The sequence below is a fragment of the Cyclobacterium qasimii M12-11B genome (assembly GCF_000427295.1).
Classification (GTDB): Bacteria; Bacteroidota; Bacteroidia; order Cytophagales; family Cyclobacteriaceae; genus Cyclobacterium; species Cyclobacterium qasimii.
Map to the genome: position 1 here is coordinate 57,672 of NZ_ATNM01000156.1, position 57,008 is coordinate 114,679.

At 39.1% G+C, this 57,008-nt stretch carries 57 protein-coding genes and 1 pseudogene (2 of these 58 cut by a window edge); 25 read left to right on the top strand and 33 right to left on the bottom strand.

Annotated features, from left to right (window positions below; all coding sequences use genetic code 11):
• Positions 1–3,280 carry the 5' portion of a hypothetical protein gene (locus tag ADICYQ_RS20445; protein ID WP_020889941.1) on the bottom strand. Its footprint begins 1,064 nt before the window's first position, so only the first 3,280 of its 4,344 coding nucleotides appear in the window; the start codon lies at positions 3,278–3,280; its stop codon lies beyond the left edge, outside the window.
• A 490-nt stretch (positions 3,281–3,770) separates the two neighbouring features.
• Positions 3,771–4,805, bottom strand: coding sequence for an RluA family pseudouridine synthase (locus tag ADICYQ_RS20455; protein ID WP_020889943.1), 1,035 nt, complete (start codon positions 4,803–4,805; stop codon positions 3,771–3,773).
• Between the two features lie 16 nt (positions 4,806–4,821).
• Here ADICYQ_RS20455 and ADICYQ_RS20460 point away from each other — a divergent pair, with 16 nt between their 5' ends.
• On the top strand, positions 4,822–5,781 hold the full coding sequence (locus ADICYQ_RS20460; protein ID WP_020889944.1) for a 1-aminocyclopropane-1-carboxylate deaminase/D-cysteine desulfhydrase: 960 nt from the start codon (positions 4,822–4,824) through the stop codon (positions 5,779–5,781).
• 18 nt (positions 5,782–5,799) lie between these two features.
• Here the strand turns inward: ADICYQ_RS20460 and ADICYQ_RS20465 are convergent, their stop codons facing one another.
• Genes ADICYQ_RS20465 through ADICYQ_RS20475 form a run of 3 tightly spaced genes read right to left on the bottom strand, consistent with a single transcriptional unit; the run spans position 5,800 to position 9,031 of the window.
• Complete coding sequence (locus tag ADICYQ_RS20465) at positions 5,800–7,152, bottom strand: FAD-dependent oxidoreductase (RefSeq protein ID WP_020889945.1); 1,353 nt, start codon at positions 7,150–7,152, stop codon at positions 5,800–5,802.
• A 27-nt stretch (positions 7,153–7,179) separates the two neighbouring features.
• Entirely contained in the window at positions 7,180–8,460 is a 1,281-nt protein-coding gene (gene kynU / locus ADICYQ_RS20470) for a kynureninase (RefSeq protein WP_020889946.1), read from the bottom strand.
• A gap of 58 nt (positions 8,461–8,518) precedes the next feature.
• Positions 8,519–9,031: a 3-hydroxyanthranilate 3,4-dioxygenase gene (locus tag ADICYQ_RS20475; protein WP_020889947.1), complete on the bottom strand. Its 513-nt coding sequence runs from the start codon at positions 9,029–9,031 to the stop codon at positions 8,519–8,521.
• 320 nt (positions 9,032–9,351) lie between these two features.
• On the opposite strand from ADICYQ_RS20475, the gene ADICYQ_RS20480 reads away from it, so the two are divergent.
• Entirely contained in the window at positions 9,352–9,960 is a 609-nt protein-coding gene (locus ADICYQ_RS20480; protein WP_020889949.1) for a hypothetical protein, read from the top strand.
• Between the two features lie 11 nt (positions 9,961–9,971).
• On the opposite strand, the gene prmC is transcribed toward ADICYQ_RS20480, so the two are convergent.
• The 3 genes from prmC to ADICYQ_RS20495 form a co-directional block, all read right to left on the bottom strand.
• Positions 9,972–10,808 (bottom strand): peptide chain release factor N(5)-glutamine methyltransferase, encoded by an 837-nt coding sequence (gene prmC / locus ADICYQ_RS20485; protein ID WP_020889950.1) that lies wholly within the window; start codon positions 10,806–10,808, stop codon positions 9,972–9,974.
• The gene (locus tag ADICYQ_RS20490; protein WP_020889951.1) at positions 10,805–11,062 is read right to left on the bottom strand and encodes a hypothetical protein; all 258 of its coding nucleotides are present in this window, start codon (positions 11,060–11,062) and stop codon (positions 10,805–10,807) included. Before ADICYQ_RS20490 ends, prmC begins: the two co-directional genes overlap by 4 nt.
• 119 nt (positions 11,063–11,181) lie before the next feature.
• A complete protein-coding gene (locus ADICYQ_RS20495) occupies positions 11,182–11,466 on the bottom strand; it encodes a hypothetical protein (RefSeq protein ID WP_040417301.1) in 285 nt (94 codons plus the stop codon).
• Positions 11,467–11,574: 108 nt separating this feature from the next.
• On the opposite strand from ADICYQ_RS20495, the gene ADICYQ_RS20500 reads away from it, so the two are divergent.
• Positions 11,575–12,765: an RsmB/NOP family class I SAM-dependent RNA methyltransferase gene (locus ADICYQ_RS20500; protein WP_020889953.1), complete on the top strand. Its 1,191-nt coding sequence runs from the start codon at positions 11,575–11,577 to the stop codon at positions 12,763–12,765.
• A gap of 373 nt (positions 12,766–13,138) precedes the next feature.
• On the top strand, positions 13,139–14,617 hold the full coding sequence (gene guaB / locus ADICYQ_RS20510; protein WP_040417305.1) for an IMP dehydrogenase: 1,479 nt from the start codon (positions 13,139–13,141) through the stop codon (positions 14,615–14,617).
• Positions 14,618–14,732: 115 nt separating this feature from the next.
• Here the strand turns inward: guaB and ADICYQ_RS20515 are convergent, their stop codons facing one another.
• The 4 genes from ADICYQ_RS20515 to ADICYQ_RS20530 are packed head-to-tail and all read right to left on the bottom strand — an operon-like array spanning position 14,733 to position 17,865.
• A complete protein-coding gene (locus ADICYQ_RS20515) occupies positions 14,733–15,293 on the bottom strand; it encodes an FKBP-type peptidyl-prolyl cis-trans isomerase (protein WP_040417307.1) in 561 nt (186 codons plus the stop codon).
• A 19-nt stretch (positions 15,294–15,312) separates the two neighbouring features.
• Positions 15,313–15,858 (bottom strand): FKBP-type peptidyl-prolyl cis-trans isomerase, encoded by a 546-nt coding sequence (locus tag ADICYQ_RS20520; protein WP_040417309.1) that lies wholly within the window; start codon positions 15,856–15,858, stop codon positions 15,313–15,315.
• A 44-nt stretch (positions 15,859–15,902) separates the two neighbouring features.
• Entirely contained in the window at positions 15,903–16,832 is a 930-nt protein-coding gene (locus tag ADICYQ_RS20525) for an FKBP-type peptidyl-prolyl cis-trans isomerase (protein ID WP_020889958.1), read from the bottom strand.
• Positions 16,816–17,865 carry a DHH family phosphoesterase gene (locus ADICYQ_RS20530; RefSeq protein ID WP_020889959.1) on the bottom strand — a complete coding sequence of 350 codons (1,050 nt, stop codon included), beginning with the start codon at positions 17,863–17,865 and terminating at the stop codon, positions 16,816–16,818. Before ADICYQ_RS20530 ends, ADICYQ_RS20525 begins: the two co-directional genes overlap by 17 nt.
• Before the next feature lie 183 nt (positions 17,866–18,048).
• On the opposite strand from ADICYQ_RS20530, the gene ADICYQ_RS20535 reads away from it, so the two are divergent.
• The gene (locus tag ADICYQ_RS20535) at positions 18,049–18,471 is read left to right on the top strand and encodes a nucleoside-diphosphate kinase (RefSeq protein WP_020889960.1); all 423 of its coding nucleotides are present in this window, start codon (positions 18,049–18,051) and stop codon (positions 18,469–18,471) included.
• 443 nt (positions 18,472–18,914) lie between these two features.
• Here ADICYQ_RS20535 and ADICYQ_RS20540 read toward each other — a convergent pair.
• A pseudogene (locus ADICYQ_RS20540) lies at positions 18,915–19,977 on the bottom strand (lysylphosphatidylglycerol synthase transmembrane domain-containing protein).
• The gene (locus ADICYQ_RS20545; protein WP_040417311.1) at positions 19,974–20,729 is read right to left on the bottom strand and encodes a segregation and condensation protein A; all 756 of its coding nucleotides are present in this window, start codon (positions 20,727–20,729) and stop codon (positions 19,974–19,976) included. The pseudogene ADICYQ_RS20540 and the gene ADICYQ_RS20545 overlap by 4 nt, the downstream one beginning before the upstream one ends.
• Positions 20,730–20,912: 183 nt before the next feature.
• On the opposite strand from ADICYQ_RS20545, the gene dxs reads away from it, so the two are divergent.
• The 3 genes from dxs to ADICYQ_RS20560 all read left to right on the top strand — a co-directional run bounded on the left by dxs (position 20,913) and on the right by ADICYQ_RS20560 (position 24,871).
• Complete coding sequence (gene dxs, locus ADICYQ_RS20550; protein ID WP_020889964.1) at positions 20,913–22,838, top strand: 1-deoxy-D-xylulose-5-phosphate synthase; 1,926 nt, start codon at positions 20,913–20,915, stop codon at positions 22,836–22,838.
• A gap of 115 nt (positions 22,839–22,953) precedes the next feature.
• Positions 22,954–24,108, top strand: a complete 1,155-nt coding sequence (locus ADICYQ_RS20555) for a glycoside hydrolase family 5 protein (protein WP_020889965.1) — start codon at positions 22,954–22,956, stop codon at positions 24,106–24,108.
• The gene (locus tag ADICYQ_RS20560) at positions 24,101–24,871 is read left to right on the top strand and encodes an alpha/beta fold hydrolase (RefSeq protein ID WP_020889966.1); all 771 of its coding nucleotides are present in this window, start codon (positions 24,101–24,103) and stop codon (positions 24,869–24,871) included. The genes ADICYQ_RS20555 and ADICYQ_RS20560 overlap by 8 nt, the downstream gene beginning before the upstream one ends.
• Here the strand turns inward: ADICYQ_RS20560 and ADICYQ_RS20565 are convergent.
• Entirely contained in the window at positions 24,868–25,626 is a 759-nt protein-coding gene (locus ADICYQ_RS20565; RefSeq protein ID WP_040417313.1) for an SDR family NAD(P)-dependent oxidoreductase, read from the bottom strand. The two genes, ADICYQ_RS20560 and ADICYQ_RS20565, sit on opposite strands and share 4 nt — an antisense overlap.
• Positions 25,627–26,123: 497 nt before the next feature.
• On the opposite strand from ADICYQ_RS20565, the gene ADICYQ_RS20570 reads away from it, so the two are divergent.
• The 10 genes from ADICYQ_RS20570 to ADICYQ_RS20615 all read left to right on the top strand — a co-directional run bounded on the left by ADICYQ_RS20570 (position 26,124) and on the right by ADICYQ_RS20615 (position 32,863).
• Positions 26,124–26,543: an META domain-containing protein gene (locus tag ADICYQ_RS20570; RefSeq protein WP_040417315.1), complete on the top strand. Its 420-nt coding sequence runs from the start codon at positions 26,124–26,126 to the stop codon at positions 26,541–26,543.
• Between the two features lie 209 nt (positions 26,544–26,752).
• A complete protein-coding gene (locus tag ADICYQ_RS20575; protein WP_040417317.1) occupies positions 26,753–27,340 on the top strand; it encodes a sigma-70 family RNA polymerase sigma factor in 588 nt (195 codons plus the stop codon).
• Positions 27,341–27,351: 11 nt separating this feature from the next.
• A complete protein-coding gene (locus tag ADICYQ_RS20580) occupies positions 27,352–27,615 on the top strand; it encodes a hypothetical protein (RefSeq protein WP_152520507.1) in 264 nt (87 codons plus the stop codon).
• Between the two features lie 144 nt (positions 27,616–27,759).
• The gene (locus ADICYQ_RS20585; protein ID WP_020889971.1) at positions 27,760–28,500 is read left to right on the top strand and encodes a flavodoxin family protein; all 741 of its coding nucleotides are present in this window, start codon (positions 27,760–27,762) and stop codon (positions 28,498–28,500) included.
• Between the two features lie 206 nt (positions 28,501–28,706).
• The gene (locus ADICYQ_RS20590; protein ID WP_051160306.1) at positions 28,707–29,420 is read left to right on the top strand and encodes a hypothetical protein; all 714 of its coding nucleotides are present in this window, start codon (positions 28,707–28,709) and stop codon (positions 29,418–29,420) included.
• A gap of 151 nt (positions 29,421–29,571) precedes the next feature.
• Positions 29,572–30,111, top strand: a complete 540-nt coding sequence (locus tag ADICYQ_RS20595; RefSeq protein ID WP_020889973.1) for a YceI family protein — start codon at positions 29,572–29,574, stop codon at positions 30,109–30,111.
• Positions 30,112–30,190: 79 nt separating this feature from the next.
• The gene (locus ADICYQ_RS20600; RefSeq protein WP_020889974.1) at positions 30,191–30,550 is read left to right on the top strand and encodes a hypothetical protein; all 360 of its coding nucleotides are present in this window, start codon (positions 30,191–30,193) and stop codon (positions 30,548–30,550) included.
• Positions 30,551–30,569: 19 nt separating this feature from the next.
• Complete coding sequence (locus ADICYQ_RS26305; protein WP_020889975.1) at positions 30,570–31,211, top strand: BamA/TamA family outer membrane protein; 642 nt, start codon at positions 30,570–30,572, stop codon at positions 31,209–31,211.
• 5 nt (positions 31,212–31,216) lie between these two features.
• Positions 31,217–32,251: an ATP-grasp domain-containing protein gene (locus ADICYQ_RS20610; protein ID WP_051160308.1), complete on the top strand. Its 1,035-nt coding sequence runs from the start codon at positions 31,217–31,219 to the stop codon at positions 32,249–32,251.
• 96 nt (positions 32,252–32,347) lie between these two features.
• Positions 32,348–32,863, top strand: coding sequence for a DinB family protein (locus tag ADICYQ_RS20615; protein ID WP_020889977.1), 516 nt, complete (start codon positions 32,348–32,350; stop codon positions 32,861–32,863).
• A gap of 300 nt (positions 32,864–33,163) precedes the next feature.
• Here ADICYQ_RS20615 and ADICYQ_RS20620 read toward each other — a convergent pair whose 3' ends face one another.
• The 4 genes from ADICYQ_RS20620 to ADICYQ_RS20635 form a co-directional block, all read right to left on the bottom strand.
• Positions 33,164–33,922 (bottom strand): DUF547 domain-containing protein, encoded by a 759-nt coding sequence (locus ADICYQ_RS20620; RefSeq protein WP_040417319.1) that lies wholly within the window; start codon positions 33,920–33,922, stop codon positions 33,164–33,166.
• A complete protein-coding gene (locus ADICYQ_RS20625) occupies positions 33,923–34,600 on the bottom strand; it encodes a haloacid dehalogenase type II (protein ID WP_020889979.1) in 678 nt (225 codons plus the stop codon).
• Positions 34,601–34,659: 59 nt separating this feature from the next.
• Positions 34,660–35,160 carry a rhodanese-like domain-containing protein gene (locus ADICYQ_RS20630; protein WP_020889980.1) on the bottom strand — a complete coding sequence of 167 codons (501 nt, stop codon included), beginning with the start codon at positions 35,158–35,160 and terminating at the stop codon, positions 34,660–34,662.
• A gap of 77 nt (positions 35,161–35,237) precedes the next feature.
• Positions 35,238–35,765, bottom strand: a complete 528-nt coding sequence (locus ADICYQ_RS20635) for a DinB family protein (RefSeq protein ID WP_161625621.1) — start codon at positions 35,763–35,765, stop codon at positions 35,238–35,240.
• A 201-nt stretch (positions 35,766–35,966) separates the two neighbouring features.
• Between ADICYQ_RS20635 and ADICYQ_RS20640 the strand changes: the two genes are divergently transcribed.
• Positions 35,967–36,818, top strand: coding sequence for an alpha/beta fold hydrolase (locus tag ADICYQ_RS20640; RefSeq protein WP_020889982.1), 852 nt, complete (start codon positions 35,967–35,969; stop codon positions 36,816–36,818).
• Between the two features lie 160 nt (positions 36,819–36,978).
• Positions 36,979–37,221, top strand: a complete 243-nt coding sequence (locus tag ADICYQ_RS20645; protein ID WP_020889983.1) for a YgaP family membrane protein — start codon at positions 36,979–36,981, stop codon at positions 37,219–37,221.
• A 132-nt stretch (positions 37,222–37,353) separates the two neighbouring features.
• Here the strand turns inward: ADICYQ_RS20645 and ADICYQ_RS20650 are convergent, their stop codons facing one another.
• The 3 genes from ADICYQ_RS20650 to ADICYQ_RS20660 all read right to left on the bottom strand — a co-directional run bounded on the left by ADICYQ_RS20650 (position 37,354) and on the right by ADICYQ_RS20660 (position 40,668).
• Positions 37,354–38,880: a hypothetical protein gene (locus tag ADICYQ_RS20650; RefSeq protein WP_020889984.1), complete on the bottom strand. Its 1,527-nt coding sequence runs from the start codon at positions 38,878–38,880 to the stop codon at positions 37,354–37,356.
• Between the two features lie 3 nt (positions 38,881–38,883).
• Positions 38,884–39,984 (bottom strand): vWA domain-containing protein, encoded by a 1,101-nt coding sequence (locus ADICYQ_RS20655; protein ID WP_020889985.1) that lies wholly within the window; start codon positions 39,982–39,984, stop codon positions 38,884–38,886.
• Positions 39,985–40,194: 210 nt separating this feature from the next.
• A complete protein-coding gene (locus tag ADICYQ_RS20660) occupies positions 40,195–40,668 on the bottom strand; it encodes a GNAT family N-acetyltransferase (RefSeq protein WP_020889986.1) in 474 nt (157 codons plus the stop codon).
• Positions 40,669–40,797: 129 nt separating this feature from the next.
• Here ADICYQ_RS20660 and ADICYQ_RS20665 point away from each other — a divergent pair, with 129 nt between their 5' ends.
• Both ADICYQ_RS20665 and ADICYQ_RS26310 read left to right on the top strand, forming a co-directional pair.
• Positions 40,798–41,574 carry a type III pantothenate kinase gene (locus ADICYQ_RS20665; protein ID WP_020889987.1) on the top strand — a complete coding sequence of 259 codons (777 nt, stop codon included), beginning with the start codon at positions 40,798–40,800 and terminating at the stop codon, positions 41,572–41,574.
• Positions 41,575–41,772: a hypothetical protein gene (locus ADICYQ_RS26310; RefSeq protein ID WP_051160309.1), complete on the top strand. Its 198-nt coding sequence runs from the start codon at positions 41,575–41,577 to the stop codon at positions 41,770–41,772. It begins immediately after the preceding gene.
• Here the strand turns inward: ADICYQ_RS26310 and ADICYQ_RS20670 are convergent.
• On the bottom strand, positions 41,744–42,739 hold the full coding sequence (locus ADICYQ_RS20670) for a serine hydrolase domain-containing protein (RefSeq protein WP_020889989.1): 996 nt from the start codon (positions 42,737–42,739) through the stop codon (positions 41,744–41,746). The two genes, ADICYQ_RS26310 and ADICYQ_RS20670, sit on opposite strands and share 29 nt — an antisense overlap.
• Before the next feature lie 310 nt (positions 42,740–43,049).
• On the opposite strand from ADICYQ_RS20670, the gene ADICYQ_RS20675 reads away from it, so the two are divergent.
• A complete protein-coding gene (locus ADICYQ_RS20675) occupies positions 43,050–45,233 on the top strand; it encodes a S9 family peptidase (protein WP_020889990.1) in 2,184 nt (727 codons plus the stop codon).
• Between the two features lie 253 nt (positions 45,234–45,486).
• A complete protein-coding gene (locus ADICYQ_RS30885; RefSeq protein ID WP_020889991.1) occupies positions 45,487–46,356 on the top strand; it encodes a hypothetical protein in 870 nt (289 codons plus the stop codon).
• Positions 46,357–46,517: 161 nt separating this feature from the next.
• On the opposite strand, the gene ADICYQ_RS20685 is transcribed toward ADICYQ_RS30885, so the two are convergent.
• Both ADICYQ_RS20685 and ADICYQ_RS20690 read right to left on the bottom strand, forming a co-directional pair.
• The gene (locus ADICYQ_RS20685) at positions 46,518–47,066 is read right to left on the bottom strand and encodes an REP-associated tyrosine transposase (RefSeq protein WP_040417324.1); all 549 of its coding nucleotides are present in this window, start codon (positions 47,064–47,066) and stop codon (positions 46,518–46,520) included.
• Positions 47,067–47,298: 232 nt separating this feature from the next.
• The gene (locus ADICYQ_RS20690) at positions 47,299–47,832 is read right to left on the bottom strand and encodes a pyrophosphohydrolase domain-containing protein (RefSeq protein WP_081652412.1); all 534 of its coding nucleotides are present in this window, start codon (positions 47,830–47,832) and stop codon (positions 47,299–47,301) included.
• A 379-nt stretch (positions 47,833–48,211) separates the two neighbouring features.
• Here ADICYQ_RS20690 and ADICYQ_RS20695 point away from each other — a divergent pair, with 379 nt between their 5' ends.
• Complete coding sequence (locus tag ADICYQ_RS20695; protein WP_020889995.1) at positions 48,212–49,573, top strand: PhoH family protein; 1,362 nt, start codon at positions 48,212–48,214, stop codon at positions 49,571–49,573.
• A 9-nt stretch (positions 49,574–49,582) separates the two neighbouring features.
• Here ADICYQ_RS20695 and ADICYQ_RS20700 read toward each other — a convergent pair whose 3' ends face one another.
• The 8 genes from ADICYQ_RS20700 to recG form a co-directional block, all read right to left on the bottom strand.
• Positions 49,583–50,338 (bottom strand): LytR/AlgR family response regulator transcription factor, encoded by a 756-nt coding sequence (locus ADICYQ_RS20700; protein ID WP_020889996.1) that lies wholly within the window; start codon positions 50,336–50,338, stop codon positions 49,583–49,585.
• 129 nt (positions 50,339–50,467) lie between these two features.
• A complete protein-coding gene (locus ADICYQ_RS20705) occupies positions 50,468–51,202 on the bottom strand; it encodes a LytR/AlgR family response regulator transcription factor (protein WP_020889997.1) in 735 nt (244 codons plus the stop codon).
• Between the two features lie 22 nt (positions 51,203–51,224).
• Positions 51,225–51,893: a sensor histidine kinase gene (locus ADICYQ_RS30890; RefSeq protein ID WP_020889998.1), complete on the bottom strand. Its 669-nt coding sequence runs from the start codon at positions 51,891–51,893 to the stop codon at positions 51,225–51,227.
• Entirely contained in the window at positions 51,860–52,264 is a 405-nt protein-coding gene (locus tag ADICYQ_RS30895; protein WP_438830485.1) for a hypothetical protein, read from the bottom strand. The genes ADICYQ_RS30890 and ADICYQ_RS30895 overlap by 34 nt, the downstream gene beginning before the upstream one ends.
• Positions 52,265–52,295: 31 nt before the next feature.
• Positions 52,296–53,267, bottom strand: a complete 972-nt coding sequence (locus ADICYQ_RS20715; RefSeq protein WP_020890000.1) for an AAA family ATPase — start codon at positions 53,265–53,267, stop codon at positions 52,296–52,298.
• Between the two features lie 76 nt (positions 53,268–53,343).
• Positions 53,344–54,000, bottom strand: coding sequence for a pseudouridine synthase (locus ADICYQ_RS20720; protein ID WP_020890001.1), 657 nt, complete (start codon positions 53,998–54,000; stop codon positions 53,344–53,346).
• Between the two features lie 8 nt (positions 54,001–54,008).
• Positions 54,009–54,845, bottom strand: coding sequence for an OmpA/MotB family protein (locus ADICYQ_RS20725; protein WP_020890002.1), 837 nt, complete (start codon positions 54,843–54,845; stop codon positions 54,009–54,011).
• 86 nt (positions 54,846–54,931) lie between these two features.
• Positions 54,932–57,008 carry the 3' portion of an ATP-dependent DNA helicase RecG gene (gene recG / locus ADICYQ_RS20730; protein ID WP_020890003.1) on the bottom strand. 17 nt of this gene lie beyond the right edge of the window, so only the last 2,077 of its 2,094 coding nucleotides appear in the window; its start codon lies beyond the right edge, outside the window; it ends in the stop codon at positions 54,932–54,934.

The following is a 57,008-nucleotide window of genomic DNA, read 5'->3' on the forward strand; positions in this document are numbered from 1 at the left end:
AGTCGGAATTAAATGTCTGTTTTTGGGTGAAGTCAAAATTTAGATCACTCAATATTAGCCGAAGGTTATTAAAAGCTCTTTGAGAAGTAGTGTCCGTTTTGTCTATTAATGCGAAACTACCGCCTTTGAGTTTAAAGTTTCTTACCAAAATACTTTCCAGTATTTTCCGGGTCACCTCTTTTTCTTCCTTTGGAGGCATTACAATGGCTGGCTCATCCTTGTTCAGGTATAGCTTTACCTCTGGATCTGTAAGCTGCAAAAGAGAGACATCCAAAACGCCTGTTTTTTGAAAGCTGGTGAGGGAACGAGTGTTAATCGTGATTTTTGGTATATGGGCATTTATGATTGGCCCTTTCAAGTTTTCAGGATTACTCTTCGGCACCACATTAACATTTTCTATCAAAATTTCTTCCTCTCTGGAGTCAAGTTGGATTTTTGAAAAAGTAACGGTATGCACACTGTCCTTTAATGCCAATGAAAAATCATCAACATCCAATGCCATGGTGGAAAAAAAACTCGCAATATCTCCCTGTGACAACCTGGTAGAATCAAGAAGGAAATCAGCTATGGCAATGTTTATTCCCGTGTTGATCAGCTGCAGGTCATTTCCTTTTTGATAATTGGCGACGTTAAATGTTCCATTGGTTGCTAAAATGGAGTCAATTTTTATTACATCTATTGTTTTTGGAAGGTTTCTACTTTTCTTCTTGGTAGTGTCCGCATTCACTTTTGCTTTGCTAAAATCTCTGTTTATCGATAGACTGACCTCAGCATCAGAAAACTTAAGCTTGGTGAGCGCAAGTGTATTGTCAAATAGAAAAGCTTCCAGATCAACCCCACTAAAGCTTAGGTCTGGAAAACTCGCCTCGATACTGACCTTGGCTTTCAGGTCCTTATTCGGCATTAATTTCACATTGAAGGTATTGATTTCTTCTCGGGCAGAATTAAAGCCTATCCTACCGGCCACTATACTGTATTTTCCGCTGGCAATGTTGAATAGGTAATTGTTTAGGTTAACATCCACTTCATCTGAAAACAAGGTGCGATTAGCAGAAGGGTCAATGTTTTCATCCAGGTAGAAGTTTTTGACTTTGACAGAAATGTCATTTTCAGCAAAGGACCTAAACTCTCCATTGGCAAAGTTCTCATAGATGAAAGAGCCTTTGTCAGTGCTTAAAGAATCTACGCTGATCACTTTAAAATAATTGGTAACCAATTCGAGAATGTCTCCACGCTCTAATTTTTCCTGCTTGCCCTTGCCCTTGTCCTTAGTAATGTATTTGGTCCAATGAATAGATGGGCTTGGAATATCAATATGGCGGATAAATAATTTTTCTTGGAAATAAGCTTGATTGATATCAACTCCTGTGGCAGAAAATTCAGGGATTTCAATGTCCAAAACCGTAGTTCTTCCATATTTGTCTAACAGTGGGAGAACTGCTTCTGGAGAAAAGGGTTTTAACTTGAATCCATCCACATGTAATAAATCCTTTTTGGTGTCAATAAGAATTTTATCGGCCACAAAGAGGTGAAGGTTATCCGATAACTTAAGGGCGTAATCTTCAATTTCCAACCTAAGATTGTCTGCTAGAAAAATCCTTGCAGAGGTGTCAGTCATGTGCTTGTCATCCAGCTGAAAATTTTCCAATAGGAAATTAATTTTGCCAAAAGCCAGACTGTCTTGCCTAATTCTAAGGTGATTGTCCAGGACAAGGCTTCCGCTTTCCACTTCCAATTTTTTCACATACACAGCTTTGAAAAAACCTTTGGTAAGCTGTTGCAGGTCGGTCATTTGAGAAGGCTTGGCTTCTTCAGAAGAATTTCCAAGAATGTCTTTAATCACTACATCGGGCGAGTTGATCATTAATTCACCGATGTCAATGATGTTCTCATTATAAACTTTTCTCAGGTTGGCATTGGCAAATTCCAATAAGGGGACCTTTATTTCAAACAGTGAGGTATTGGAGAGGCTGTCTTCATTAACCTCCGGTTTGAGTTCTATCTCATTTATCTTTACCTTATCATCTACGGTAGACAGGTATATTTTTCGCCCAGAAATCCAATGGATTTCATCTGCCAAAGCTATCCTGGCCCTGTTAATTTTTAAAGTAGCCTCTCTGGCATATAAAAAATTATCCTTCTTTAAAGCTTCATCTTGCCCAAGGTAAACATCCTCCATAGAGAATTGTATGTCATCTGCTTCTATCCTGTTTTTGTTTGGATTAAGTACGCCTCTTTGTAAAAATTGACCATTGTCTATGGTAAGTGATTTTATGGAGATGGATTCAAGCAAATCTTTGACCAGCTCATACAAGTCAGTGGTTCTTGCCTCCTCTTCCATTGCATTTCTATCTGTGTAGAGGACAAAATGCGGTGCTTCAAGGGCCAGGTCACCGATGGCTACTTTGGAGGTTAGAAACATTTCTGTGATGTCAGCATCACCTAAGGCGAGGTTTTCTAGAGAAATCTCATAATATACATCAGCAGGTTTTGTAAGGTTGGGGGAAACTTTGACCTTTTCGGCTAGAATTTGTTTCTCCAATGAAGAAACGGCAACTTTTTGAGCCGTCACTTTGTGAATGCTGTCTGCAAGGGATACCTCAAAGTCGTCAAAGTCTAAACGAAAACCCTCCATTCCAAAAGGAGTGTCTCCTTTTTCATCCCCTCTCAAGTGAATGTTCTTAAGGTACAAATTGGTATTGGCCGCAGAAATGGATTTTTGACTTATGAAATTTTCGATCAAAAGGTTGGCCTGATCTACATAAAAATCATGTATGAAGATTTCTTTTAAAGATCCGTTTAGGGATTTCTTTATTTCAACTTCTAATTGTTTGAGTGGGCTGGAGTTCTCGTTTTCAATGAGTTCTACCTTACGCCTTGACTGAACCACAGGAGCTGTCAATCGCAATTCCTGAGCGGAAAGCTTTCCTTCTTCACGATTGAAGCTCAGTCCCAAAATATCTAGCTGATCAACAGAGATTTTATAATAAGGAATCTTGGCCGCGTCAAAAATGGCTGGATCAACTGGGATAAGTTGAAAATTTTCCACAAAAAGGCCCCGCTGAAACAGAGAAAGGTAAACCCTGTCGAATTCTACCAGGTATTTGCCAGTGGATACCTTTTCAACTTGTTGTTTTATGAATTCTCTAAAGAGCCAATCCGCTCCAAAAAATAGCATAAAATGAATTGAAACGATTACCAGGGCAAAGACTGAAAAGATTCTCAGAAATTTCTTTCTTTTCCTACCAGATTTTTTGATATCTATTTGCTCTTCATTCATTTTTCATATCAAGAATACAAAATAACGAGGAAATTACTTAAGAAAGAATTCGAAAAGAAAAATATAACGCTGTAAATACAAAAAGCCTGTGAATATATACTTTTAATATATCCACAGGCTTTTATAATTGTGCTGTAGGAGAAGGACTCGAACCTCCACGAGGTTGTTAGGCAACACATTGAGCTCTATGCGTGCTTTATCCAATACGCCGGATAAACCGGATTCCTCACCCCCGAGACAGGAGGGCATGTCTGCCAATTTCAACACCCTACAATGTTTTAGAACATTATCAAAAAAAAGTAATGGAGTCGTAGAATTGAAACCAAATTTTATTTTGATGTAACAAATGTAATAAAACATCGAGGTTAAGAAAATATTTTCATTGAAAATATTAAAATTTTATAATAATGATAAATTTACACCGTATTTAAAGTGAATTCGGAAATTTAGCGTCTTATATTATTGCAGAGATTAGAGAATCAATAATCAGCTACTTTTCAAATTTCACGTAATTTTCCCACTTCTCTATAACGCTTAACATATCCTGTGGCATTTCTCCTTCGAAATACAATTCCTCCTCAGTAATCGGGTGAATGAAGCCAAGAGATTTGGCATGAAGTGCCTGGCGGGGCAATATTTGGAAACAATTCTGTATATAGGCTTTGTACTTTGAAAATTGAGTGCCTTTCCGGATTTGATCTCCTCCATACATTGCGTCATTAAACAATGGATGACCTATGTGTTTCATATGTGCTCTGATCTGATGCGTTCTACCAGTCTCAAGCACACAAGTCACCAAAGTCACATACCGCAATCTTTTTATTACTTTCCAGTGTGTGATGGCTGATTTACCATCATCCCCTTCAGGATAAGCCAGCATGACTTTCCTGTCTTTTATTCCACGTCCAATGTTAACATTGATCGTTCCTTCATCCGCTTCTGGTTCTCCCCAGATCATGGCCACATAGGTCCTTGCTATGGAATGGTCAAAAAATTGCTTTGCAAGATGAGTCATCGCTCGCTCAGATTTGGCAATTACCAACAAGCCGCTGGTGTCTTTGTCAATTCTATGGACCAAACCTGGTCGTCCGGAATTTCCAGGCAATTCAGGGAGGTTATCAAAATAGTAAGCCAGGGCATTGACCAAAGTGCCGGTCCAGTTACCATGTGCTGGATGAACAACCATTCCAGCGGGCTTATAAACCACCATAAGGTGATCATCTTCATATCTAATGTCTAAAGGAATATTCTCTGCCACAACATCAGACTCTTTGCGGGTCTTTTCCATGGCAAAGGTGATTACATCGCCTGCTTTGGTTTTGTAATTTGCCTTGACTATTTCCCCATTGACTTTAACAATTCCTGATGCAATACTGCTCTGAACCTTACTTCTTGTAGTATAGGCCATTTTATCAGTAATAAATTTATCTATTCTTATTGGCCGTTGACCTGGATCTACGCTAAGTTCATAATGGTCAAAATAGCTTTCCTCTTCAGGTAATTCATCATTTGTAATCTCTGTCATGGTGCAAAATTAGGATTTGATCAAAAACAATAAGATTTTTGACCTTAAATCATTGGATTATTTTATTTTGGCTCCAACTAAACCTCCTATTTATCAACAATTATTTAGCCCTTTATTTAGTGAAAAGGGATTAGAAGTAACGGTAAAGCGACTGGACCTTCTTCATCCAGACGCCCAAGGTAATAAATTCTACAAACTACATTATAATTTAAAAGCTGCTAAAGACCTTGGCCTTCGCAAAGTATTAACCTTTGGAGGAGCTTATTCCAATCATATCCATGCCACTTCTTTTGTGGCGGCAGCAAATGGACTGGAATCCATAGGAGTGATCAGAGGCGAGCTCATTGTGCCACTTAACCCTACCTTAAAAGATGCCCAAAATCAGGGGATGCTACTTCACCCCATGAACAGAACGGATTACAGGCAAAAGGACAGCCCATTAATTCTTGAGCAATTAAAAGGCATGTTTGGAGATTTTTACCTTATTCCAGAAGGGGGTACCAATGCCATGGCCATTAAAGGCACGAAAGAAATTCTGACGGATCAGGATCTAAACATGGATTTTGTCACCACACCTATTGGCACCGGCGGCACTTTTGCAGGGCTTTTGGGCAGTGCAACAGCGAAGCAACAGGTTATAGGCTTTTCTGCTTTAAAAGGAGATTTCATATTTTCTGAAATAGACGATTTACTTCAGAAGCATGAAATCATACCCAAATGTACCTATAATATTCAGACAGCTTATCATTTTGGAGGATACGCCAAACACAAACCAACTTTGATTAAGTTTATGCAAGAGCTGAAGAAAGAGGCCAATCTTCCTCTCGACCCGGTATATACAGGTAAGATGCTGTTTGGCCTCTTCGATTTGATTCAGAAAGATTACTTTCCCCATGGAAGCAAAATACTGGTATTACATACCGGTGGCTTGCAAGGAGTCCGAGGCTTTGAACAAAGACTGGGCATCCAACTTTAACCTTCAGTCCACTTTGACTTAAACGGCACCAGAAGTTACGACTTTCGCTAAAATGGCTTCATAATCCAGGCTATTCCAGTTTTTGGTGACGTTTGGATCCTTCATTACCTCGTCCATGATTTTTGCTTGTAACTTACCAATGGCATAAGCCTCAGAATACCGCATGTCAGAAAAGGTTACCATGGAATATAGTGGCTGCCATTCTTCGGGGTATAATTCGTGAAGTTTCGCTTCTATTTTTTTTCTGATTAAGAAATTGGGATCTGCTATATCGTCACTCATTTCCACAAAATTATCCATGGCGAGTTGGCAGATGGCGTCCGTATCGGGCTTTCTGGTTTTCTGAAATTTTTCAAATACCAAATCCCAGGAAGAGGTACCGTATTTCTCAATTAAATTATCCAGAATAAAGCAGTCTTCAAACCCACAGTTCATGCCTTGTCCGTAAAAGGGAACCATGGCGTGCGCTGCATCTCCAATCAACAAGGCATTATTTTCTGTCCAAGGGTAACATTCTGTATTTATAAGTGAGGAGGTAGGGTTGTTTTTGAAATCAGCCAACAGATTAGGCATCAAATCAAAAGCATCATTGAAATAGGTTTTAAAGATTTTGACGACATCCTGATCATCATAAATGTTTTCAAAACTGACCTTGTATCCCTCAAAAGGTAAAAATAATGTACAAGTAAATGATTTGTCGAGATTAGGCAATGCGATAAGCATGAACTTTCCTCTTGGCCATATATGAAGTGCCTTGGGGTCCATGGCAAACTCTCCTGAAGGAGTTGCAGGTATGTGTAGCTCTTTGTACCCGTGTGAAATGAATTTCTGGTAAAAGTTAAACCTCAATTGGCTTTGGAAGGCATTTCTTAGGGCTGAAAATGAGCCGTCAGAACCTATCAAAACATCAGAAGTCATGCGTTTTTCTTCCCCATTTTCAAGACAAAATTCTACTTCCCTTTTGGAAACGTTTACTCGTTCTACCTTGTGGTTGAAGTGAATATTTGCACCAAGCGCCTCGGCCTCATCCAGAAGAATCTCATTGAAAGCATTTCTGCTTATGGAATAAATGGCCTGATTTTCTTTGCCATATGGCTGAAAATAAGTGCTACCATGTTCATCATGGATCCTTCTCCCTGACATGGGAAGGGTAAATGGCAATACTTTGTCTTTTATGCCGGCTTTTTCTAGCGCCTGCCATCCCCGGTCACTTAAGGCCATGTTGATTGATCGACCTTCTCCCTTCTTTTTTATCTTGCGCCAATCCTGGCGTTTTTCGTAAATGTTTACGTCCAATCCTCTTTTTTTGAGGTATATGGCCAGCAGGGATCCAATGAGTCCTGCGCCCAATAGGTCTATTTTCTCTTTCATTATTTTAATAGGTTTAATGCTTAGGGTTTAATCCCTCAAGGAGTTTTTAAGAATTTGACTGAATTCAAAAACATCTTGAAAACTGTTGTACATTGGTGTGGGGGCTAATCTTATAACGTTGGGGTTTCTCCAGTCAGCCACTACACCATTTTCAATCCATAAATCAAAAACACGCTTTCCTTTTTTATGGATTAATAAAGAGAGTTGGCACCCTCTTTCAGTTGATTTTAAAGGTGTTATAATTTCTAACGCTTCTGAGTCACTAATCGTTTCACGAATAGCAAATTCCAAATAACTTGTCAATAGTATGCTTTTTTTTCTTAGGTTTTCTATGCCGGCCTTCTCAAATAGTTCAAGGGCAGCTTGATGAGCCGCCAGGCCCAACACATTGTCATTGCTTAATAACCAACCATCTGCACCTGGCATATGTTTAAAACCCTTTTCCATTTTGAAACGGTCTTCTTCTTTGTATCCCCACCATCCAGCAAACCTGGGGAGTTGATCATTGTCACTGTGTTTTTGATGGACAAATATTCCTGAAACATTTCCCGGACCTGAATTGAGGTATTTGTAGCTACACCAGGTGGCAAAATCTACCCCCCAATCGTGCAATTGAAGTGGCACGTTGCCGACGGCATGAGCAAGATCAAAACCGACACATATATCATGCTGTCTTGCTTCCTTGCTGATGGCCTCCATATCAAATAACTGACCGGTGTAATATTGTACTCCAGAGAGCATAATTAAGGCCAGTTCATCTTTGTGTCTTCTTATTTGTTCGAGAATGTCTTCTGTGCGAAGTACATGTTCATTGGCTCTAGGCTTCACTTCCAGAATGGCATCATCTGGAGATAAGCCATGGAATTTTACCTGAGACTCCAAAATGTACTGGTCGGAAGGGAAAGCACCCGCCTCGGTTAATATCTTGTATTTTTTCTCCTTTGGCCGATAAAAGGAGACCAAAAGTAGGTGGAGGTTTACACTTAGGCTATTCATGGCCACTACTTCCAATTCGCTTGCTCCTACCAATGGTGCCAATAGGCTTTTAGAGGGTTTTCTGGCATCCACCCAAGGTACATCTCCTTCAAAATGTCCATCTACTCCTTTGGTAGCCCACTTTTCCAAATAATTTATCAAGTGAGCATTCACTGCCTTTGGCTGTAAACCGAGGGAATTGCCACAAAAGTAGATTAGGGGCTTGCCATTTTTCTCTGGAATATGAAATTTTTCCCGAAAACCGTGCAAAGGATCATCATGATCCATTTTAAGTGCAAATTCAGGGGTCAATCTAAATTCAATATTGTCCATGGTTGGATGGATAGGGGAGTGTACTTAATAAATCTAAATTCAGCTGATAGTAATTGATTTATTTTTCCATCACTGTACCACATTTCTTACAGTGGGTATTCTCTGGGTTGGCCCAGAAATGATCCATTATTGGAGGAAGTTGGTTCACTATATCCGTTATGGTGGCGTATTCTTCGTAGAGTTTGTGGTCACAGCTCTCGCAAAACCACAAGAATCCATCTTCTTCTCCTGGCTTTCTATACCTTTCTATCACCAGTCCTACGGTATTGGCCGGTCTTCTGGGGCTATGAGGTACTTTAGGAGGCAATAAGAAAATTTCTCCCTCTTTAATTGAAATGTCTTTCATTTCACCATCATCCACCACTTTTAAGGTGATGTCTCCCTCTACCTGATAGAAAAACTCTTCTCCTTCATTGTAGTGGTAGTCCTTTCTGGAATTTGGCCCCCCTACTACCATGACGATAAAATCATCATTCTCGATGTACATTTGCTGATTTCCAACTGGTGGTTTTAACAAATGGCGGTTATCATTTATCCATTTGGTGAAATTGATTGGTTGGGAAATGGCCATAATATATATTGATTTAATGGTAAGGTCTCTCTGTCTGCTGGTGCTTTGGTTGGTTGAACAACAGACAAAAGGTGGAAGTCCAAAATTATAAAAAAAATCCAAGTAATTAACTATAAAGACCAGCGCATTGGTAAATTGGTAAAAATGACCTCAACAGTGCTTTTTTCGATTGATTTTGATGAAATTCTTATTAACATAGGCTATTCTATGATTTGCTGGAATCAGTAAATAATTAAGTTTTAAACGGATGGCTTTTTATAGCAGTAATCCTTCGTAATTTTACTCAAATATTTATTTACTGAGCCCTTTTCAAAAGCCTTATGTCCTCCCATCATTTTGTAAAAGACCAACAAGAACCTGCCTTACTTGTTTTGACTGATGAAACCGAAGCTACAAATTTGTTGCCCGGGCTTCTTGAGTGGGTGCCAACAGTATTGGTGACCCAGCACAATGTTCATAAAATCATGTCATTGGGGATAAAAATAGATGGAATTATCGCAGACAAGGAATTTCAGGAAAGCAATGCAATATTGCTTGAGGAGCAGTATCCCATCTATTTTATCACAGCCGATGAACCATCCTTTTTAGCAGTTGGATTGAAATACCTTATGGAGAAAAATCACAAGGCGGTAAACATTTTGTCTTTTGATCCCTTAGAATCGCCTGTACTAGATTCTTATCTGCCTGCACTAGACATTGTGTTTTTTAACAATGGGATTCGGTATTTTCCAGCTAAAAATGGTAAAATAAAAAAGTGGTTGCCCAATTGTTCCATCCAGGTTCATGGGAAGGAAGGGCAATTTGTAGAACACCAGGCTGCTTCTGGATCTGATGTGTTTCCAATTACCTATGCCACTTTTTTGGAAGTAGAAGAAGGCATGCAGACCTTTAGTAGCAATGGATTATTTTGGCTTGGTACTTTTGTTTAATCCGGCTTTAATCAAGTGGTTTTTTTGCCGTAAACGATCCGGTCTTTTCCGTTGATATCCTGATACAACTGTACGTCTGAAAACCCTTCAAGATGCATCAGGGCCATTACCTCAAGGCCAAAAGCCTCATTGATTTCAAAATACAAATAGCCATTTGCATTCAAGTTTTTCTTGGCATGCGATACGATGGCTTTGTAAAAGCGTAAAGGATCGCTATCGGGTACAAATAAAGCCAAACCTGGCTCATGGTCCAGTACATTGTTTTGCATCAAGGAGCGTTCTTTTTCCAATACATAAGGTGGGTTACTTACCATTAGGTCAAAATTACCCATTTGCAAATCACCCGCTAGTATGTCTTTTTGGACAAGGTTAAGTTTTGCTTTCAGCTCAGAAGCATTAAACTTTGCAATTGCCAAAGCCTGCTCACTTACATCGATGGCGGTTAGTTCCGCTTTGGGACATTCCAGCGCCAGGGTTATGGCAATACAGCCAGATCCTGTTCCTAGATCAAGGATTTTAATTGGTCCTTTATGATTTTGAGTGATCAGCTGCACCAATTCTTCTGTTTCATTCCTGGGAATCAATACTCCTGGGCCTACTTTAAAATACCTGCCATAAAAGGGGGCCTTCCCGAGTACATATTGTATGGGTTCTCCTGCCATCAATTTGGTAAAAGCTATTTCCAACGCCTCAGGAATCGCATTAATTGGCGTATTGTTCAGCACATCCTTTCTGCTCATGGATAAATAAGCTTCAAAAATCCACATTACCAGTGTTTGCGCCTCTGAATCTGGGTAAATGTGTGAGAGTTCGCTGACATAATGCTTATAAAGGGCTCGTAAATTCATGGTTCAATTAATTTTTTTATTCCTTTATTATTGATAAAAACCCAAAAATAGACAGCGCCGACAGCATAGCATAGCAGGTCAAAGGGATCGCGAACATAAGTGGAAGACCAGAAAGGCAAAAGCCCTTCGAACAAAAAACCAAAATAGACTACTCCAATGATGACCTGTTTTTTGGAAAAAACCATCTGTGTGTTCTCCCCATTCATCCATCTAAAAGCTTGTAGGGTAATGCCCAATACTACTGGGATAGCCATAAGATCATCTAAATAACTGTGGACAAATGGCAAAAACAGCTTTTGAATTCTTTCAAGGTATTGATTGACCCAGAATATTATGCATGGTACCCAAAAGTAGGGATTTTGGAGAACTGACATTATCCGGGTAGGGCTGCGATCAACCAAGCAATTACGGTGATGATGGTTATGTAAACGCTGTAAAAGAATTGGCCTATTTTTTTAGATTTCTTTATGAAATCACTGTCGTCTTCTTTGATATGGAAGATCCACTGTTCTTCATTGACTTTTTTTTGAGCAGCTCTTTTTTCTTCGAATTCCAAGTCTACTTTACTGAGGATTTCTCCACAATGTTCACAGGTGTCTCTGAAATTTTGATTCCAGTTGGACCACTTACCACAATTTGGGCATTTTTTTTCTCCCATAATGGCAAAAATACCAAAATATACAACCTAAGCCAACTCGACTTATGCTTCAAGTTAATATTCCCCGTACATATTCTCTATATTTGTAGCTTAATCAAAAATGCCTATATGAAGCTCTTTCCAAATACAGTCAATGCAGTTGTCAAAGCATTGGAGGAAATATTTGACAATAATCGCTATGCTGACAAAGTAATCGAGAAAGTTTTACGATCAAACCCTAAGTGGGGTGCAAGAGACAGGGCATTTATTGCTGAAAGTGTTTATGAGATCGTCCGCTGGAAAAGGTTGATCGAAAAACTCAGCCCTTCACATGATTACTACCTTTGGTTCGGTACCTATTGGGTATTGCAGGACAGGACATTGCCTGACTGGAGGGAATTTAAAGGAATCAATGGTGAAAAAATCAGACTACACCGAAGAAAAATTACTGACCGGGCAGTTCTGCAATCCATTCCAGACTGGATGGAGGAAATGGGTTCCTCTCAGTTAGGTGAGAAATGGGATGCTGAATTAAACAGCCTCAATGAGCAAGCACAAGTGGTCTTGCGTGCAAATACCCTGAAAACTGCCAGGACTGATTTAAAAATCAAGCTGGAAGAGTTGGAGGTTAGTGCTTATATCCCAAGAGAATACCCTGATGCCTTGGTGCTACTAAAGCGTAAAAATGTTTTTAGAACGCCACTTTTCAAAGAAGGCCTATTTGAAGTTCAGGATGCTTCTTCCCAAATGGTGGCTGCCGCTTTGGAGGTTGAGCCTGGAATGAGGGTAATTGATGCTTGTGCTGGTGCAGGAGGAAAATCCTTACACCTTGCTGCATTGATGCAGAATAAAGGTAGGATCCTGGCAATGGATACGGAAGCCTGGAAGCTACAAAATGCCAAATTAAGGGCTAGAAGAGCCGGCATTTCAATTCTGGAGATCAAGCCTATAGAAAGTAACAAAACGATAAAGCGACTTCACGAAAGTGCGGACAGGCTTTTATTAGATGTTCCTTGTTCTGGTTTAGGTGTTTTGAAAAGAAACCCTGATACCAAATGGAAACTTAGCGAGGAATCTATCGCCAAGGTACAAGTGCTCCAAAAAGAGATTTTGTCTCAATATCCTTCAATGCTTAAGCCAGGAGGAATAATGGTCTATGCAACCTGCAGTATTCTTCCATCAGAAAATCACATGCAAGTTGCCGCTTTTCTTGAAAGTGCCGAAGGCCAGAAGTTTGAGCTTTTGGAAGAAACACAAGTACTCTCGCATGAAAGTGGATTTGATGGGTTTTATATTGCAAAATTGAAAAAGAAGGGATAAGGATTGATGCTGCTTTTCAATAGTTTAGTTAGTAGCTTTCATTTATACTAAACTCAGGTTATTACCATGGCTAAAAGCATTTGTAGTAACCTGAGTTTGATTCAAAAATGCTTTTTTTAACTTACTTGTCGTCAATTCCAACCCTTTTGAGGCAGGCTGAGAGGGGGAACTATGTAGCAGCATCACTTTACTTGGGATTTCCATGGTTTTATTCACTGCTTCGGTGGGCTTAGCCTTATAGTTGCTCTCCAAAGATTATTCCTTGAAAGGGAGTCATTTTTAATATTTTTAACTTTTTTTTCAGCAAGCTATTGATTCACATATTAAAAACATTGTATCTTTGACGGGCAAATAGGGTTACTAACCATTTGCCATGAATCCAAACACAGATAAATTTCTCTTCGAAGCACTAACATACGATGACGTGCTTTTAGTACCAGGATATTCCGAAGTACTCCCCCGTGATACCAACACTTCTTCGCAACTTACCAGAAACATCCAATTGGAGATTCCATTGGTTTCTGCTGCTATGGACACTGTTACGGAAACGGATTTGGCCATCGCCATTGCCTTAGAAGGCGGGCTTGGTTTTATTCACAAAAACATGACCATTGAAAAGCAAGCCGCCCAGGTTCGCAAGGTCAAAAGGTCCCAAAGCGGGATGATACTGGATCCGATCACATTAGACATCAATGCTAAGGTAAAAGATGCGGTAGCCATAATGATTGAATACAATATTGGTGGCATTCCAGTAGTGGATGAGAATCGCTTTCTTAAAGGGATTATTACCAATAGAGACCTACGTTTCATTAAGGAAGCAACCCGGCCTATCAAGGAAATCATGACCACTGAAAACCTAATTACTGCAAAAGCAGGGATTACGCTTGAAGAAGCAGAAGAGGTCTTGCAAGAATACAAAATAGAAAAATTACCCATCATAGATGAGGAGTACAAGCTAACGGGCTTGATTACTTATAAGGACATTCTTAAGAGAAGAGATAAGCCGCATGCCTGTAAAGACGAATTTGGTCGCTTGCGTGTAGGTGCTGCCGTAGGTGTTACCGCAGATATCGCAGAGCGTGTAGATGCCTTGGTGAAGGCTGGAGTGGATGTAGTAAGTATAGACACTGCTCATGGACACTCTAAAGGAGTAATCGAAACTTGTAAGAAAATCAAATCACTTTTCCCTAATCTTGAAGTCATTGTTGGGAACATTGCAACTGCTGAAGCAGCGATAGCATTAGCAGATGCAGGAGCAGATGCAGTAAAGGTGGGCGTTGGTCCGGGAAGTATCTGTACAACAAGGGTGATTGCCGGAGTTGGGATGCCTCAGTTATCGGCTGTTATGGAATGTTCAAATGCCCTAAAGGGAAGGAATGTACCTGTGATAGCGGATGGCGGAATAAGGTATTCCGGAGACGTGGTAAAAGCTTTAGCAGCTGGTGCAGGTTCTGTGATGATTGGATCAATCCTGGCCGGCACAGAGGAGGCCCCTGGTGAGATCATTATTTTTGAAGGTAGGAAATTCAAGTCTTACCGAGGAATGGGTTCCCTTGAAGCTATGGAATCTGGATCGAAAGATCGTTATTTTCAGGATGCTGAAGAAAATGTGAAAAAGCTGGTTCCAGAAGGTATTGTAGGAAGAGTTGCCTTTAAAGGATTGGTATCAGAAGTGCTTTACCAATTGGTAGGTGGTTTGCAGGCAGGAATGGGATACTGTGGAACGGCTACGATTGATGCCCTTAGAGAGAAAAGTAAGTTTGTTAAAATTACGACTGCAGGTGTGAGAGAATCACATCCTCATGACATTAGTATAACAAGAGAAGCGCCGAATTACAGCGCTAAAATGTAGTTTTAATTAGCAGTTGAAACTTGAGTTAGTGTGGTAGGTATTTAAAAATGGGAATAAAAAAGCCAGCGGAAAATTTTCCTCTGGCTTTTATCTTTTATTGTTTCTTAGATTAAACTCAGTCCATTCCAAGGAATTCTACATCAAAAACCAATACCGAATTGGCTGGGATTCTATCTACACTTTCATTGTCCTGATAAGCATAAGGTGCAGGAATGATAATGCTTGCTTTGGCTCCGCTTCTCAGTCTTTGGAAACCTAGAGTGAAGCCCTGAATAGCACCTCCTTGAGTAGAGCTTAGCCCCAGGAAGAAGTTGAATATAGCATATGTTCTTTCCTCGTCATATATGTCATTGGCAATGGCCACATCTTCCAGATTGGTGTCAAAAACAGATCCATCCAACAAATAACCAGTATAATTGGCATACACCACATTGCCTGATACGGGTCTTGACCCATCGCCTTCCTCTTCCACAATAATGACTACTCCCGAAGGGTCGTGTATGCGATAGAGACTATCGTATTGGGCAGTTTTTAAGTACTCGTCAATTTTTTCTCTGTCAATAGCAAGATTTCCTTCGGAGTCATAAGTTGGGTACCCATAACCACTCAGTTGATCGTCACAGGAGAAACCCATGGAAGCCACTATAAAAACAACAATTATTTGTCTAATACTCATCCTTTAATTATTCATGTGATTAAGGCTGGACTGGCCGATTTTCGGTGATCTCCAACTCAAATACCAATACCGAATTTGCTGGAATTGGGCCTTGGCCCTGAGTTCCATATCCGTAAGCAGAAGGGATTAGTGCGGTAGCTTTCTCACCTTCTTTCATGCGAGAGAGTGCCCAATGCCATCCCTGGATTACGCTGGAATATGCCTGTATGATGCCATATGGCTCATAAGTACGGGTTTCATTGTATACACCATTGTCGATGGCTGTTTGTTCGATAGAAGTGTCAAAAACAGTTCCATCTAATAACATACCAGTGTAATCTACTAACAGCGTGTCTCCAGGTAGCGCCAATTCTCCTTCTTCTACTACTTGCGTAAACAATAATACAATACCTGTTTCACCAACGGTTTCACTTCTCATGTATTCTGTCGGAAAGTTTTGGACGTAGGTTTCGATTTTTTTGACGTCTTGCTCAAAAATTACTTCTACATTCTCATCGTCAGAGATACAGGACCCCAAGAAGGCCACTAGGGGCAATAGAGCCCAGTACTTAATGTTTCTTTTCATGGTAGGTATTTAATAATAATTGCTACTTCGCAGAAGCGGAAAGATTACGGCTTGATTACGTCTGTTACTTCTACATCAAATATTAAAATAGAGTTAGCAAGTATCACTTCACCTCTTTGACTTGGCCCATAGGCTAGTGGAGAAGGGATCAATAACTTCGCTTTAGAACCCTTTTTTAACAACTGAAGACCTTCATCCCAACCAGGAATAACCATTCCTTGGCCAACACTGAATGTAAATGGTTCGTAAGGTCTTCCTTCAGTGAAGGTTCCAGCTTCTTTGGCTTTGCTTTCAATACTTGTGTCGAATACAGTACCATCCAAAACGTATCCTGTATAATTAACAGAGATTTCGTCGCCTTGTTCTATCTGTGCACCAGTACCTTCTTCTTCTATGACGTAGTAAACACCTGATTCTGTCTTGTCAGCCTTCAAATTATTTTCAGAAATATAGCTTTCGATGGACTTAATGTCTTCAGTCAACAGCACTTTAGCTTCTTCAGCTTGTTTTTTCTGGCCTTCAGCGGCAAGGTCATTGAAATAATCCTGAAAAACTTCTTCTTCAAGAACGTTTATCACACCGATGCTGATGGTAACCATTTCATCATTTGTCATGAAAGGAGGTACACCTTCAGGGGTAAAGATTTTTTCAGCTGTAGAAGTGATAACAATACTATCACCATTGTTTAGGTTTAGAAAAATTTCATCTACACCAGTTCTAGCAGTAGCCGTATCTATATGCTGTAGATAAGGAGGCATTGGTTGGTCGTAACTTGAGATGAATAAAGAGTCACTGCCCGTTTTAGCAGTAAAATGATACACGACAAATTCGCCATCTTTGGTTTCTTTGTCACCTTGTGAAACATAACGGTATTCTATGCCGTCGGAAGTAGTTTGTGTCTTCTCACATGAAAATAAAAGTGAGCTAGAGGCCAACACCAGGGCGCCAAGAACTAAATTATTGATTTTTTTCATCGACTAATTCTAATTGATTAAATAAGATTTGTTTGTTTTCTTTTATTAATTCTTTAAACCTTTCAATGGTTTCTTCCAAAGGTACATTGGATGTTCCACCCGATGCATTCTTATGGCCACCACCATTGAAGTACTTGGCAGCAAACTTGTTTACTGATACATCCTCTGCAGAGCGAAAAGAGATTTTAACACCATCTTTTCTTTCCGTAAACAAGGCTGCAACTTTAATTCCATCCAAAGAAAGAGCGTAATTAACAAGTCCTTCAGTATCCCCAGTTTGTGATTGGTATTTCCGCAAGTCTTTTTTGCTTATGGCAATATAAGCAGTATTGAGTTCAGGTAAAATAGTCAACCTCCTTGTAAGGGCAAAACCTAGGAATTTCAGCCTATTAACTGAATAGGTATCATATATTAACCTGGCAATCTTGGAATTGTCTGCTCCAAGATCAATCAATTCAGCTGTAACCAAATGAACATTTTTAGTGGTGTTAGGATGTCTAAAACCACCTGTATCTGTCATAATGCCTGAATAAAGGCATTCAGCAATGTCCTTATCGATCAAATCTCTATCGCCCACTTTCACCATCAAGTCATACATTAACTCACAGGTAGCTGCCGCATCAGTACTGCAATAACTGAAGTCAGCAAAATCCTCTGGCTCTTGATGATGGTCAATATTGACCATAAAAGCTTTGGATTGACGTACTGATCCTTCCATTTTTTGCAAACGACTAAGACAAGAGAAGTCAAGACAGAATATAATTTCTGCCTCAGCAATCAATTTTTCAGCTCTTTCAAGCTGTCCAGGATCTTCATAATTAATCACTTCATCATTTCCTTTCATCCAATGAAGGAATACAGGATAGTCTGACGGCGTTATAACGTTTACTTGATGACCTTTCTTTTTTAAATAGCTTGCTAAAGCTAATGAAGATCCAAGCGCATCGGCGTCAGGTTTATGATGGGTGGTGATTACGATCTTTTTGGACGAAGCTGAAGAAATCTGTTCTTTAAATAGATCTATATTCTGCATGTGTAATATTTGAGTACTGTATTTTTAAAAAACACAGGTTACAAAGTTCCATATAATTTTCTGAAATTCCCAATTCCAAATTTATCGAAATATAGGCTTTATTTATTATCTCCTTTTAACTTTCGGACTTTAACTTAAAAGGATTAATTTTACAACCTTAACTAATAATCCTAATTAAACTTTATGGCTACCAATAGAACGTTTACCATGATCAAGCCTGATGCATTCAGTGCAGGCAATTCAGGAGCAATCTTGAAAATGATCGAAGAGGCAGGTTTCAAAATTATTGCATTGAAAACCACTAGGCTAGATGAAAAACTGGCGGGAAATTTTTACAAAGTACATGAGGAAAGACCCTTTTACAATGCTTTATGCAAGTATATGTCTTCAGGTCCTATCATCGCTGTAATCCTGGAAAAGGAAAATGCCATCGTAGATTTCAGAAAATTGATCGGTGCTACTAATCCTGATGATGCGGAAGAGGGAACCATTAGAAAGTTATATGCTACATCTATCGAAGCAAATGCTGTTCATGGTTCTGACTCAGATGAAAATGCTGAAATTGAAGGAAGCTTCTTTTTTAATGCTTTCGAAAAAATTGATTAACCATTTTTCTATCCCTTCTCTTAATTAGGAGGGATAGAAAAATTTAGCATTTTTTAACATTTGATTTTATTCACCAAGCTCAACTGATTGGTTTTTAGGGAAAGTTTTTAAAATTGACCAAAAATATCCTTGAGGCCAGGTGCAAAATTTTACACGCTCTTGCTTTTATTACGGAGGTTTAATTGACAAACCATTTTTAAGTAAGCTCCCTGTCAGAAATATAAAGGACCAGAAAATTATATATTGCCTTTCAATTAGGCAGGCTGGGGCATACAATTTTTCTCAAGATGTATCATTAGTTAAGGTAGGAACCGCCTGATTTAGACTTTTACTAAGAATTAAGCCAGCTACAGGTACGGGCTTGTACAGACCAGGCTCCGAAGAATAGGGCGAGTCGGAGAGCAAACACTTCTGCCCCCTTTTATCCACCATACCTATTAGTATTACTTCATTTCTTTACCCTTTTTAAAGAACACATGCTTAACCCATCTTGGTAGGAATATTGCCCCAAGAAGTAGATAAGGATAATAAGAGAACATCCTCCATAGAATGCTTGTGACGAAGGTGTAGCCTGTAAGAAACTCATTGAAAAACTGAGTAAAGAAGAACTCAGCTGTTCCGCTGCTACCAGGAGTAGGGCTGATCATCATTACAATCCACATGATAATCTGTCTTGCAAAGACCACCACATGCTCAAATACCGAAAGTGTCTCATAAGCCGAAATCAGGGCATTGAGCATTAGGTACCTTGAGGACCAAATGAAAATAGTGGTAAGAATAATAACAAACCAGTACCGGGCATTTTTGCCTTTAAGTTCCTTGCTGGCTTCTATAATTTGGTCACCATAATTATTGGCCTGGTATTTCCATTTTCTCAACCATTTTATAGAGAATAACTTAAGCATTATCCACTTAAATACCCTGGGACGGTAAAACAAGGCCAAGGCCATAAGTACTGAATACAAAGTATACAAGGAATAGCTGCCCCAAAAGAGGTATTCGAGACTAGACCCTAATCTGACTTCAAGCACCCTGCTTTCAGGGAAAATATATCCTTGAGCAAGGTACAATATAACAGGAGCACCTAAAACAAAGAACAAATTGTCCATGATGGCTGTCAACATGGTAAATGCCAGGGCTTTGCCCAATGGGATCCCTTCTTTGTTCAATATAAATACAGCTACCGCAGTGCCTCCTACAATAGAAGGAGTGACAGCAGAGGCAAATTCCCACAATATGATGACATAGATCGCTCTTGTCCAGGTTAGGTGGTGATTCGTTATTTCCCGGATTCGAAAAACATAACCTGCATCTCTTAGAAATATAAAAACCAGTGCAATTAAAATGGACCAAATAGAAGCATCAAAAAACTCCATTAAGTGTTTGTGCATTTACCGTTGGGTCCATGTAAAACATCGCAAATACTATTCCGATCCCTATCAATACAGGAACCCAAACTTTATTTGGATTTAAAGTTTTAAAAATTTCCCTATTGTCTAATTTCATAAGTTTTCTACAGGTATAGCTTCTAATCGTTCTACCCAAAAGTTATTAAAACCTTCTCCGATTTTTATGGTCACCATGGCAAGCTGAAGTAGCTCCAAAATGGCCAAAAAAGTATAAATGATAAAAATTTTATCGGGGTTGATGACAATAAAGTCAGAGAATGGGATTCTGGGATTTTCGTCCAGACGGTCTAAAACCAACGTTTTTTGTTGTTCTATTGAATATGGGTATTGGATGACGGTGTGTTTTGTGTCATCCTTATAATGTGCAAATTTAGTCAATACTCTTTGATATACCTTCAGCAGTCTATAAAGATCAAGATCCTGAAGTTCGGCATCTACCTTGTCAATTTGATTGATCTGCCTAAGCTCTTGTGCAACATTACCTCTGGCAAACCTGGACATTCTATCGCCCTCCATATTGGAGAGTTCCCCTACTACAGATTTGTATTTTTTATACTCCAGCAAATGCCTGATGAGGTCTTCGCGTGGATCCACCTCTTCACCATCTTCATTGAATTCAGGTCTTGGGAGCAGCATTTTTGACTTGACTTTCATAAGGGTAGCAGCAAAGAGAATGAATTCACTTGCCACTTCTATTTCCATTTTTTCTAAATGGTGGATGTAATCCAGGAAGTCATGGGTAATTTTAGAAATAGGTATATCATAAATATCCAGTTCATCACGTTCTATGAAAAACAGCATAAGGTCAAATGGCCCTTCAAATAAAGGTAATTTGATTTCGAAACTCACTGGATAAGATTATTTTTTGTTATTTTTGTATTTCTTATTGTGTTCAAAGATATCACATATCTGGTTAAATCAATAGGCATGTCAATAATTTACATAAAGCCATGGAGGCCTGAATAATTATTGGTAATATTAAACATTATAACCTATCAATAGGTTATAGATTTTTACATAGAAGATTAGCATATGCAAATAGAACCTGGAGAATTACTTCGAGGAATCCATCATCCGGAGGAGCTTAAAAACCTCAGTAAAGACCAATTGGTTCAAATCTGTGATGAACTCAGACAGTTTATAATTGACCATGTCTCCGTTTATGGAGGGCATTTTGGAGCTGGCTTAGGAGTAGTGGAATTGACAGTTGCTTTGCATTATGTTCTTAATACTCCTGACGATCAATTGATTTGGGATGTGGGGCATCAAGCCTATGGCCATAAAATACTTACTGGACGTAGAAATGATTTCCATACCAACAGATTATACAAAGGTCTGTCAGGATTTCCAAAAAGAAAAGAAAGTCCATTTGACGCTTTTGGTGTTGGACATTCCAGTACTTCTATTTCTGCAGCACTAGGAATGGCAATGGCTTCTAAATATAAAGGAGAAACCCATCGGCAACATGTAGCTGTAATAGGTGATGGTGCTATGACTGGTGGTATGGCCTTTGAGGCAATGAACCATGCAGGGGTTTCAGATTGCAATTTGCTGATCATTCTCAATGACAACTGCATGTCAATAGACCCGAATGTAGGCGCCCTTAAAGATTACCTTACCGATATCACTACTTCACACACCTATAATAAGGTTAAAGATGAAGTATGGAACCTTCTTGGTAAAATTAGCAAATTTGGTTTTAGTGCTCAGGATGTCGTTTCTAAAGTAGAAGGAGCGATTAAATCGGCCATGCTGAAACAAAGCAACCTGTTTGAATCTTTAAATTTACGCTATTTTGGTCCTGTAGACGGCCATGATGTGAATCACCTTGTAGAGGTGCTTAATGACCTTAAAGATATTCCTGGACCAAAAATCCTTCACTGCATAACCGTAAAAGGGAAAGGGTTTGCTCCAGCAGAAAAAGACCAAACTAAATGGCATGCGCCAGGTAAATTTGATAAAATTACTGGGGAAATAGCAAAAAAAATCCCTACTACCCCACAAGCACCCAAGTATCAGGATGTTTTTGGTCATACCCTTGTGGAGTTGGCCGAGAAAAATAAAAATATTGTTGGGGTTACTCCTGCGATGCCTTCAGGATCCTCCATGAACATCATGATGAAGGCATTCCCTGAAAGATCCTATGACGTTGGAATAGCAGAACAACATGCCGTTACTTTCTCGGCAGGTTTGGCTACTCAAGGACTTGTTCCCTTCTGTAATATATACAGTACCTTTATGCAGAGGGCTTATGACCAGGTGATTCATGATGTATGTCTGCAGGATCTACCAGTTGTTCTTTGTTTAGACAGGGCTGGATTTGCCGGTGCAGATGGTCCAACTCACCATGGGGCGTATGATTTGGCTTTTCTTCGCTGTGTACCAAACTTAGTAGTTAGTGCTCCGATGAATGAAGAGGAGTTGAGAAACCTGATGTTTTCAGGAGCTGAGCACCAGGCGCCTTATGCGATCAGGTACCCAAGAGGTCAAGGTGTAATGCCTGACTGGAGAAAACCATTTAGAAAAATACCTACGGGACAAGGAAGAATAATTACCGAAGGTAAAGACATTGCCATTTTAACTATCGGGCATATTGGTAATTATGTGCTTGAAAACAGTAAGAAGTTTAAAGAACTTGGTCTTAGTGTAGCCCATTATGACATGCGATTTGTCAAGCCGCTTGATGAATCTCTCCTCCATGAAGTTTTTGGTAAATTTGACAAAGTCATTACTGTTGAAGATGGTTGCCTGATGGGGGGATTTGGAAGTGCAGTTCTTGAATGGATGATGGATCATGATTACTATTCCAGAGTGAAGCGTCTAGGGATTCCTGATGAAGTGGTAGAACATGGAGAACAAGGAGAATTACATCACGAATGTGGTTTCGATGCGTCAGGGATTTTACAGACCGTAAAAGACATGATGAACCTTAAGGTTTCTGATAAAATCAATGTATAAATAATATTAGGAGACTTTGTGGTAAGGAAATCCAAGCGGTTTCCTTTAATTATTTTTTTAAATTGGGTAATCTTAATTGATAAGCACGAATGGTAATATTTAACCCTTTGCTATTATGTCTCAAATACTCAATCCCAGAAGAGATTTTTTGAAGAAGGCGACAACTGCCTCTGTGGCATTGTCATTGAATCAGACTTCTTTCTCAACTATTACTAAAAAGAAAAAAAACAAACTTCCCAAATGGAGAGGGTTTAACTTACTGGATTTTTTTAACCCTGTGCCAGAGAATGGCCGGAAAACCAAACCCGAGTACTTTAAATACATGTCGGATTGGGGTTTTGATTTTGTCCGAATCCCAATTTCCTACCCAAGTTATTTGGATTTTGACCGCAGCAAACCCATCCGGCCTGATGAGGTGATGCAGTTTGACAATAAAATACTTGATGAAATTGATCAAATAATCGATCACAGCCACAATCAAAATTTACACGTCAGTTTGAATTTACACCGGGCACCAGGATTCTGCATCAATGCGGGATTTAAGGAACCTTACAATTTATGGGAGGACGAAGAGGCCTTGGATGCTTTTTGCGCCCATTGGGAGATGTGGTCAAAGCGGTATAAAAATATTTCTTCCAAAAAATTGAGCTTTGATTTGGTAAATGAACCCTATAAAAGGTTGGACCCTAACGACCAACATTCCCCAGGTGGTCCAGTACCGATAAATGAATACAGAAAAGTCGCTGAAGCAGCCTTGAAAACTATCAAAGGGATCAACAAGAAGCGGCTGGTCATTGCAGATGGAAATGGTGGAGGAGGCATAGCCATACCTGAATTTGCGGATCTGGACTTAAATCAAAGTTGCAGGGGTTATTTCCCTATGCATATTTCCCATCACAAAGCTTCATGGGCTTTCAAGGACCCCGAAAGCTTGCCCACACCTAGCTGGCCAGGCCTACACAATGATCGTTACTTTGGAAAGGAAGATTTGGAAAAGCATTATGCGCCATGGCTTGCCCTACTGGATCAAGGAGTGGGTGTGCATTGCGGAGAATTGGGCTGTTATAATAAAACACCCCATGAGGTCTTTTTAGCCTGGTTTGGTGACATTTTAGAGATATTGGACGACAATGAAATTGGGTTTGGATTATGGGAGTTTTCAGGCACCTTCGGTGTGCTTAACTCTGGAAGAACAGACATTGCCTACGAAGATTGGTATGGCGAGAAATTAGATAGAAAACTATTAAACCTTTTGATGAAAAATGCCTGATATATCATTTTGGAAAGAAGGATCCGGCAAAGCGCTGGTTTTGTTACCTGGGTTTTGCGAAACAAAGGAAATGTGGAGAGAATTTGCTGCTCCCCTTTTGGATACTTGTGAAATCTGGTGTCCGGATTTACCGGGTTTTGGAAACAGTCCAGCAGCTAAGGATCAATTTTCCATTGCAGAAATTGGTGAAATTTTGGCCGATTGGATGTTGGCCAATAATATCGGAGATGCGGTATTAATAGGGCATTCTTTGGGTGGATACCTGGCTCTGGAAATGGCCCTACTTCAAAGACTTGACTTGAGTGGTCTGGGATTGTTTCATTCTACTGCTTTTGCTGACAGCGAGGACAAGAAAAAGAGCAGGAAAAAAACCGTAGAATTTGTTAATAAACATGGCGTAAAGAGCTTCATTCAATCTTCATTGCCTTTGCTTTTTCTGAGAGAAAACAGGGAAAGATGCAAGGAGGACATTGCCTCCCTGATTCATCATGCCAGCCAATTGCCTTTGGCAAGTATCATTGCTTATCTACATGCCATGCGGAACCGTAAGGACCACATGAAGACGCTTTCGGAATTCCAAAAGCCTACTTTGATGATTTGTGGAAATGAGGATACCGCTGTACCGATAGCAGATAGCCTCAAACATAAGCATGCAGTAGATCAATTTTATCAATTGACAAATTGCGGGCACATGGGGATGTTTGAACAAACCCAACATACCCAAAAAGCGATCCGTACTTTTATGGAAAGCCTGCCTACTTAATAGGTAGCTCTTCCTCCGGATAAGTCAAATATAAATCCTGTATTAAAGCTTGCTTCCTCGGATAGAATCCAACTTGCAATAGAGGCTGCCTCATCCACAGTACCCAACCGTTGCATAGGGATTTTGGATGCCATGTACTCTAATTGCGCAGGGTCAGTATCTTTATTCATTGCAGTGAGAATAACTGCTGGTGCGAGCCCATTTACTGTAATTCCAGATGTAGCATATTCTTTACCTAATGCTTTTACCAAGCCAATTACTCCTGCTTTGGTGGTGGAGTAACCTACCATATTTGGGTTCCCTTCTTTACCAGCTATAGAAGCAATTAGGAGAATTCTACCGTACTGTGCTTTTTCCATATGCTTCAGGGCATACTTAGCAGTCAGGAAAGAACCTCTTAAATTCACATTGTAAATTTTGTCAAAGTCCTCAGTAGAATAATCCGTAATTTTAATTTGCGTGGGCCCCACTATTCCAGCGGAGTTGACCAAGATGTCCAGTTTCCCGAAATGACTTATAGTCTCCTGATAGCCATTCTTTACGGCTTCTTCATTTGAAATATCTACAACAAAAGCTTTAACCGGAAGACCTTCTTTTTGCCATTCACTTTCTAAGGCCATCAACTTTTCTTTGTTGAAGTCCCAAAGGGCAACACTTGCGCCTTCATCTGCTAGCTTTTTGGCGATGCCTTTGCCAATTCCGTCTGCGGCTCCTGTTATTACTGCTACTCTGTTATTGTATCTAGATTCAGTCATTGAAATGATTTTTGGGTTTTCCACCCCTAAAATTAAGAAAGTGTTGATAAATAGTGAACATTGTTGTGGCTAAATTTAAAGAAATCTAATCGCGCAGGGGTTCACTTTTTTAATTCTATCGTGGTATTTACAACAATTAAATTTAAATTACTAAGGTAAATATTTCAGGATATTATGGAATTGTCTCTCTTTTGGACAGGAAATGGGCTTTCTTGGGATTGAAATCCCTATAATATCAGACTATGAGAACCTGAGATTTAGGAATGAAAAGCTAACTGCAACTTAAGAGACAAATACGTGTTTATCACCTATGACACCAGCTCATTTAAAACTAATATTGGCTTCAGGGAGTTAGAATAGGGATCAGAATAAGTCGTGTCATATTATGAGTGTGTGTATTTAGCGCTAAAAAATAGATGATAGCGGTTATTTTATTTAAAAAAATGTAACCTTTTAGGTGCATTATTGGTATCGAAAAACAATTAGCTCAAAATATTATGAAACAGACCAAACTAATTTTTATCTTTTTCTTGCTCTTTTGTTTTACTTCTTGTAGTTCACTCAATAGCATGAACCCACTAAGCTTACTTACTGGAAATAAGTGGCAGCTAGCTGGAATGATGGGTAAGGCAATAGACGCCGGAAAATTTGCCGATGCTTTGCCCTTGCTAAGTTTTATGGATGGCGGCAAACTTAGCGGATTTACCGGCTGTAATAATTTTTCCGGAGACTTTAATCTGGAAGGAAAGAATATTTCTTTAAACCCGGGTGCTTTAACTAAAAAAGCCTGCCCCGGATCGGGAGAAAATGAATTTCTAGCAGTACTTTCCAAAGTGAAGGATTTTAAGGTTGTTAAAGATAAATTGACCTTAATGGATGGTGCTACCGAACTATTGAGTTTTATCCCTGAAAAATAGCGCATACAATTATAATAAGCTTTTGTTTTCCACCTTCGAAGCAAACCGAGATGTTTTTAACTCTTGTTTGTCACCAGTGCTAATATTTGAGCAAAGCAGTGTTTATCTTAATTCATTTCCCCAAGGGGGATATTGTAGCAGAAAATAATCATTAGCTGGTGGGAAGCCTATTGTAGTGTTTACCTTTATACTTGATTTTATTTGTCACCATGAAAAAAAAGACAAGTTCTCTGTCCAAACAAAAAGTTATCAGTGAATGGGTTCATTCATTCAGCGATTACCTCTATAGTTGGGCATATCACAAAACCAGTAGTAATGAAACCGCCGAAGACTTGGTTCAGGAGGTATTTATGGCGGCCGTTAAAAATTATGAGAAATTTGAAGGTAGAAGTAGTCCCAAAACATGGTTGTTAAAAATTTTAAACAATAAAATTATTGATCATTACCGGAAGTCATCCAAGAACCAAAAAAACCAAGATGATACTGCTTCTCAGTTTACGGATTCATTTTTTAATGGTGCAGACAACTGGAAGGCCAATGGACTGGAAGAAGCCTGGACAAAGGAAAGCCATTTGCTTGATGACCCGGCTTTTAATAGCGTTATGGAGATATGTATTGAAGATCTCCCAACCAAATGGCGCCTTGCAATTCTTTCAAAATACCTACTTCAAAAAGAATCCGTCGAGATTTGTCAGGAACTAGAAATTACGGAGTCTAATTATTGGCAAGTGTTACACAGGGGCAAATTACTTCTAAAGAAATGTTTGGAAGTTAACTGGTTTGTAAAAAATAATTAATAGGGATGTTGTTGGAGAAAATAATGAGTAAAATGCTTCTTTCATGTAAGGAAGCCACTTTCTTAATAGAAAAACAAATGGTCAGTCCACTGACTTTTACACAAAAGCTAAGACTTAAGATGCATTTAAAACTATGCAAAGTTTGCAATGCTTATGAGAGCCAAAGTAAAACCATGAATAAAGCCTTGGAGAAGTGGGTAAAGGATGGAGCGCTCTCCAAAACGCTACCTTCAAAAATCAAATCAGACATACTTCAAAAAATTAATCGCAAATAATTTGATTTTTTTGTCAGGCCATTAACTTATTCACGTCTATTTGGTTATATCACTGAAATTCAATTGATGAGAAGGGAAATTCCTATTTCTTTTTTTCTCTGAATACTGTATAACAATCAAATTAATAACCAAACAGACCTAGTTATGGAATTAAGTACTTTTCAAAAGGGATTGAATAAAGACAATCCTTATGATTTTTCAGCATTAAAGGCAGTTTTTCTTAATTGTACCCTTAAAAAATCCCCCGAATTATCTCACACTGAAGGGTTGATTAAAATGAGTGATGCCATCATGCGTGCAAATGGCATTTCTACCGATATAATTCGCCCTGCTGATCATCAGATTGCTTTTGGTGTATATCCGGACATGACGGAACATGGCTGGGATCGGGATGATTGGCCTGCCATACAGGAAAAAGTAATGGCTGCAGATATTTTGGTAATAGGAAGCCCTATTTGGTTGGGAGAAAAATCCTCCATAGCCACTCTTGTCATAGAAAGATTGTATGGGTTTTCAGGAGAAATGAACAAGCAGGGACAATATGCCTATTATGGTAAAACCGGAGGTTGTCTGATTACTGGAAATGAAGATGGAATCAAACACTGCGCCATGAACCTTTTATATAGTCTTCAGCATCTTGGCTATGTGATTCCTCCCCAGGCAGACGCTGGATGGATAGGTGAAGCAGGGCCAGGTCCATCTTATTTAGACAAAAACTCTGGCGGGATAGAAAATGACTTCACTAATCGTAACACGACTTTCATGACCTGGAATTTAATGCATATGGCCAATATGCTTAAGAATGGAATTCCTGCCTATGGCAACCAAAGAGACAAGTGGGATAACCGGGAAACCAAAGACCATCCCAACCCTGAATACAGGTAGTTTATCAAAATGCACCCTATTTAAGGGAAGGAAAAAGGGTTGGTCAAATAATTAAGCCAATAATTTTACGGAAGGATTTCCAAACCCTTTTTCCGAAGTGGTGCTATAAACCTTTGGTAGGACTATGGCTAATTCGCCTAATATTGTCCACCTCCTTTTTCAAATATCAAGCATACTATTTATAAAGCTAAATAATTTCGATAATTATGGGAAATGTACATTTACTTAAATTTTATCTATTTATTGCCACCTTTTTTTTAGCAGTCACTTGTGTGCATGCTCAGCAAACGCCTTTACCTAAAACAGATCAATATTTTGATGTGGCTGTGGGATTTGGAGAAAACAGTCAAACAAGCTATTCCCTCTCATGGAATAAAAACTATGGATTGTTTTCTTCTAAAAAATTAAGACTAGGTTATGGTATTCGTTTTTCAGGATTTAGTGGAAAAGAGCTCGATTACATCACTGCCCCAGCTGATCTGACGGGTGATGATGCGACGATTGATACGCTTTCTATGAGTAAAGCCAATACCATGGCCCTTAACGCCATGATTAATATTCAATACCAGTTTCATCCAAAATTCAAGGCTGGATTTAATATTGATGCTTTTGGGCTTGGCTTTGGGGGTGAAAAAAATGGCGTTTTTATCAGCTCCGAAAATACCGGACAATTTCCTCAGAGCGTTTCAGCTAGCCCAACCTCATTTAATGCCCTGTTGGGAGGTGACAATGACCTTGGCCAACTCAAATCAGAGTTTTATGTGGCTTATGCGGTGTCTCCCAAAACATGGCTGAGGGCTGGGGCGGATTTGACGTTTTCGGAATACACAGCGGAACAAAACTTAAGCTATGAAAATGACAGATTCAGAAATAAAGCCATGTTGTTTTTCGTGGCTGTTTCATACAATCCTTTTAAGTAAATTTCATCAAACCCAAACCATTCAATAGATATCACATAGATTGCTGAAATCACCCTGAAATCAGTCACTTCATTGCTGTTTGGAGATTCCAACACTTCCCAATTGAATCGGGAAATCCTATTGCGTAATCTGGGTTACAACTTTAAAAATCATGAAAGCTTCCATTTTAGTCCTACTGTTTTATTGGGTAATGTCTCCAGATATGGCAAACAATGCTGCCAACTCAGAGAAAAAGTTAGAAGAGTCCTATATTAAATTCAATATCAGAAACCTGGGATTAAATGTGGAGGGAACCTTCAAGTCCTTTAAAACCACGGTGGAATACGATAAATCCCAACCTGAAAAAAGTAGCTTTACAGCTGAAATTCAAACAAATTCCATTGACACAGGAATTAATAAAAGGGACAGTCACTTGAAGCAAGAGGAATATTTCCATGTAGATAAGTATCCAACCATTAAGTTTACCTCTACAAAAGTATCTGCTGTAGGTGATAGCGGGCTTAAAGTACTTGGTAACCTTACTATAAAAGGCAAGACCCTTCCTATTACTTTAGAAGTGGCCTTGTCACCGGCAGGTTCAGCCACACAATTTACAATCAAAGGAGAACTCGACAGGAGAGATTATGAAGTTGGAGGAAGCAGTTGGGTTATGTCAGATGAGGTCTATTTGGATCTTTTAATAGTGAAATAAAGGATAAATAGAAAAGTAGGTGTCTAACTGGATTAAACCATGTATAATTACTTTGTGTTTATTCGCTAACTTTTCAGAAGTGGAAGCCAGGCAAGCCAAAGAAGACAGTACCGTTTTCAAAGCATTGCCTTTGGCTTATTTCACGCCTGAAACGAGGATAGCGGTAGAGGGCTTTGCCTTTTACAGCTTTTATGCCAGGAACAGTCTGAGAAAGTCGAATTTGCGACTCTTTATCACTTTCACACAAAACATGCAATACTTGTTCACCCTTCCATGGCAGGTATATACCGCAGATGATCAATACTTTCTGAATGGGAGCATTGATTACCGCAAATTTCCGGAGTACTATTATGGGTTGGGAAATGACACCAAAGAAGACTCCAGGGCGCTTTATGAATTTAAGGCACTAACAATTAAGAGCAAAAGCTATAAAAAATAAAAGGAATACCTATTTTGGCTTGGCGCTTCAAGGACAACGATTGATTCCTGAGTTTTCCGAGACTGAAACCGTTTTTGATGATATAGTAGCAAAAAACGGAAGAGGTGGATACAGTTATTTAGGTTTTGGCCCTTCTTTAATGTTGGACCGCCGAGATCATATTTTATCTCCTTCATCAGGAAGTTTTATAGAATTAACGCCTTTGTTTGCTTTAGGCAAAACCGCAGGATCAGCTTTTAATTTTGGCATGATAAGCCTTGATTTCAGGCACTATTGGCCAATTTCTGAAAAAATCACCTGGGCCAATCAGCTATTGACGCAGCTGTCTTATGGAGAAGTACCTTTTCGGGTATTGCCTACCTTGGGTGGGCCCTTCTTTCATCGAGGCTATTACCAAGGTAGATTTAGGGATCGTCATTTAGCTGTTTTACAAACGGAATATCGACAGCATGTCATTGGAAGGTTTGGTTTTGCAGTTTTCGGCTCCGCAGGAAGAGTATACAATACTTTAAGAGAGGATTTATTCAAACAAATACACCTTGCTGCTGGTGGAGGCCTTAGGTTTCGAATAAGCAAAAATGATAGAACAAATGTAAGGTTGGACTACAGCTTTACACCTGACTCCAGGGGTTTCTATATTTATTTCGCTGAGGCATTTTGAAAAACATGAGCTATAAGAGTAACTTCTTCACCAAATTGACCCACTGGGAATATTGGCCAACCTGGTTGGTCTATTTGCCTGTTGTATTTTATTATATTCTACTTTCTTTAAGGGCGAGATCTTTCTTTTTTTTCACCCTTGCCAATCCGGATATGGAAATGGGAGGGCTTTACAATTGTAGCAAATACCGTCAGTTGAGTAAGCTTCCAGAAGCTTTAAAACCGAAAACGATCTTTCTTAAAACCGGTTCTTCCCTTGAATTTGCGAGTAAAGCATTAATACTCCATGGTATTAACTATCCCATTATCGCAAAGCCTGACAGGGGAGAACGTGGTACGGCAGTCAAAGTAATTAGTAGTACTGAACAACTTGACAATTACCTACAGGAAAGTGAATCAGATGTCCTTTTGCAAGAGTTCATTCAAAGCGCCTTTGAAGCGGGGGTATTCTATTATAGGTTACCTAGCCAAAGTTCAGGTGTAATTCCTTCTATTGTTTTAAAGGATTTTTTGACGGTAATTGGAGATGGAAAAACTAACCTCAAAGACTTAGTATACGATATTCCAAGAGGGCGGCTTGTTAGCACTGAATTGTTTAAAGATGGACGGCTGAATCCAGAAGAAGTATTGGCTTTCGGTAAAGAAAAGTTACTTGAACCCATCGGAAATCATAATAGAGGAACAAAGTTTCTGGATGGGACACACCTTTCCAATGCTGAGTTAATTCAAGTCTTTGACAGGATAAGTCAGCAATTAGGCACCTTTTTTTATGGGCGTGTGGACCTAAAAGCACCTTCATTGGAAGAATTTATCAAGGGAAAAGGAATAAAGATTTTAGAAATAAATGGTGTAAATGCAGAGCCGGCCCATATTTATGATCCTTCTGCAAAGTTTACTGATGGAATTGTGACGCTTTTGAAACATTGGAGCATTATCTTTAAAATCAGCAGGGAAAATAAACATCGAGCCTTGTCACCTGTTTCAATAAAAGAAGCCTGGATCCATTACAAAAAATGGAAAAAGATTAAAAAAATTATCTGAAATTGTCAGGACGGTTGATGTACTACGTCTGTTTTTGTAGTAATGGAAGTTTTCCTTTAAGCATTATTAAGTAATAAATCACCCAAAAAAAGAATCATGCAAGCTGAATGTAAACAGAATCTAAATCAACTTTCTTTACTTTTGGAAAGCTTGTCCACGGAGCAATACAATTACAAATCTGAATTATTGTCAGGTGCTTCCATTGGCCAGCATATTCGTCATATTATTGAGTTTTATACCTGCCTTAGCGAATCCTTTTATTTAAAGCTAACTCAGATCAATTATGACAAAAGAAAACGAGATCGATCAATAGAACAAGAAACCAAAAATGCAATTCTTGCCATTGATAAATTGATAGCCTTTTTAAATGAAGAAAAAGTCGTAGGAAAGGCAACTTTGGTGGCTAACTTTTCACTTGAGGACAATCACGACTGCATTATGCCATCATCTTACAGGAGAGAACTTGCTTATTGCCTGGAGCATAGCATTCATCACCAGGCATTGATAAAAATTTCTCTTTCGGACCAAGGTCTACGACATCTTGTAGACGAAGATTTTGGAGTTGCTCCATCTACGACAAAAGCTTGCCAAACGAAGGCTATTAATTCCTAAATATGGAATGCCATTTCGCGATGAAATCGCTATAAAATCAGCCACTTATTTGCTATGCTAAAATCCAAATATGCTGATTTCTTGCGATTGCAACAGTACCTTATGGAGTCGGAACAAGCCCTAGGTACTAAATTTCATAATTCCATCTAACTTTTTCTAGAAACAACGATTTAAAATCCAAGGGGTATAACTCATGGAAAAGTGAATTGCAAAATCTCCCAATCTAGTTGCCTTATATTTTTTTCAGGTTTATGAATTCAGAATAAATAGTCAATTTCAATCAGGTTTTACCAGGAGACTTTATTCGTTCAAATTCCAATTGTAATCTTTGTAGGTAATTTCTGCATCCTTGTTCAAAGGTTTAGTTGCATATTGATTTATAAAATCAACTAAGCTTCCATTCTTTGTAAAGTCGGATGAGAACCATGAAAATAAGCTAGAAACTGCTGCACGATTATTTGCTAAATCATTGTAGTTGGGATCATTGATAAATGAACGAGCGGATTGTTCCAATTCTGCGTCCAAATTTTTAGCCGTATAAGCCCGATTCCACAATCTTGGACAAGAGATTGAGGCACAATTGATCGCAAAATGAATTCTTGGCTCATCAAATTCTTTCCTCAGTATTTTGTGTTCTATTTCATCCAGGCTAGCAGGCTTTCCTCCAATTTCGAAAAACTCCAAATGCCAGACAGTGTTCACAATGGGAATGCTTAATTTGGGACCAATGTCCCTAATACTCTCAACCGGATAATGATTGATGATCAATTTAATGGTGTAAGCATTGTAAGCATTGATCCAATACGCAAGTTGTTCGGCTTCAGACCAGGCATTTCTATCTGGCGCGTTATTGCTGAGCAATGCCAAATAGGTGTCTAGTTTGTCAACGTCTGCTATAAACCCTTTATAGTCTACCTTTCCCTGCTCAGATACATGCATTTTTAGCAGGGTATCAAAGGTAGAATGACTAGGTGGAGTAGTGCCTACCTGACCTAGGCTGGAACTCCCGCATGAAAGGTTTATCAACAAAATACTGAAGTAAAATAATAGATTTGTCATTTATATATGTGGTATTAGTTGAGCTGAAAGTTGGATGATGTCCTCAGCGACATATTTATTATTTGGGGACAAGGAAAAATTAATTTTCCCAGGTCTTTGTATAAAAGCTGTTTGCAAGCCTACTTTAGAAGCTCCAATGAGATCCCAGGGATGGGCAGCCACCATCAATGCCTTGTCTGAAGATATTTCCATTCTATCCAGTACATGCTTGTAAGTGTCAGGATGAGGTTTAAATTTTCCTACACTTTGAATGCTGAATATCCGCTCGAAAAATTGACTGATTCCAGCCGAATTCAACTGCTCATTTACTACCTCCAAGGTGCCATTGCTAAGTGCAACGATTAAAAAACCGGCATTCTTTAAACGCTGAAGCCCTTCTGCAACATCTGGGTGTGGCGACAGGGACTTGAATTTGGTTAAAATTGCTTTCCTTGTTTCAGGTGAAAGGTCTTTGCCATAACTATTTGCAGTCATCTCCAAGCAAGCATCAGCGATTAACGAAAAATCATCAGTACCAGCAGAAATCGTTTCTACCAAAGAATAATGCAACAAGGATTGGAACCACTTGTCTGCTGCATTTTGATCCCCGATAGCTTGATTAATGGCGGTTGCGATTGATTTTGTATCCAGAAGGGTTTCATTTACGTCAAATATTAATAATTGTGGTGAGGAAGGCATAATTTTCAAATTTTAGAAAGGAGACTTTATTGACTGGAATGGTGGTATTAGAAGAACAATTAATGCACTTTTTCACCTTTATTCAGCCAGACTCCCCACATTTTATTGTAGGTGTGTACTTGGTTGGTTGGTATGCTGTCTAAGCGAAATACAGGATTGTTTTCGTTCACCCAATGGAAGATTCCACCATAGAGATTATAAACTTCACTGTAGCCACTTTGTTTTAATTTCTTGCCGATCTCCTGACTTCTGGCGCCTATAGAGCAGTAAACTACTATAGGTTGGTCTTTAGGGATTCCTTTTACGGTCGACATGTCAAAGTTATCATAGCCTACCCATTGGGCCCCTTTCAAATGACTCACATTGAATTCATTTTTCTCACGGGTATCCAACAAAACGGCACCATTGATCAAATCTTTTTGACCTGGGTAGACCAAAGCAAAATTCTTATCATAGGTGCTATTTAGCAAAGCTTTATACGGTAGGCTTTGTCCATAAGTTTCCTGTCCTGAAAAGGCAGAAGCAATTAGCCAAAAAGAAAGAATGTATAGGGCTTTCATGGCATTAGAACAAAATCTCTGCCCTAATAATTTCTAAAACCCTAAATAAACTTTAGCGATTACGCCTTTTTTTCAATTTACCAGCCTACGTAACCAGGTGCTTTTATGCCATTTAACCGAAGGTAGACCAAACACTGTCCACGGTGATGTGTTTGATGTCCCCGGAGCAAATAAAAAATATTCTCCTTGGTCATGTTCTCGTTAGCAAAGACAATCTCTTCGTCTAATTGGCTTTTCTCTGTTTCTTTTATTAATTCAAGCACATAGTTATTGGCTGCGTCCAAAATTTCAATGATCGAATCTTTATCCAAAGATTGACTGTCCTCCTTTTCAAAAAAAGACTTTCTTTCTCCGTTGATGGTTGCAGTAAGGTAGCTGATATTACTTGCGATATGTAATATTTGATCCCCAAAGGACATGGCTTCTGGTGTAGGTTTGTAATCATATAGGTTGGCAGGCATGGCTTCAGCCAATTCCCTTGAATTACTCATGCTACGTTTCCAAACATCAGGGAATTGATCGAAAAAATATGTTTGTGCCTTTAAATCTGAACTTCCCATGACTAAAACCAATAGAACTAATTGAATATATATAAATGCTTTCATAATTGGGAGCAATAAAAACATCTTAGCCGTAAAAACCAATAGTGAAATGGTTGAGTGGCTGATTTTGAACTGGTTTCATTAGGTAGTGGAAAGCTGTCGCATAGTTGGAGTAAAGGTAAAACTGCCTTAAGCCACAGTAATTTACCTCAAATTGAAAACTAGTAGCAGCTGGTTTTCGTTTCCATTATTAAACCCGCCTATATGCATCAAAATACCATCAGGTTTCTTCTATTGTCTTTTTTATTAATTCCATTTTTTTCAGGCTGCTTTTCTTTCAGAGACAGTGAAAAAAGCCTCCATAAATTGATGGAAAAGGAGGACGCTTCTTTTGATATCAATTATTTTGAGAAGTATTCTCTAAGGTGGTTATGGTACGAGAATCAAGACAAGGATGCACCAATACTGCTGTTTATTCATGGTGCTCCCGGTTCCTCTTCTGCTTTTCTATCTTATATTCAGGAAGATACTTTACGGAAAGACTTTTCGATTCTCATAATTGACCGACTAGGTTACGGCTATTCTGACTATGGCAATTACCAACCCATTCCCGATCAATTTGAGGCCATAGATACATTGATGAAAGAAGTTCGGGAAAATAATCAAAAGGTCTATACCGTAGGACATTCCTATGGTGGAACCATCGCCGGCTATACGGCCATTCAAGATCCGGATTGGCTGACTGGCACGATAATGATCGCTCCAGCCTTGGATCCTGAACAAGAGAAATACTTATGGTTTGGTAAACTGGCCTTGTATAAAAGTACCCGATGGATGGTTTCCAAATCTCTGAGAGTAGCTGCTGATGAAAAGTATTCCCATGAAGAAGAACTTAGAACATTTGTAAATGACTGGGGCCAAATAAATTCTCCAATCCTCCATATTCATGGAGATAAAGATGGTTTGGTACCTTACGGAAACATTGAATTTTCAGAGGAAAAAATTCCTGGAAAATGGTTAAAAACGAAAACCATAACTGGAGAAGGGCACTTGCTGCCTTTCACTGAAAAGGAGCTAATGATTAAAGAAATTTTACAATTTATTCGTCAAAGTTGATTGTTGATTAATAAGTTGTTACCCTTGCTAAAGTAATTTTGTCTTAGGTGACATAAATCACTTATATTCTGAATTATAACGGTTATTTTTATTGCATGCATGAGCCTTTAATAGGCTCCTTTGCTCTTCACATTTCTTTTTCAATAAAAATAAAAGCATCATGACAAAAAACATGGGATCAGCCGACAAAATAGTAAGAACGATAATTGCTATTGTTGCACTATACCTTTATTTCTCAGGAACTGTGACAGGAACAGTAGGTATTGTTCTAATCGTTCTCGCAGTTGTATTTTTATTGACAAGCCTGGTAAGTTTCTGTCCGCTTTATACATTGTTTGGTATGAAAACCTGTAAAACAAAAAAGCATAAGCTTTTTAACATAGGAAGGATCCGGAAGTTATAGATTTGGGGCTAAATGATATTGCTTTCTTAAAGTTTAGCCAATAAAAAGACAAAAAGACAGGAACAATTAATATTTGTTCCTGTCTTTTGCATTAATCTAGTCTAGAGCCGAGTATTTTCAGATGATCTGAGTTTACTGCTCGTCAAAATCATCCTCTTCTTCATCTCCGGGTGCACCCAGGTCAAACATGCTGCTGAACAGGTCATTGAACTGCATGCCGGTATCCAGTAACTTTTTGCTCAGTTGACTGTGTTCCGCCAAACCATGCAGGGCAAACTCCATGTAAAACTCTTTTTCCTTCTCAGGAAGTTCTTTTACAAATTGAGTAGTGATCTTTTCTAAACCAGGAACATCATGAAGTAGTTTTTTGTATTCTTTATCGCTTTGGGAAGCGAGTATATCCAGGCTATTGCCTTCACCAAACCAAGACAATGGCAGTACATAAGGATTGCCTACTTTGGCTTTCTTTTTCTGTTCAGGTGAAGGGAAGTTTTGGGCAAACATGGTGCGAATGGCTTTTCCAATTAGGTTATAAGCTACAATTCCAGCGCCTTCTTGTTCCCCTTCATAGACGAGTTCTACCTTGCCCGTGATTGCCGGAATTACCCCAATAAGATCTACGATTCGGACAATGGTGTCGTTTTCATTGTTGATGTACAACCTGCGTTCAGCAGCAGAAATCAGGTTTTCGTAAGCAGAAATGGTCAGCCTGGCAGAAACGCCACTCTTTTCATCCACATATTCGCTTTCTCTGGCCTCTACAGCTATTTGTTCGATCAGATCCTTCATCAGTTCAGGCACATGAATCTGAGACATAGGCCTGTCCTTGATTTTGGCTTCCTGTTCCGTTATTTTTCTACCTATTGCGATGCTTTTTGGATAATGGGTAATGATCTGGCTTTCTATCCTGTCTTTAAGAGGCGTCACAATGCTTCCTCTATTGGTATAATCCTCAGGATTGGCAGTAAAGACAAATTGAAGGTCCAAAGGAAGCCTTAATTTAAAACCCCTGATCTGTATATCACCCTCTTGAAGGATATTAAAAAGTGCCACCTGAATCCTTGCCTGCAAATCTGGTAATTCATTGATGACAAAAATGGAGCGGTTGGATCGTGGCACCAAGCCAAAGTGAATGACCTTTTCATCATTGTATGACAACTTCATCGTTGCAGCCTTGATGGGATCTACATCACCTATCAAATCTGCAACCGACACGTCTGGTGTTGCCAGTTTTTCAGTATAGCGGTCTTCTTTTGCCCACCAATAAATTGGGGTTTCATCTCCTTTTTCAGCGATTAAGGCTTTGGCAAAAGTAGAAATAGGACTCATAGGATCATCATTCAATTCTGCTCCTACCACAACAGGCACATAATCATCCAATAGCATGGTCATCATCCTGGCAATCCTTGTTTTGGCCTGACCCCGTAGGCCCAAAAGGTTGATATTGTGCTTGGAAAGAATGGCCCTTTCAATATCAGGTATTACTGTATCTTCATAACCCCAAACGCCTTCGAAAACATTTTCTTTGTTCTTGATTTTTTGAATAAGGTTGCTTCTAAGTTCTTCTTTGATTGATTTGGGACTGTAACCAACCGCTTTTAATTGTCCCAGGGTTTTTATTTTCAGTAAATCTTTATTGTTCATTTCTGTGTATTCCATGTTTTAAAAACGTTTCGTTCTATTTCTTCTGTAATCTTCAAAAATCAAATGTCCAAGCCCCTGCAGATTGCTATAATAGGCATTGCCGTTATTCACCGTAGTGAATTCCTTTACAAACTCCTTTAAGTAGGGATCAGAGGCAATCATAAAGGTGGTTACAGGGATCTTCATTTTTCTACACTGTGCAGCGAGTTTCAACGTTTCTTTGAGGATTTTGCTGTCTATACCAAAGCTGTTTTTATAATATTTGATGCCCACCTTCAAACAGGTAGGTTTACCATCAGTGATCATAAAGATCTGTTTGTTGGGGTTTTTTCTTCTTCGGAGCAAGTCCATGGCCAGTTCCAAACCTGCTACAGTATTGGTATGGTAAGGGCCTACCTGAAGGTAAGGGAGGTCTTTTATTTCAATTTGCCAGGCATCATTGCCAAATACAATTATATCCAGTGTATCCTTTGGATATCTGGTTTTGATCAATTCCGCCAAAGCCATGCCCACTTTTTTGGCAGGAGTAATGCGGTCTTCCCCGTAAAGGATCATACTATGGGAAATGTCTATCATCAACACAGTGGAGGTCTGCGTACTGGCTTCACTCTCCACTACTTCCAGATCACTTTCTGTAAGAAGAAAGTCACCAGAAAAACCATGGTTGATCTGTGCATTTCTCAAAGAATCAGTAAGGGCTATCTGGTCCAGGTTGTCGCCAAAAGCGAAGGGCCTGCGGTCGGTACCTCTCTCTTCTCCGGGGCCTGTATGGTTGGTCTTGTGTTGCCCACCTTTTCCTCTCTTAAGTTTTCCGAATATTTCCTCCAGAGCGCTTTTTCGAATGGACTGTTCCGCTTTTCCGGTGATTTTGAAACCTCCGTTTCCCGGTTTTTCATCCAGGTAGCCCTTGCTCTTCAGGTCCTCTATAAAGTCACCAATACCATAGCCTGGCTTGGTCATATTGTATTGCTTGTCCAAATCGGTGAGCCAGCTAAGTGCCTCAGCAGCATCCCCACCCGTCATGGTGACCAACTGAAGAAAAATATCCAAAAGCTGCTCAAAAGTATTTTTATCTTCGTCCTTTTGGGGGACAAATTTGCTGAATCTAAATCCTTTCATAGTAGGGTAACAAGAATTATGGTCATGAGGTTTAATTTTGACCGAATACCTTTTGGGAATTTAACCTTGAAATAAACAAGGGCCTTCCTATATCATGGTGGAATCACATCAAAATCAGCAAATAATTATCGTTTTCGTAACCATTAGGCAGTCCTTTAGCTCAGGCACAATTGCCTTAGGCTATTCTGAGTATTACTAAGAAACACACGTTTAAATAAGCGCTCGAATTTCTTCGGACTGAAGATTGCAGTTGATCCATTCCTCTTCCATACTGGCGCCGTATTTTTTGTAAAAATTTATCGCTGGTTCATTCCAGTCCAATACCTGCCACATCATTCCAGTACAACCATCTTCCAAAGATTTGGCGAGTACCCTTTCGAAAAGCAATTTCCCAGCACCTTTTCCTCGCTCTTTTTCGGTGATAATGTAATCTTCCAAATACAAGCGTTTACCTTTCCAGGTGCTGTAGCGGTAATAATATATGGCTGTTCCGATTATGGTTTTCTCTTCCCCTTTCTCGACAACGAAAAAGCCAAATACAGGTTCAGGGCCAAATCCGTCTTTTTCCATCATTTCAAGTGTATTGGTCACTTCATCAGGTGCTTTCTCATAAAGGGCCAGTTCTTTGATCAAATCAAGAATAGCTGGCAAGTCTTCTTTTTTTCCTTTTCTTACAGTATACATAACTTGAAATTAATAAAATTGAGCAACTTTACCTTTAACCGGTCTGGCCTTTCTCGAAAATATTATTCGCAGATTCCTAATAACTGCTTTACTTACTATTTTTATCTTTGACACTAAATTCAACGAACTATGTTTTTATCCATCGATGCAGGCAATTCTAATATTGTGTTTGGTTTCTATCAGGAAGCAGATGATTCTTGGGAAGAAGAGCTTCGTATTCCCACCAAGAAAGGGATGAAAGTATATGACCTGGAAAAAAACCTTGCCCTCTTTTTTCTAGAGAAAAATTGGACTGCAGAAAAAATAGATCAAATCGGATTGAGTACTGTTGTTCCAGACTTGTTGCCAGTATTGACGCGCTTGTGTCTTGGTTTCTTTCGCAAAGCACCTTATGTGATCAATGAAAGCAGTTATGGTTTGCTTCCTGTTAAGGCAATGAACCCGACAGAAATAGGTACTGATCTGATGGCCAACATTACTGCTGCTTATTTGAGATTTAGTTCCGCTTGTATCATTGTAGATTTTGGTACGGCTTTAACTTTCTGTGTGGTAGATAAAAAGGGAGAAGTGATAGGTGTGAACATTGTCCCAGGTATAAAAACGGCAATCAATTCGCTGTTTACCAACACAGCGAAACTTCCAAAAGTTGAATTAAAATTGCCTGAATCAGCATTGGGCAAAGATACCGTTCATGCCATTCAGGCGGGAATATTTTATGGTTATTCAGGGTTGGTAAAGGGAATGGTGGAGGCCATTGAAATGGAAACCAATTGTAATTATCAGGTGGTCGTAACTGGGGGCATGTCTTCATTGATGGGGCATTTGGGAGATAGGTTTAATAATGTGGATGTCAACCTGACATTGAAAGGGATTTATGCAATCACAAAGCTTAATTTGGATCATTGAGTGCATTTCTTATTGGTGGCCTGTTTAGGAAAGCCAAGGGAAGGAAACATGGGGAAACTGATTCAATCTTCGATGATTTCCATTAACCGTGAACCTAGATTTGAAATGTTTATCGCATTTTCTGAAAATGCAGATACATTGGATAGAATAATTACGGCATTTTTCCTTTCTAAATCCAAGGTGAAAGAAGAAGTGTAACCGCCTGTTCCGCCACCATGCCACAACCATTTGCCTTCTTTTTATTTTCAATCATCCAGCCTAGTCCAATCGCTTTTTCATAAGGGGTAATAGAAAATGTTTTCTTATGTGTAAGTGTTATCTCCTGATTGTCTGGCTTGAATTGGGCCAGCGCAAACTTAGTCAGATCCTGTGTACTGGATAAAATAGCTCCAGCACCTTCCAAAACATTTAAATCCCAATTGGGAGTAACTTGACCTTCCACGTCTAGACCTTTGACAAGTTGATTCAATACCTTTTCTCTTTCGATAGTCGTGGACTCCATTTGCAATGGTTGGGTAATTCTCCTTTGCAACATTTCCTCATAGCTGGAAGAATCTATCTTGGTAAGAATATAACCCAATAGACCTACTCCCAAATTTGAATATTCAAATTTTAGTCCTGGATTCTGCTTTAGTTCTAGCTGTTCTGTGAGATAAAAGCCTAATTTTTTTTCACCATAATCTTTGTAGGGATTGCTAATATCCACTTCTGAAAGGATCAGATTATCAGGGAGTCTGGGTAATCCTGAGCTGTGGTTGGAAAGTTGTTGCAGAGTGAATTTCGGCTCATTTTTCAGTTTCCATGGCAGATATTTACTCGCAGGGTCATTGAGATTTAGCTTGCCTTCGAGACTTAAGTCTGCCAGTAATGTGGCAGTAAAGACCTTTGAGATAGATCCAATTTCGAAGACGCGATCCTGGTTTTCTACTGAGATCAAGGTGTCATTTTCTATTTTTATGCCATAAAATTCCGGCTGTCCATTCTTTATTATTGCTATGGAAAGCTGGGTTTGGTTAAAAAACCCTTTTGCTTCCGTATGGATTAATTTTGATTGCCCTTCAGTAATTTTCCCATGATAACCCTGCTGAAAGTTAACAGCTACTGGTTTTTCTTCGCAGCCAAAACCAATAAGTACTATTAGAACAAGAGTTTTTAATTTCAACATGAGAGCTTATCGAGTGTTGGGATGTTAAGATAATAAAATAATTTCTGATTGTCTGAGGATTGAAAAATAAATCGGATGGTAAATATTTAAACATCAGGTGTTTACTTGTGTTTAGTTTTAAAAGTAGGGCATAGTATTTTGTTGTAGGACTACTGAGAACCTTTCCAGGAAATAACCGAGATGACTTTACAATATCACTTCAAGAACCTATTGGAATGTTGGCGGTTTTTAAAGTAATCACCGTTTAATTACCTTTGGTCATCATATCAGCTGGAATGTCTTTCGTGCATCTGGCTAAAAGGAGAAAAATATGAAACGATACCTTAAAATACAGGCCTTTTTGGCTTTTGTCTTACTCTTTACAACTAGTGGATTGGCACAGGATAATAAAAAATTAACACTTGAGGCGGTAATAAAAGACCAGGTTTTTGCACCTAAAACCGTTCAAGGCATCAACTGGATGAAGGATGGCAAATATTACAGTAGTTTAAAAACTGTGGTAGGTTTTTCACAGGTAGTGAAAATAAATGTGGCTACCGGTGAGGAAAGTGATGTGTTGATTGATGGTCGGGAATTGGGGCTTAATTTTAGCAATTATGCCTTCAACCCGGAGGAGAGCATGGCCCTGCTGGAATCAGAGGTGGAACCCATTTATCGGAGATCGACCAAAGCAACCTATCATTTGCTTGACTTGAAAACAGGCACTCTAAAAGAATTGGAAAACGGGGATAAAATTTCCTATGCCACCCTTTCGCCGGACAATCAGAAAGTCGCCTATGTAAAGGAGAACAACCTCTACTATTTGGACCTACAGACGGATGTTAAGGTGCAAGTGACCACGGATGGTGCCAAGAATGCAATTATCAACGGTGCTGCGGATTGGGTTTATGAAGAGGAATTCTCTATGTCCAAGACCTTTTTCTGGTCCAATGATGGCAATAAACTGGCCTATATACGCTTTGATGAAAGAGAAGTGCCTGTCTTTAACATGCAAAAATGGGGAGCTTTGTATCCGGAAGATGAGCATTTTAAATATCCTAAGGCTGGGGAGAAGAATGCAGTTGTAAGTATTCAAATCTACCACCTGGAAAATGAGCAGACGCAAACTGTGGATACTGGTGCAGATACAGACATTTATCTGCCCAGAATGTATTGGGCAGCCGACAACCAAACACTTGCCATTATTCGCTTGAATAGACTGCAAAATCAGATGGATATCTTGTTTGCAGACAGCCAAACAGGACAAACAAAAAACATTCTTTCTGAAACAGCAGCCAGCTATGTGGACATGGATTATAATGACAATTTTCTCTTTCTTCCCGATGGAGAAGGATTTATTGGCACCTCCGAAAAAGATGGTTTTAAACATGTCTATCAATATGATCTGGAAGGAAAGCTAATCCGTCAAATTACCAAAGGTGAATGGGAAGTAACTGAATTGGTGGCTGTAGACAGCAAAGCAGGGAAAGTATACTATGTGTCTACCGAACAGTCTCCACTGGAGAGACATTTTTATTCCATCAATTTAAATGGGAAAAAGAAAAAGCTACTTAGTCCACAGGAAGGCACTCATTCCATTAATATGAGTCCTGATCAGCAATATTACATTGATGCTTACAGCACCGTTTCGCTACCCCTGCAAACGGTCTTGTATGATAAAAATGGAAAAGAGGTAAAGGTTCTCGAAAACAATCAAGCCCTTCAGGAAAAAATGCAGGAATATGCCTTTCTCCCCAAAGAATTTTTTGACTTTAAAACCATAGATGACACCAGTCTGAATGGCTTTATGATAAAACCTGTGACTTTCGACCCGTCGAAAACCTATCCTGTGCTCATGTATGTGTATGGCGGTCCAGGTTCTCAGAATGTAATGAACAACTGGGGAAGTACCCGTGACTGGTGGCACCAGCACCTGGCAACTGAGGGATATATCGTGGTGTGCATAGACAATAGAGGTACCGGAGGAAGAGGAAGGGACTTTAAGCACAGCACCTACAATCAGTTGGGAAAACTGGAGACAGAAGATCAAATCGCAGGGGCGAAGTACCTTGCAGAACTGCCCTATGTAGATGCAAGCCGGATTGGGATATGGGGATGGTCTTATGGGGGATACATGTCTTCGCTGGCACTGATGATCGGCAATGAAACTTTCAAAACAGCAATGGCAGTAGCACCGGTAACTACCTGGAGGTACTATGACACCATTTATACCGAGCGCTTTTTACAGACCCCTCAGTTAAACCCTGCCGGATACGATGACTTCAGTCCTATCAATCATGTAAACAAGCTCAATGGCAACTTTCTGTTGGTACATGGGACGGGCGATGACAATGTTCACTTTCAAAACAGTGTTGCGTTGGTGGATGCACTTATCGCTGCAGACAAGCAGTTTGACAGTTTTTACTATCCCAATAGAAATCACGGGATACACGGTGGAAATACCACCTGGCACCTGTATAAAATGTTGACCAATTATGTGAAGGACAAATTGTAAGTTGAAATTGTTGCCTCTGGTCTAAGTTTAGCAAAGCGTAACTTAGATCTAAAATGAGAAAGTTTTCAACTTTCATAAACTAGCCTCAGGTGGTAAATTATAAGGTTTAATTCAGTTTTTTTATTTGGAGTGATAAGTATGTTGTAAACCCACTCAAGTTGAAAACTTTCGACATGATGAGACGAAGTTACCGCTATCGCTCAAACTTCGACCAGTAAAGGAAAAGAGTACAAAGTAGGGTTATTTACCAAAGATGATATATACAGGCAAGCAAAACGAATATTTTGAAATTCAATCCATTGACTCTTCTAACTGTAAACACCTGTTAGAAAGTCAACCGGAGGTTTTGAAATTGATCTGGTTTACCTCAGACAATAACAAACTGCTGATAGATGGTATTCCTTATACTTTCCATAAAAATGAACTGCTAAGCTTGTCCCAGCTCAACAAACTAGAATATGAGAAAATCAATTCCATCAATTTATTAAGGTTCAACCGACAGTTTTATTGCATTTTGGATCACGACAGTGAGGTCAGTTGCAAAGGGGTGTTGTATTATGGAGCTGCGACTCCGCCCATAATAAAGGCAGAAGACAAGGAACTGGAAATATTGGAAACTGCCTGGAAAATGGCCGTATTGGAATTTGAAATGAAGGATGACCTTCAATTAGAGATGCTTCAGATGATGCTTAAAAGGATACTTATTCTGTGTACCCGTATTTTCAAGAGGCAAAAATTTCATGAAAGCCCTACGCCCAAACAAAATGATTTGTTTAGGGAATTTAATTTTTGGTGGAAATGCATTTTAGGGAAAAACATACTGTGGCTGAATATTCAGAATTGCTATTTAAAGCCCCTAAAACCATTTCCAACACCTTCAAAAAGTTATGTGAGAAAACACCCTTGCAGGTCATTCAGGAAAGAATTGTACTTGAAGCACGTAGGATGTTGTATTACACCGATAAGGATGTTTCGGAGATTGGCTATGAATTGGGCTTTCAGGACATACAATCGTTTAGTAGGTTCTTTAAAAATCAAGAGGGACTGTCTCCTACAGATTTCAGGGAGAAAAAATAATACAGGATTTACCTTTTCTGGTTTAAGTTTAGCAGAGCGTAAATAGACCCACTCAAGTTGAAAACTTTCGACAAGATAGGACGAAGTTACCGCTATCGCTCAAACTTCGACCAGTAAAAACAAAAGGATTGTCCCTACTGGTTTAAGTTTAGCGGAGCGTAACTTAGACCTAATATGATGAAAGTTTTCAACTTTCATAACCAATATTCAGGTAGCAAAAATAATAGGTATAATTCCCTTCTCACCTGCATAGTCTATGGCACTGCTATATTGGAAATGTTCAGGTAATGCTACCAGTCCGGCTTCTACAGGGTTTTGATGGAGGTAATCCAATCGCTGTTTCAGCATTTTTGCATTAGAAATTTCTATAGGGTGGTTGCTTTGTTGCCAGAATTGAAATTTTTCGTTGTTGGCGTTTCTTTTGCCTGCTCTGCCAAACATCCAAAGCATCCATTCTTTTCTGCTTTCTTTTGGGTTTTCGGCAATCGATTTTAACAAAGCTTTGGAGGTATGCCGCTTCAAGTCCCTTAAAATGTCCGATAGGATATTGTTTTCAGAACTAATGATAAGGTGAACATGGCTAGGCATTATGCACCAAGCATACAATTCTAGTCCTTTGTTTTTGCTACAAAAAATCAGAGAATCTACGATAATTTCGAAGTATAATTTTCTCGTAAATACATCTATCCAGTTAACGGTGGCAAAACTTACAAAATAAAGTTCACGAGAATCATGGAAAACATATTTTCTGCCCATAAAACGATCATGTCTAGATTTTTGAAATTAACTTTAGCAATGAGGTTTCAAACTATTATAATTTAGTGAAAATATTGATGTTTTGACCCACTCAAGTTGAAAACTTTCGACAAGATAGGACGAAGTTACCGCTATCGCTCAAACTTCGACCAGTAAGGAAACCTTACTGTTTAGCCAATCAATAGATCACTTTGGCCTTATTGGTATCCTGTGGTCACAGCAAAAATGATGCTTATAGAGGATAAAATCCCGACAACAGTATGGAAACTATTGCCGGTTCAATGAAAAGTGAATGGTTAAGGGTTTTTAAAATTGTCGCTAGATCAGCAGGGGAGTAGTTAATTGATTTAAGCGTTTTATTGTCTTCCTTGCGATAAACCAAGTAGACATCGTCTGTTTTTATATAGTAGCAGTTCGTGCCTTTACTTTCGTAATGGGCTACAGTATCCATGGCTTCCTTTTCATTTTCACAAGCTTTGCTCATATTGGATCGTTGCACCTCGTCAAAAAGGGTTTTGAATTTATCTGCTAAGCCAAATTCCAATACAGCACCGGACAGTACATACTGTATATCACAGAGCGCATCAGCAACTTCTACCAAGTCATCATTGGCAATTGCTTCTTCCAATTCTTTTAGTTCTTCGGCTATTAAGGATACCCGAAGTTTGCACCTATTGGCCTCTGGTATTACCGGAGAGGGTAGTATAGGATGTTTGAAAGTTTGGTGAAAACGGGCTACAGCTGTTAAAGTTTGGGGATCTTTCATGATAAAATTGTTTTTCAGCACCAAAGAAAAAAGGTCTGCTAATGAAAACAATCAAATCCTGATAAAATGAATAAAAAACATTTTGGATCATAGCTCACTCTTAAATTCGAATAAGGAAGTAAGCTTTAAAAAGCCATTTAAGTACCGTTTCAGTTAATTAGGTGTAGTCAATTGTCGGCAGGTTCAGCATTTGTCCTGGCGTTGGAAAGTCTTTCGATTTTATTATTGTTATAAGCTGTTCGTAAACCACAGTTTATTAGTCTCTTATGGTTTCGGCTGAAATTATCCTTCATTCAAGCATTAATTTTCATTGCCATTATTGAAGCATTTTAAATTAAAATAATTATTATTAGCAGACTTTTACTTTCAGATAAGCCTTATGTTGAAAAAAACAACAAGTAGTGCCTCGAAAATTTTTGTGCTTGATACCTCGGTTATTCTATATGACCACCACTCTATTCTGAATTTTGCTGAGCATGATGTAGTCATTCCCATTACAGTATTGGAAGAGTTGGATCAGTTTAAGAAAGGGAACGATACTAAAAACTTTGAGTCCAGAGAATTTATTCGGCTTTTGGACAAGCTCTCCAAAGACCATATGATTCAACATTGGACCCCTTTAAATGGAAAAGGTAAAGGGTCCTTTAAAATAATGATGAATTCCGACAATAAGCTCAATGCAAATGAGATTTTTGGGGAGGAAAAGAATGATCATAGAATTCTAAATGCCGCACTAAGCTTAAAGGAGACCGAAAAAAACAGAAAGGTAGTCCTTGTCAGCAAGGACATTAACCTAAGACTTAAAGCCAAGTCATTGGATATTGCTGCTGAAGATTATGAAACGGGCAAAATCAAGAATATAAGTGAAATAGAAAATACGGGGAAAGGCTTAATTGACAATTTAGACAATGAAATAATAAATAACCTTTACGAAAAAGGCGTACTTGAAGGCCAAGAAGTTTTTGGAAAAAGAAGGAAAAAACTACCAGAAAACAATACTTTTTATATTCTGAAAGGAGTGGAAAGCAACGCCTCTATACTTGCTTTTTATCAAGCTGAACAAAACCTTTTTTCTAGGATTTCTAAATCAATTGCGTACAATATCAGTCCAAAAAATGCCGAACAGGCTTTTGCCCTTCATGCTATTTTGGATCCGGAAATTAAACTTCTGACCATTCAGGGTGTAGCAGGAACAGGAAAGACGCTTTTGGCTCTTGCGGGTGCTTTGGAGCAGCGCAAAGATTACAAGCAGATATTTTTAGCAAGACCTATTGTTCCTCTAAGCAACAAGGACATAGGATACTTGCCAGGCGACATCAAATCAAAGTTAAATCCTTATATGGAGCCGCTTTGGGACAATTTGAAGTTTATCCAAAACCAATACCAGGAAAGTGATAAGGAGTACCAGCGCATCACGGATATGATCAATCAGGAGAAACTGGTCATTCAGCCGCTTGCCTATATTCGTGGCCGTTCATTGTCTAATATTTTCTTTATCGTAGACGAAGCGCAGAACTTAACGCCTCATGAGGTAAAAACCATTATAAGTAGGGCCGGTGAAAACACGAAAATAGTTTTCACCGGTGATGTTTTTCAAATTGACACACCTTACCTGGATAGCCAGAGTAATGGCTTGTCCTACCTCATAGACAGAGCAAGGAATCATCCTCTTTATGCCCACATTAAATTGGAAAAAGGAGAAAGGTCTGAATTGGCCAATCTCGCTAATGAGTTGCTTTAAAATAGTAGCTTAACTCTCAGTTATGGTGTTGAGTTTCGCCAGGAAGCTATTGTAATATTGTCTTCCTACTTGTACTATATCGCCTGTTCTCAGGTTGATCTCTTTGGTATTGAAGCTTTCTATTTGAGCCAATTGAACGATGTAAGATTTTTGAACCCTCAAAAATAAATTGGAAGGTAATTTCTCTTCCATATCCTTCATTGATTTCCGGATCGTAAAGTTTCTGTTTTTGGAGAAGATGGTTACCATGTTACCATTGGCCTCGACATAATAGATATCGCTGTAATCTACCCTTTCAAAACTATTGTCTGCTTTGATATAAACGGCGTCTACCACAAGGTAGGGGCTTTCCGCTATTTTGGAAGATGCGCCTTCAGAGGTAGTAGGTCTTGTTCTTTGATTGTAAAGTACAATTTCCACCATTGCATGGATGTCATTGCTGTTGAAAGGCTTGACAATAAATCCTGCAGGATGTGTTCTCTTGGCCCTTTCTATAATGGCTGGATCACTATATGATGTAACATAAACTATTGGAGCATCCACCATTTGCTGGATTATTTCGCCCAATTCTATTCCATCCTTATCGCCTTTTAACTTGATATCCATAAATACCATGTCAGGGCGGTATTTTTTCACCACTTTGATGGCCTGATTTGCAGAATTGGCAATGTCTATGTTTACATAACCTAAAAGTTGTAAAATTTCTTCAATATTTTCGGAAATGTTTACATCATCCTCAACGATCAGTATCCGTTCTTCTTTCATTTCTAAACTGTTTTGTAATTGAAAAATAATAGTTTCAGTGCTGTAACGAAATCTACAAATTAAAATACAAATAAAAGCACAGAATAAACAATTAACTGATCATTTAATTGTACTATTTTAGTTTTAAAGCTACAGACTCATTAGATCTTTGAACCTGGCGGCCTGCCTTCTACTTACCTCTATTCGTTCTCCGCCTTTGAGTGTTACTACCAAACCGCCATTGAACCAGGGTTCTATAGTTTCTACCCAACTTAGGTTTATAATATGTTTTCTACTTGCTCTAAAGAAGGATTTCTCGTCCAATCTTTCATCAAGCGCATTAAGTGACTTGTGAATCATAGGCTTATTTTTTTCAAAATATACCTTGATATAATTCCCGTCAGATTCAAAAAGTCGAACATTCGCCAATTTTACAAACCAACATTTATCTCCATCTTTAACAAAGACCTGGTCGTTTAAAGCAAGCTTGTCTTTAGGAGCATCAGTTGTGAATTCGTCCTCTTTCTTTAATTCCTCAAGTTTTTTCTCAAGCTTTTTTAAGGTCTCGGTTAATCTTTCCGGTTCAATTGGCTTCAGTAAATAGTCGAGTGCATTTACCTGAAAAGCCTGTAGCGCAAATTCATCATAAGCGGTAATAAATACGACCAAAGGAACATAGTCCAATTCCTCAAGAAGATCAAAACCAGTTTTCTCTGGCATTTGAATATCTAAAAAAACTACATCAGGCTGTAGGGATTCTATCTTTTCTTTGGCTTCATCTACATTTGGTGCTTCGCCGAGAATTTCTATGTTGTCATTTTGGCTGAGTAAGCTGATAAGCTCTTTTCTGGCCAATCTTTCATCATCTACTACTAATACGCGCATAATATCTATATTTTCCTCTAAATTAACCTTTTTGTTTCGGTATTTTTATTTCTGTCACCACAAATTCATTTCCATAATTGAAAATCTTGAATGAAGCCTTGGTTCCAAAAATAAGTTTTAACCGTTGAATGGTATTTGCAATACCGTGTCCCTCCCCTTTTTTCTTGGTAGATCCAGATGGTTTTAACTGACCACTGTTCCTTACCCAGATGTATAAATCATCCAGCAATCCGACGGTACATTTTATCTCAATTAGTCCACCTTTCATCAAATTTGAAATCCCATGTTTAATGCCATTTTCCACTATGGTCTGAAGCATCATCGGTGGGATTCTGTATTGATTGGTCTTGGGCTCTACATCATATATTACCTTTAACCTTTCCTCAAACCGAATGGATTCTAGGTTCAAGTAATCCTTAACTGTCTTCATTTCATCCGCTAAGGAAATGGTCTTGTGCTTGTCTACTACCAGGGAATACCTCAAAATATTAGACAATTGGGTGATGGCAGATTTGGCTTTGATTGGGTCTTCATCTACCAAAGCCCGGACACTGTTCAGGGCATTGAAAATAAAGTGGGGGTTTAATTGATTGCGTAGGTGGATAAGCTTAATCTCATTAATCCTTGCCTGGTATTGAAGACTGGAGTTGTAATTGTCTAGAAAATAAAAAGAAAATACAACAAGGCCCACAAAGAGTAATAAAGAAAGCTTGTAAATAGGTTTACTATTATAACCAAAGGGCTGAAATCCTGAGGAACATGTAGGGTGCCGAAGATCCAGTTGATGAGGATTTGAGAGATCGTATTCAGAACTCCTAGAATCAAAACAGCGATCAAAACATGGCTTATAAGTTTGGCAATTGGGAACTCCAGCCAACTTTTGTTTTTAATTAAGTATCGAAAAAAGTGGGTAGATACAAAATAGAAAATGGCCAAAGAAATATAGGCTCCAATTTGAATCGGAGTAATCCCTCGGGCCATAGATACAAAAAACAGGTTGACCAAAGCAAAGCTTAGCCAACCGAAAATTTGTAACAACCAATATAACTTGTATTTATTCATTCAAACCCTTCTTCCAGCTGCACCTTAGTTTTTACTGAATTGCGACTGTTTTGTTTAAAGGTATTTTGTCAAGAATTTTATTGATCAAATCACGTGTGCTGACACCGTCTGCCTCTGCCTCATAATTTAAGATTATCCTGTGGTTAAGAACATCTTCAGCAATTTCTTTGATGTCTTCAGGTAATACATAATCTCTTCCTTGCATAAAAGCATTTGCTTTGGCTGCGAGGTTTAGGTTTATTGAAGCCCTTGGTGAAGCACCGAATTGGATGTATTTCGCTTCTTCGTGCATGCCATATTTTTCAGGATACCTGGTAGAAAAGACCACTTCGATAATATAGTTTTCCAATGCTTCCGCTATCTGTACGTCATTAATGGCATTTCTTATGGCAAAAATATCTTCTTTACCCAAAACTGGGTTGACCTCTGAGGTGAAGTTAGCATTGGTCATTCTTCTCATGACTTCTAACTCATCAGATTTCGTAGGATAATCAATATTTACCTTCATCATAAACCTATCTACCTGGGCTTCAGGTAATGGGTAAGTTCCTTCCTGATCTACAGGGTTTTGAGTGGCCAATACCAGAAATGGTTTGTCAAGTGGAAAAGTAGTCTCACCAATGGTAACCTGTTTTTCCTGCATGGCTTCAAGTAAGGCGGATTGTACCTTGGCAGGAGACCTGTTAATCTCATCAGCCAAAACAATATTCGAAAAGATGGGGCCTTTCTTTACCTCAAAATTAGCATTCAATTGATTGTAAATCATGGTCCCGATCAGATCAGCTGGCAATAGATCTGGGGTAAACTGGATACGCTTAAAGTCCAGGTGAAGTACTTTTGATAGGGTATTTACGGTCAAAGTTTTGGCTAGACCGGGCACTCCCTCCAATAAAATGTGACCATTTGTAAATAGTCCAATTAAGAGCCTGTTGACCATTTTTTCTTGCCCAACTACAACTTTTTTTACTTCATTAATTACTTCCTTTATCTTCTCCTGATGCATAATGGATATTTGAAATTTCTATTTATTTTTTGCCTATAAGAAGCCTAAATTAGAACAATTCATTCTTTATCGCAATTTAGTACCTTTTCTTCTTTTTCGTTTTTTGATATTGAGGCTTTTTTATGCCCTCACTGGTTTGTCCTTTACCTGAAATGCCCAAAGTAGGGTAAAGTGTAGTGCCATCCAGAAGCCTAACATCACCTACCCCAAATCCTTTAATGCTTAATCCTTCTAATGACCACCTCACCAGGCGAAGGGTTGGAAAGCCTACTGCCGCCGTCATTTTTCTTACCTGTCGATTTTTCCCCTCTTTGAGAGTAATGGCTATCCAGGAATCAGGTACATTTTTTCTAAACCGAATGGGCGGATCTCGTTCTGGTAATAAGCGCGCCACATCCTTAAGTCGTTCGGCCTTTGCTTTAAGGGTTTTGTGTATTTTTTTATTTACTGAAATTTCTACTCCCGACTCGAGATCTTTCAAGGCTTGATCCGTTATTTCCCCTTCTACCTGAACCCAATAGGTTCGTTCATGGGAATAATTCGGATCAAGTAATAAATGGTTTAACCGGGTGTCATTGGTCAGTAGCAATAAACCTTCGCTGTCCTTGTCCAGCCTACCGACAGGGTAAACATCGGATGGGAAATCACTAAGCATGCCCAGCGTATTTCCTTCTCCGCTAAATTGACTCAAAACACCAAAAGGCTTATAAACAATGTAATAACTAAGTGCCATAATTTCTTTTACCGCAACAATTGGAATAGTTCGTTTAATTGAGGGGTAAGAATGATTTCAGTCCTCCTGTTTTTTGCCCTTCCTTCAGCTGTTTCATTTGAGGTCTTTGGATAGTAGAAACTTCTTCCTGCCGCAGTCACCCGCTCGGGAACTACATCATAAGAGTTGGTTAAAATACGCACAATCGCAGTAGCTCTGGCAGTACTCAAGGCCCAATTGTCTTCAAATTTACCACGTATAGGAACATTGTCTGTATGTCCTTCGACTAATATTTGTATGTCAGGACTGTTATTGATCACGACAGCTAATTTACTGAGGGCCTCTTTGCCATCTTTATTAACAGTGGCACTCCCCGATGGAAACAATAACTTGTCCTGTAAAGAGACGTACAATTTACCATCCTGTTCATATACCTGCAACTCATCTGACCGGTATTGAACCAGCGCTTTGTCAATTGTGGTTTTCAAGCTTTCCATCACCGCTTTTTGCTCATCCAGTAGACTTTGTAATAGATCTAACCTTTCCTGCTGCTCCACCATGCGCTGGTCTTTTGCAGAAAGCTCTTGTTGAACAGAGGAAGAGGTAGCAATGGCCCTGTCAAGCTTGGCATCAAGGGCAGCGTTTTTGCTTTTATAGGTAGCTATTTCCTCTTGCAGCTTTTCGGCCTTTGCCTTAAAGTCCTCAAGACTGTTATTGGTACTGTCCAGGTTATTTTCAGTCTCCCTCAATGAACGCATCATTTCTGCATTCCTTATATTTACTTCGTTGTATTTCTTTTGGGGTACGCATGAATACCATAAAGGAATCAATAGTACGATACTTCGAAAAATTATCTTGTTCCACATAATTGTCTAGTTTTAAGAAACCTGTAACGAAAAACATACCAATTTAAGGGCTTCTGCTGAAAACATCGCTTTTTCGACCAAATAGTTCAAGAAATCCTGCTCCAATTCATTTCATTCTTTTTCAACCGCGACAACTGATCTGCTATTGGCTTATTTTCCTGACTGTTAAGATGAGGGTCTTTTTCCAAAATGGATTGGGCAGACGCCCGGGCCTGAACCAGAATCTCACTGTCTCTACCAATATCTGCAATTTTTAAATCCGTAATGCCTGATTGTTGAGTGCCAGCTAAATCACCAGGTCCCCTTAGCTTTAGGTCTACATCTGCGATCTCAAATCCATCATTGGTTCTCACCATGGTATCAAGGCGTACCCTACTGTCTTTGCTCAATTCGTATTTGCTCATTAATACACAGTAGGATTGGTCCGAACCCCTTCCTACGCGTCCTCTCAACTGGTGTAACTGTGAGAGGCCAAATCTTTCTGCGTTCTCTATTACCATAACAGAGGCATTCGGGACATTTACTCCAACTTCTATGACAGTGGTTGCAACCATGATTTTCGTCTCATTTTTTACAAACCTATTCATCTCAAAATCCTTGTCAACGGGTTTCATGTTGCCATGAAGTATACCTATAGGTAGATTTGGGAATGCCCGACAAATGCTTTCATGGCCATCCATTAAACTTTTGAGGTCCATTTTTTCAGAATCTTCAATCAAGGGGTAGACAATATAGACCTGACGGCCCTTTTCAATTTCTTTTTTCAAAAAGCCAAAGACCTTAAGCCTGTCCTTGTCATACCTGTGCACTGTTTGGATGGGTTTTCTTCCTGCAGGCATTTCATCAATTACAGAAATATCCAGATCGCCATATACCGTCATGGCAAGGGTTCTAGGGATTGGTGTGGCGGTCATCACGAGCACATGTGGGTAAAAGTCAGTGTTCTTTCCCCATAACTTGGCTCTTTGGGCTACTCCAAATCGATGTTGTTCATCGATGATAGCCAGGCCTAACTGTTTGAATACCACCACATCTTCTAAGAGGGCATGGGTTCCTACCAGTAAATTGAGTTCTCCTGATTTTAATGCTTCATGAATAATCGCACGATTTTTTTTGCTTGTAGAGCCTGTCAGTAGAGCAATCTTTAGCCCCATTTTTTCGGAAAAATCTTTTAATCCTTCGTAATGCTGTGTGGCCAGGATTTCGGTTGGAGCCATTAGGCAGGTTTGAAAACCTGAATCCACCGCTACCAAAAGACAAATAAATGCAACTATGGTTTTGCCCGAACCAACATCTCCCTGAACCAATCGATTCATTTGTAAGCCAGATTTCAGGTTGTTGTATATTTCTCTAATGACTCTTTTTTGGGCATTTGTAAGGTCAAAAGGCAAAAATTCCTTGTAAAACTTTGTTAATAGTCCTGTTTTGTCCAAAACTTTTCCCCTGAATGTTTCGGTTCTGGTCAGGTTCATTTTTAGCAGCCGCAATTGTAAGAAAAAGAATTCTTCAAACTTTAGGCGATAGAGGGCTTTTTTTAATGCCTGATGGCCGGAAGGAAAGTGAATTTCTTTTAGGGCTATAGGTTTGGGCTCTAAGCTCAGCGATTGGCAAAGAGAAAAGGGCAGGGTTTCGGGTACCTTTGGAAGTACCAGAGGGAGCAAGGTCTCTAATATTTTGGACAAACCTTTGCTGTCAAGGTACCTGCTTCGCAATTTTTCAGTGGTTGGATAGACCGGCTGAAAGTTAACTTCCTTTTCCTGCTTATTGGTGAGGGGTTCAAGTTCAGGATGGGCAATGCTTATTTTTCTTCCAAACTGCTGTGGTTTTCCGAAAACGATCATTGGGGCACCTTTTACCAGTCTTTTGCTTACCCATTGTATGCCTTTGAACCAAGTCAATTCTATTGCGCCTGTTTCATCCCGAAACTGAGCTACCAGACGCTTTTTTCTGCCATCACCGATAGTCTCCATGGAGTAGATCGATCCGATCAACTGCACCTGTTGCATGTCTGATCGGATGTCGCTAATCTTATAAAATTTTGTCCTGTCCTCATACCTGAAAGGATAGTGCTGTAGCATTTCACCGAAGGTAAAAATATCCAACTCCTTATTGATCAAAGCTGCTTTTTGAGGGCCTACTCCTTTCAGGTATTCAATTTTAGTA

Excerpts from the sequence above, each read along its gene's own strand:
- ADICYQ_RS20455 (WP_020889943.1), bottom strand. The coding sequence starts at position 4,805 with ATGACAGAGATTACAAATGATGAATTACCTGAAGAGGAAAGCTATTTT.
- ADICYQ_RS20465 (WP_020889945.1), bottom strand. The coding sequence starts at position 7,152 with ATGAAAGAGAAAATAGACCTATTGGGCGCAGGACTCATTGGATCCCTG.
- kynU (WP_020889946.1), bottom strand. The coding sequence starts at position 8,460 with ATGGACAATATTGAATTTAGATTGACCCCTGAATTTGCACTTAAAATG.
- ADICYQ_RS20475 (WP_020889947.1), bottom strand. The coding sequence starts at position 9,031 with ATGGCCATTTCCCAACCAATCAATTTCACCAAATGGATAAATGATAAC.
- ADICYQ_RS20480 (WP_020889949.1), top strand. The coding sequence starts at position 9,352 with ATGTCCTCCCATCATTTTGTAAAAGACCAACAAGAACCTGCCTTACTT.
- prmC (WP_020889950.1), bottom strand. The coding sequence starts at position 10,808 with ATGAATTTACGAGCCCTTTATAAGCATTATGTCAGCGAACTCTCACAC.
- ADICYQ_RS20490 (WP_020889951.1), bottom strand. The coding sequence starts at position 11,062 with ATGGCTATCCCAGTAGTATTGGGCATTACCCTACAAGCTTTTAGATGG.
- ADICYQ_RS20495 (WP_040417301.1), bottom strand. The coding sequence starts at position 11,466 with ATGGGAGAAAAAAAATGCCCAAATTGTGGTAAGTGGTCCAACTGGAAT.
- ADICYQ_RS20500 (WP_020889953.1), top strand. The coding sequence starts at position 11,575 with ATGAAGCTCTTTCCAAATACAGTCAATGCAGTTGTCAAAGCATTGGAG.
- guaB (WP_040417305.1), top strand. The coding sequence starts at position 13,139 with ATGAATCCAAACACAGATAAATTTCTCTTCGAAGCACTAACATACGAT.
- ADICYQ_RS20515 (WP_040417307.1), bottom strand. The coding sequence starts at position 15,293 with ATGAGTATTAGACAAATAATTGTTGTTTTTATAGTGGCTTCCATGGGT.
- ADICYQ_RS20520 (WP_040417309.1), bottom strand. The coding sequence starts at position 15,858 with ATGAAAAGAAACATTAAGTACTGGGCTCTATTGCCCCTAGTGGCCTTC.
- ADICYQ_RS20525 (WP_020889958.1), bottom strand. The coding sequence starts at position 16,832 with ATGAAAAAAATCAATAATTTAGTTCTTGGCGCCCTGGTGTTGGCCTCT.
- ADICYQ_RS20530 (WP_020889959.1), bottom strand. The coding sequence starts at position 17,865 with ATGCAGAATATAGATCTATTTAAAGAACAGATTTCTTCAGCTTCGTCC.
- ADICYQ_RS20535 (WP_020889960.1), top strand. The coding sequence starts at position 18,049 with ATGGCTACCAATAGAACGTTTACCATGATCAAGCCTGATGCATTCAGT.
- dxs (WP_020889964.1), top strand. The coding sequence starts at position 20,913 with ATGCAAATAGAACCTGGAGAATTACTTCGAGGAATCCATCATCCGGAG.
- ADICYQ_RS20555 (WP_020889965.1), top strand. The coding sequence starts at position 22,954 with ATGTCTCAAATACTCAATCCCAGAAGAGATTTTTTGAAGAAGGCGACA.
- ADICYQ_RS20560 (WP_020889966.1), top strand. The coding sequence starts at position 24,101 with ATGCCTGATATATCATTTTGGAAAGAAGGATCCGGCAAAGCGCTGGTT.
- ADICYQ_RS20565 (WP_040417313.1), bottom strand. The coding sequence starts at position 25,626 with ATGACTGAATCTAGATACAATAACAGAGTAGCAGTAATAACAGGAGCC.
- ADICYQ_RS20570 (WP_040417315.1), top strand. The coding sequence starts at position 26,124 with ATGAAACAGACCAAACTAATTTTTATCTTTTTCTTGCTCTTTTGTTTT.
- ADICYQ_RS20575 (WP_040417317.1), top strand. The coding sequence starts at position 26,753 with ATGAAAAAAAAGACAAGTTCTCTGTCCAAACAAAAAGTTATCAGTGAA.
- ADICYQ_RS20585 (WP_020889971.1), top strand. The coding sequence starts at position 27,760 with ATGGAATTAAGTACTTTTCAAAAGGGATTGAATAAAGACAATCCTTAT.
- ADICYQ_RS20590 (WP_051160306.1), top strand. The coding sequence starts at position 28,707 with ATGGGAAATGTACATTTACTTAAATTTTATCTATTTATTGCCACCTTT.
- ADICYQ_RS20595 (WP_020889973.1), top strand. The coding sequence starts at position 29,572 with ATGAAAGCTTCCATTTTAGTCCTACTGTTTTATTGGGTAATGTCTCCA.
- ADICYQ_RS20610 (WP_051160308.1), top strand. The coding sequence starts at position 31,217 with ATGAGCTATAAGAGTAACTTCTTCACCAAATTGACCCACTGGGAATAT.
- ADICYQ_RS20615 (WP_020889977.1), top strand. The coding sequence starts at position 32,348 with ATGCAAGCTGAATGTAAACAGAATCTAAATCAACTTTCTTTACTTTTG.
- ADICYQ_RS20620 (WP_040417319.1), bottom strand. The coding sequence starts at position 33,922 with ATGACAAATCTATTATTTTACTTCAGTATTTTGTTGATAAACCTTTCA.
- ADICYQ_RS20625 (WP_020889979.1), bottom strand. The coding sequence starts at position 34,600 with ATGCCTTCCTCACCACAATTATTAATATTTGACGTAAATGAAACCCTT.
- ADICYQ_RS20630 (WP_020889980.1), bottom strand. The coding sequence starts at position 35,160 with ATGAAAGCCCTATACATTCTTTCTTTTTGGCTAATTGCTTCTGCCTTT.
- ADICYQ_RS20635 (WP_161625621.1), bottom strand. The coding sequence starts at position 35,765 with ATGAAAGCATTTATATATATTCAATTAGTTCTATTGGTTTTAGTCATG.
- ADICYQ_RS20640 (WP_020889982.1), top strand. The coding sequence starts at position 35,967 with ATGCATCAAAATACCATCAGGTTTCTTCTATTGTCTTTTTTATTAATT.
- ADICYQ_RS20645 (WP_020889983.1), top strand. The coding sequence starts at position 36,979 with ATGACAAAAAACATGGGATCAGCCGACAAAATAGTAAGAACGATAATT.
- ADICYQ_RS20650 (WP_020889984.1), bottom strand. The coding sequence starts at position 38,880 with ATGGAATACACAGAAATGAACAATAAAGATTTACTGAAAATAAAAACC.
- ADICYQ_RS20655 (WP_020889985.1), bottom strand. The coding sequence starts at position 39,984 with ATGAAAGGATTTAGATTCAGCAAATTTGTCCCCCAAAAGGACGAAGAT.
- ADICYQ_RS20660 (WP_020889986.1), bottom strand. The coding sequence starts at position 40,668 with ATGTATACTGTAAGAAAAGGAAAAAAAGAAGACTTGCCAGCTATTCTT.
- ADICYQ_RS20665 (WP_020889987.1), top strand. The coding sequence starts at position 40,798 with ATGTTTTTATCCATCGATGCAGGCAATTCTAATATTGTGTTTGGTTTC.
- ADICYQ_RS20670 (WP_020889989.1), bottom strand. The coding sequence starts at position 42,739 with ATGTTGAAATTAAAAACTCTTGTTCTAATAGTACTTATTGGTTTTGGC.
- ADICYQ_RS20675 (WP_020889990.1), top strand. The coding sequence starts at position 43,050 with ATGAAACGATACCTTAAAATACAGGCCTTTTTGGCTTTTGTCTTACTC.
- ADICYQ_RS30885 (WP_020889991.1), top strand. The coding sequence starts at position 45,487 with ATGATATATACAGGCAAGCAAAACGAATATTTTGAAATTCAATCCATT.
- ADICYQ_RS20685 (WP_040417324.1), bottom strand. The coding sequence starts at position 47,066 with ATGGGCAGAAAATATGTTTTCCATGATTCTCGTGAACTTTATTTTGTA.
- ADICYQ_RS20690 (WP_081652412.1), bottom strand. The coding sequence starts at position 47,832 with ATGAAAGATCCCCAAACTTTAACAGCTGTAGCCCGTTTTCACCAAACT.
- ADICYQ_RS20695 (WP_020889995.1), top strand. The coding sequence starts at position 48,212 with ATGTTGAAAAAAACAACAAGTAGTGCCTCGAAAATTTTTGTGCTTGAT.
- ADICYQ_RS20700 (WP_020889996.1), bottom strand. The coding sequence starts at position 50,338 with ATGAAAGAAGAACGGATACTGATCGTTGAGGATGATGTAAACATTTCC.
- ADICYQ_RS20705 (WP_020889997.1), bottom strand. The coding sequence starts at position 51,202 with ATGCGCGTATTAGTAGTAGATGATGAAAGATTGGCCAGAAAAGAGCTT.
- ADICYQ_RS30895 (WP_438830485.1), bottom strand. The coding sequence starts at position 52,264 with ATGAATAAATACAAGTTATATTGGTTGTTACAAATTTTCGGTTGGCTA.
- ADICYQ_RS20715 (WP_020890000.1), bottom strand. The coding sequence starts at position 53,267 with ATGCATCAGGAGAAGATAAAGGAAGTAATTAATGAAGTAAAAAAAGTT.
- ADICYQ_RS20720 (WP_020890001.1), bottom strand. The coding sequence starts at position 54,000 with ATGGCACTTAGTTATTACATTGTTTATAAGCCTTTTGGTGTTTTGAGT.
- ADICYQ_RS20725 (WP_020890002.1), bottom strand. The coding sequence starts at position 54,845 with ATGTGGAACAAGATAATTTTTCGAAGTATCGTACTATTGATTCCTTTA.